Origin of the sequence: Acinetobacter sp. BWR-L5 (assembly GCF_039655985.1) — a bacterium.
Taxonomy (GTDB): domain Bacteria; phylum Pseudomonadota; class Gammaproteobacteria; order Pseudomonadales; family Moraxellaceae; genus Acinetobacter; species Acinetobacter johnsonii.
In genome coordinates this window covers 346,029-403,699 of the sequence record NZ_JAGFEV010000002.1, presented here as the reverse complement: position 1 = coordinate 403,699, position 57,671 = coordinate 346,029, and the positions used below count along the sequence as shown (strand labels likewise).

General features: G+C 41.1%; 55 protein-coding genes and 5 tRNA genes (2 of these 60 cut by a window edge). 32 read left to right on the top strand and 28 right to left on the bottom strand.

Features of this window, described 5'->3' with window-relative positions; all coding sequences use genetic code 11:
- On the top strand, positions 1-281 hold the final stretch of the coding sequence (locus JZ787_RS05435; protein ID WP_346311841.1) for a phage portal protein. The gene continues 781 nt to the left of window position 1, outside the view; only the last 281 of its 1,062 coding nucleotides appear in the window; its start codon lies off the left edge, out of view; its stop codon occupies positions 279-281.
- An 822-nt stretch (positions 282-1,103) separates the two neighbouring features.
- Here the strand turns inward: JZ787_RS05435 and JZ787_RS05430 are convergent.
- Positions 1,104-1,179 (bottom strand) — tRNA-Arg (locus tag JZ787_RS05430).
- Positions 1,180-1,357: 178 nt separating this feature from the next.
- Here JZ787_RS05430 and JZ787_RS05425 point away from each other — a divergent pair.
- From JZ787_RS05425 to JZ787_RS05400, 6 genes are all read left to right on the top strand, one after another.
- Positions 1,358-2,293, top strand: coding sequence for an ABC transporter ATP-binding protein (locus JZ787_RS05425; protein ID WP_234304688.1), 936 nt, complete (start codon positions 1,358-1,360; stop codon positions 2,291-2,293).
- The gene (locus tag JZ787_RS05420) at positions 2,290-3,063 is read left to right on the top strand and encodes an ABC transporter permease (RefSeq protein WP_004982514.1); all 774 of its coding nucleotides are present in this window, start codon (positions 2,290-2,292) and stop codon (positions 3,061-3,063) included. Before JZ787_RS05425 ends, JZ787_RS05420 begins: the two co-directional genes overlap by 4 nt.
- A complete protein-coding gene (gene queF / locus JZ787_RS05415; RefSeq protein WP_346311840.1) occupies positions 3,063-3,875 on the top strand; it encodes an NADPH-dependent 7-cyano-7-deazaguanine reductase QueF in 813 nt (270 codons plus the stop codon). The genes JZ787_RS05420 and queF overlap by 1 nt, the downstream gene beginning before the upstream one ends.
- A gap of 27 nt (positions 3,876-3,902) precedes the next feature.
- Positions 3,903-4,553: a hypothetical protein gene (locus JZ787_RS05410; RefSeq protein ID WP_004695843.1), complete on the top strand. Its 651-nt coding sequence runs from the start codon at positions 3,903-3,905 to the stop codon at positions 4,551-4,553.
- 470 nt (positions 4,554-5,023) lie between these two features.
- Positions 5,024-6,025 carry a lytic murein transglycosylase B gene (mltB, locus tag JZ787_RS05405; protein ID WP_062033930.1) on the top strand — a complete coding sequence of 334 codons (1,002 nt, stop codon included), beginning with the start codon at positions 5,024-5,026 and terminating at the stop codon, positions 6,023-6,025.
- Between the two features lie 287 nt (positions 6,026-6,312).
- Positions 6,313-6,921, top strand: a complete 609-nt coding sequence (locus JZ787_RS05400) for a septal ring lytic transglycosylase RlpA family protein (RefSeq protein WP_004695839.1) — start codon at positions 6,313-6,315, stop codon at positions 6,919-6,921.
- A gap of 644 nt (positions 6,922-7,565) precedes the next feature.
- On the opposite strand, the gene JZ787_RS05395 is transcribed toward JZ787_RS05400, so the two are convergent.
- The 6 genes from JZ787_RS05395 to rpsB form a co-directional block, all read right to left on the bottom strand.
- Positions 7,566-7,883: an AzlD domain-containing protein gene (locus tag JZ787_RS05395; RefSeq protein ID WP_184118048.1), complete on the bottom strand. Its 318-nt coding sequence runs from the start codon at positions 7,881-7,883 to the stop codon at positions 7,566-7,568.
- A gap of 3 nt (positions 7,884-7,886) precedes the next feature.
- Positions 7,887-8,588 (bottom strand): AzlC family ABC transporter permease, encoded by a 702-nt coding sequence (locus JZ787_RS05390; protein WP_346311839.1) that lies wholly within the window; start codon positions 8,586-8,588, stop codon positions 7,887-7,889.
- Positions 8,589-8,656: 68 nt separating this feature from the next.
- Positions 8,657-9,490, bottom strand: coding sequence for an AraC family transcriptional regulator (locus JZ787_RS05385; protein WP_078426468.1), 834 nt, complete (start codon positions 9,488-9,490; stop codon positions 8,657-8,659).
- Positions 9,491-9,557: 67 nt separating this feature from the next.
- Positions 9,558-10,052 carry a DUF3465 domain-containing protein gene (locus JZ787_RS05380; RefSeq protein WP_062033926.1) on the bottom strand — a complete coding sequence of 165 codons (495 nt, stop codon included), beginning with the start codon at positions 10,050-10,052 and terminating at the stop codon, positions 9,558-9,560.
- 82 nt (positions 10,053-10,134) lie between these two features.
- A complete protein-coding gene (gene tsf / locus JZ787_RS05375) occupies positions 10,135-11,010 on the bottom strand; it encodes a translation elongation factor Ts (RefSeq protein WP_004695824.1) in 876 nt (291 codons plus the stop codon).
- 141 nt (positions 11,011-11,151) lie between these two features.
- Entirely contained in the window at positions 11,152-11,901 is a 750-nt protein-coding gene (rpsB, locus tag JZ787_RS05370; RefSeq protein WP_004982536.1) for a 30S ribosomal protein S2, read from the bottom strand.
- A 207-nt stretch (positions 11,902-12,108) separates the two neighbouring features.
- Here rpsB and map point away from each other — a divergent pair, with 207 nt between their 5' ends.
- The 5 genes from map (at position 12,109) to JZ787_RS05345 (ending at position 16,958) form a co-directional block, all read left to right on the top strand.
- Positions 12,109-12,936, top strand: a complete 828-nt coding sequence (gene map / locus JZ787_RS05365; protein WP_004695821.1) for a type I methionyl aminopeptidase — start codon at positions 12,109-12,111, stop codon at positions 12,934-12,936.
- Positions 12,937-13,264: 328 nt separating this feature from the next.
- Positions 13,265-14,347 carry an OmpW family outer membrane protein gene (locus tag JZ787_RS05360; protein WP_234955630.1) on the top strand — a complete coding sequence of 361 codons (1,083 nt, stop codon included), beginning with the start codon at positions 13,265-13,267 and terminating at the stop codon, positions 14,345-14,347.
- Between the two features lie 152 nt (positions 14,348-14,499).
- Positions 14,500-15,708 (top strand): MFS transporter, encoded by a 1,209-nt coding sequence (locus JZ787_RS05355; RefSeq protein ID WP_087013304.1) that lies wholly within the window; start codon positions 14,500-14,502, stop codon positions 15,706-15,708.
- Complete coding sequence (locus tag JZ787_RS05350) at positions 15,701-15,835, top strand: hypothetical protein (RefSeq protein ID WP_017397043.1); 135 nt, start codon at positions 15,701-15,703, stop codon at positions 15,833-15,835. Before JZ787_RS05355 ends, JZ787_RS05350 begins: the two co-directional genes overlap by 8 nt.
- Before the next feature lie 166 nt (positions 15,836-16,001).
- Positions 16,002-16,958, top strand: a complete 957-nt coding sequence (locus tag JZ787_RS05345) for a TauD/TfdA family dioxygenase (protein ID WP_279735441.1) — start codon at positions 16,002-16,004, stop codon at positions 16,956-16,958.
- A 120-nt stretch (positions 16,959-17,078) separates the two neighbouring features.
- Here JZ787_RS05345 and serC read toward each other — a convergent pair whose 3' ends face one another.
- Positions 17,079-18,158, bottom strand: coding sequence for a 3-phosphoserine/phosphohydroxythreonine transaminase (gene serC / locus JZ787_RS05340; RefSeq protein WP_234955625.1), 1,080 nt, complete (start codon positions 18,156-18,158; stop codon positions 17,079-17,081).
- A gap of 426 nt (positions 18,159-18,584) precedes the next feature.
- Between serC and JZ787_RS05335 the strand changes: the two genes are divergently transcribed.
- From JZ787_RS05335 to JZ787_RS05320, 4 genes are read left to right on the top strand one after another with little or no spacing between them, the layout of a single operon-like run.
- Positions 18,585-20,015 (top strand): TolC family protein, encoded by a 1,431-nt coding sequence (locus JZ787_RS05335; protein ID WP_346311913.1) that lies wholly within the window; start codon positions 18,585-18,587, stop codon positions 20,013-20,015.
- Between the two features lie 21 nt (positions 20,016-20,036).
- Complete coding sequence (locus JZ787_RS05330) at positions 20,037-21,185, top strand: efflux RND transporter periplasmic adaptor subunit (RefSeq protein ID WP_346311838.1); 1,149 nt, start codon at positions 20,037-20,039, stop codon at positions 21,183-21,185.
- A complete protein-coding gene (locus JZ787_RS05325; protein ID WP_346311837.1) occupies positions 21,185-22,315 on the top strand; it encodes an ABC transporter permease in 1,131 nt (376 codons plus the stop codon). The genes JZ787_RS05330 and JZ787_RS05325 overlap by 1 nt, the downstream gene beginning before the upstream one ends.
- Entirely contained in the window at positions 22,312-23,400 is a 1,089-nt protein-coding gene (locus JZ787_RS05320) for an ABC transporter permease (RefSeq protein ID WP_346311836.1), read from the top strand. The genes JZ787_RS05325 and JZ787_RS05320 overlap by 4 nt, the downstream gene beginning before the upstream one ends.
- 33 nt (positions 23,401-23,433) lie before the next feature.
- Here the strand turns inward: JZ787_RS05320 and JZ787_RS05315 are convergent, their stop codons facing one another.
- The 6 genes from JZ787_RS05315 to JZ787_RS05290 form a co-directional block, all read right to left on the bottom strand.
- Complete coding sequence (locus JZ787_RS05315) at positions 23,434-23,877, bottom strand: DUF3887 domain-containing protein (protein WP_346311835.1); 444 nt, start codon at positions 23,875-23,877, stop codon at positions 23,434-23,436.
- Between the two features lie 73 nt (positions 23,878-23,950).
- Complete coding sequence (gyrA, locus tag JZ787_RS05310) at positions 23,951-26,932, bottom strand: DNA gyrase subunit A (RefSeq protein ID WP_346311834.1); 2,982 nt, start codon at positions 26,930-26,932, stop codon at positions 23,951-23,953.
- 306 nt (positions 26,933-27,238) lie between these two features.
- Positions 27,239-27,847, bottom strand: coding sequence for a hypothetical protein (locus JZ787_RS05305; protein WP_346311833.1), 609 nt, complete (start codon positions 27,845-27,847; stop codon positions 27,239-27,241).
- 296 nt (positions 27,848-28,143) lie between these two features.
- Positions 28,144-29,079 carry an FAD-binding protein gene (locus JZ787_RS05300; RefSeq protein ID WP_218288976.1) on the bottom strand — a complete coding sequence of 312 codons (936 nt, stop codon included), beginning with the start codon at positions 29,077-29,079 and terminating at the stop codon, positions 28,144-28,146.
- A gap of 17 nt (positions 29,080-29,096) precedes the next feature.
- The gene (locus JZ787_RS05295) at positions 29,097-29,849 is read right to left on the bottom strand and encodes an electron transfer flavoprotein subunit beta/FixA family protein (protein ID WP_005400499.1); all 753 of its coding nucleotides are present in this window, start codon (positions 29,847-29,849) and stop codon (positions 29,097-29,099) included.
- A 481-nt stretch (positions 29,850-30,330) separates the two neighbouring features.
- On the bottom strand, positions 30,331-30,936 hold the full coding sequence (locus JZ787_RS05290) for a LysE family translocator (RefSeq protein ID WP_078425376.1): 606 nt from the start codon (positions 30,934-30,936) through the stop codon (positions 30,331-30,333).
- 114 nt (positions 30,937-31,050) lie between these two features.
- Here JZ787_RS05290 and JZ787_RS05285 point away from each other — a divergent pair, with 114 nt between their 5' ends.
- Together JZ787_RS05285 and JZ787_RS05280 are read left to right on the top strand one after the other, a co-directional pair.
- Entirely contained in the window at positions 31,051-31,545 is a 495-nt protein-coding gene (locus JZ787_RS05285; protein WP_004695793.1) for an Lrp/AsnC family transcriptional regulator, read from the top strand.
- The gene (locus tag JZ787_RS05280; protein ID WP_346311832.1) at positions 31,545-32,150 is read left to right on the top strand and encodes a GNAT family N-acetyltransferase; all 606 of its coding nucleotides are present in this window, start codon (positions 31,545-31,547) and stop codon (positions 32,148-32,150) included. Before JZ787_RS05285 ends, JZ787_RS05280 begins: the two co-directional genes overlap by 1 nt.
- Here JZ787_RS05280 and JZ787_RS05275 read toward each other — a convergent pair.
- The 6 genes from JZ787_RS05275 to JZ787_RS05250 form a co-directional block, all read right to left on the bottom strand.
- A complete protein-coding gene (locus tag JZ787_RS05275; RefSeq protein WP_201952020.1) occupies positions 32,077-32,475 on the bottom strand; it encodes a hypothetical protein in 399 nt (132 codons plus the stop codon). The genes JZ787_RS05280 and JZ787_RS05275 overlap by 74 nt on opposite strands.
- Positions 32,476-32,797: 322 nt before the next feature.
- A complete protein-coding gene (locus tag JZ787_RS05270) occupies positions 32,798-33,709 on the bottom strand; it encodes a tyrosine recombinase XerC (RefSeq protein WP_346311912.1) in 912 nt (303 codons plus the stop codon).
- Positions 33,710-33,863: 154 nt separating this feature from the next.
- On the bottom strand, positions 33,864-34,709 hold the full coding sequence (gene dapF / locus JZ787_RS05265) for a diaminopimelate epimerase (RefSeq protein WP_218288979.1): 846 nt from the start codon (positions 34,707-34,709) through the stop codon (positions 33,864-33,866).
- A gap of 6 nt (positions 34,710-34,715) precedes the next feature.
- On the bottom strand, positions 34,716-35,966 hold the full coding sequence (lysA, locus tag JZ787_RS05260) for a diaminopimelate decarboxylase (RefSeq protein WP_004982575.1): 1,251 nt from the start codon (positions 35,964-35,966) through the stop codon (positions 34,716-34,718).
- 32 nt (positions 35,967-35,998) lie between these two features.
- Positions 35,999-36,223 carry a hypothetical protein gene (locus JZ787_RS05255; RefSeq protein WP_346311831.1) on the bottom strand — a complete coding sequence of 75 codons (225 nt, stop codon included), beginning with the start codon at positions 36,221-36,223 and terminating at the stop codon, positions 35,999-36,001.
- A 133-nt stretch (positions 36,224-36,356) separates the two neighbouring features.
- Entirely contained in the window at positions 36,357-37,760 is a 1,404-nt protein-coding gene (locus JZ787_RS05250; RefSeq protein ID WP_004695775.1) for an amino acid permease, read from the bottom strand.
- 331 nt (positions 37,761-38,091) lie between these two features.
- Here JZ787_RS05250 and JZ787_RS05245 point away from each other — a divergent pair, with 331 nt between their 5' ends.
- From JZ787_RS05245 to JZ787_RS05235, 3 genes are all read left to right on the top strand, one after another.
- Complete coding sequence (locus JZ787_RS05245; protein ID WP_004695773.1) at positions 38,092-39,453, top strand: sodium:alanine symporter family protein; 1,362 nt, start codon at positions 38,092-38,094, stop codon at positions 39,451-39,453.
- 143 nt (positions 39,454-39,596) lie between these two features.
- Positions 39,597-40,988 carry a DNA repair protein RadA gene (radA, locus tag JZ787_RS05240; RefSeq protein ID WP_004695771.1) on the top strand — a complete coding sequence of 464 codons (1,392 nt, stop codon included), beginning with the start codon at positions 39,597-39,599 and terminating at the stop codon, positions 40,986-40,988.
- Positions 40,989-41,106: 118 nt separating this feature from the next.
- Positions 41,107-42,069 carry a TIM44-like domain-containing protein gene (locus JZ787_RS05235; RefSeq protein ID WP_218288981.1) on the top strand — a complete coding sequence of 321 codons (963 nt, stop codon included), beginning with the start codon at positions 41,107-41,109 and terminating at the stop codon, positions 42,067-42,069.
- A 492-nt stretch (positions 42,070-42,561) separates the two neighbouring features.
- Here the strand turns inward: JZ787_RS05235 and JZ787_RS05230 are convergent, their stop codons facing one another.
- Positions 42,562-43,740 carry a trypsin-like peptidase domain-containing protein gene (locus JZ787_RS05230; protein WP_218288982.1) on the bottom strand — a complete coding sequence of 393 codons (1,179 nt, stop codon included), beginning with the start codon at positions 43,738-43,740 and terminating at the stop codon, positions 42,562-42,564.
- Between the two features lie 168 nt (positions 43,741-43,908).
- Between JZ787_RS05230 and JZ787_RS05225 the strand changes: the two genes are divergently transcribed.
- The 8 genes from JZ787_RS05225 (at position 43,909) to JZ787_RS05190 (ending at position 47,926) form a co-directional block, all read left to right on the top strand.
- Positions 43,909-44,667, top strand: a complete 759-nt coding sequence (locus JZ787_RS05225; protein WP_168158099.1) for a Nif3-like dinuclear metal center hexameric protein — start codon at positions 43,909-43,911, stop codon at positions 44,665-44,667.
- A gap of 346 nt (positions 44,668-45,013) precedes the next feature.
- Positions 45,014-45,634, top strand: a complete 621-nt coding sequence (locus JZ787_RS05220; protein WP_346311830.1) for a superoxide dismutase — start codon at positions 45,014-45,016, stop codon at positions 45,632-45,634.
- A 209-nt stretch (positions 45,635-45,843) separates the two neighbouring features.
- Positions 45,844-46,470, top strand: a complete 627-nt coding sequence (locus tag JZ787_RS05215) for a superoxide dismutase (RefSeq protein WP_010327236.1) — start codon at positions 45,844-45,846, stop codon at positions 46,468-46,470.
- 144 nt (positions 46,471-46,614) lie between these two features.
- Positions 46,615-46,690, top strand: a tRNA-Asn gene (locus tag JZ787_RS05210).
- Positions 46,691-46,694: 4 nt separating this feature from the next.
- Positions 46,695-46,770, top strand: a tRNA-Asn gene (locus JZ787_RS05205).
- Between the two features lie 195 nt (positions 46,771-46,965).
- Positions 46,966-47,041, top strand: a tRNA-Asn gene (locus JZ787_RS05200).
- A 288-nt stretch (positions 47,042-47,329) separates the two neighbouring features.
- Positions 47,330-47,405, top strand: a tRNA-Asn gene (locus JZ787_RS05195).
- A gap of 20 nt (positions 47,406-47,425) precedes the next feature.
- Positions 47,426-47,926 (top strand): DUF2726 domain-containing protein, encoded by a 501-nt coding sequence (locus JZ787_RS05190; protein ID WP_346311829.1) that lies wholly within the window; start codon positions 47,426-47,428, stop codon positions 47,924-47,926.
- A gap of 1 nt (position 47,927) precedes the next feature.
- Here the strand turns inward: JZ787_RS05190 and JZ787_RS05185 are convergent, their stop codons facing one another.
- The 6 genes from JZ787_RS05185 to glnA all read right to left on the bottom strand — a co-directional run bounded on the left by JZ787_RS05185 (position 47,928) and on the right by glnA (position 53,039).
- Complete coding sequence (locus JZ787_RS05185; RefSeq protein ID WP_039890041.1) at positions 47,928-48,158, bottom strand: hypothetical protein; 231 nt, start codon at positions 48,156-48,158, stop codon at positions 47,928-47,930.
- Positions 48,159-48,257: 99 nt separating this feature from the next.
- Positions 48,258-49,706, bottom strand: a complete 1,449-nt coding sequence (locus JZ787_RS05180) for an alpha/beta hydrolase (protein ID WP_346311828.1) — start codon at positions 49,704-49,706, stop codon at positions 48,258-48,260.
- 107 nt (positions 49,707-49,813) lie between these two features.
- On the bottom strand, positions 49,814-50,695 hold the full coding sequence (ubiA, locus tag JZ787_RS05175; protein ID WP_346311827.1) for a 4-hydroxybenzoate octaprenyltransferase: 882 nt from the start codon (positions 50,693-50,695) through the stop codon (positions 49,814-49,816).
- On the bottom strand, positions 50,692-51,177 hold the full coding sequence (locus JZ787_RS05170) for a chorismate lyase (RefSeq protein ID WP_234964688.1): 486 nt from the start codon (positions 51,175-51,177) through the stop codon (positions 50,692-50,694). The genes ubiA and JZ787_RS05170 overlap by 4 nt, the downstream gene beginning before the upstream one ends.
- A gap of 82 nt (positions 51,178-51,259) precedes the next feature.
- Positions 51,260-51,535 (bottom strand): hypothetical protein, encoded by a 276-nt coding sequence (locus JZ787_RS05165; RefSeq protein ID WP_346311826.1) that lies wholly within the window; start codon positions 51,533-51,535, stop codon positions 51,260-51,262.
- 88 nt (positions 51,536-51,623) lie between these two features.
- Positions 51,624-53,039 (bottom strand): type I glutamate--ammonia ligase, encoded by a 1,416-nt coding sequence (gene glnA, locus JZ787_RS05160; protein ID WP_005400480.1) that lies wholly within the window; start codon positions 53,037-53,039, stop codon positions 51,624-51,626.
- Between the two features lie 843 nt (positions 53,040-53,882).
- Between glnA and JZ787_RS05155 the strand changes: the two genes are divergently transcribed.
- From JZ787_RS05155 to trpC, 3 genes are read left to right on the top strand one after another with little or no spacing between them, the layout of a single operon-like run.
- Positions 53,883-54,467 (top strand): aminodeoxychorismate/anthranilate synthase component II, encoded by a 585-nt coding sequence (locus JZ787_RS05155; RefSeq protein WP_005400479.1) that lies wholly within the window; start codon positions 53,883-53,885, stop codon positions 54,465-54,467.
- 16 nt (positions 54,468-54,483) lie between these two features.
- Complete coding sequence (gene trpD / locus JZ787_RS05150) at positions 54,484-55,530, top strand: anthranilate phosphoribosyltransferase (protein WP_005400478.1); 1,047 nt, start codon at positions 54,484-54,486, stop codon at positions 55,528-55,530.
- A gap of 16 nt (positions 55,531-55,546) precedes the next feature.
- Positions 55,547-56,353, top strand: a complete 807-nt coding sequence (gene trpC, locus JZ787_RS05145; protein WP_346311825.1) for an indole-3-glycerol phosphate synthase TrpC — start codon at positions 55,547-55,549, stop codon at positions 56,351-56,353.
- A gap of 116 nt (positions 56,354-56,469) precedes the next feature.
- Here trpC and JZ787_RS05140 read toward each other — a convergent pair whose 3' ends face one another.
- Positions 56,470-57,671, bottom strand: the 3' end of a protein-coding gene (locus JZ787_RS05140; protein WP_346311824.1) for a LuxR C-terminal-related transcriptional regulator. It continues 1,480 nt past the right edge of the window; only the last 1,202 of its 2,682 coding nucleotides appear in the window; its start codon lies off the right edge, out of view; the stop codon is at positions 56,470-56,472.

Sequence of the window (57,671 nt, the reverse complement as noted above, 5' to 3'; positions counted from 1 at the left end):
GTATTCAAGTCATCCCAACTTCTGAGATTGCAGCAAAAGACGATTTCACCAATATTAAATCAATTACACGCGACGACATTTTAGCTGCATTACGCATTCCGCCACAGTTGATGGGTATCGTTCCAAGTAATGCAGGTGGTTTTGGTGATATTAAATCTGCCACCGAAGTATTTTATCACAATGAGATTGTGCCATTGCAATCGCGTCTACTTCAGTTCAATGAATGGGCGGGTGATGAGGTGATTAAGTTCAAAGAGTATGGATTGATTCAGAACAAGTAATTTATAAATTTACAAACATCACTTTAAAGCCCGCTCATCGTGGGTTTTTTTATGGGATTAAACTCAAATAAGAATAATTCCCAACTAATCCACCGCACCCCACGTCCGCGCAGTTGCCCCACCCCACCTGCCCTCTCTAAATGTGGCTATTTTACTGCAGGGACAGACAAAGGAAAAAATCAGGTGAACATAAGCTGTTATTAGTACATTTCAGCATTCTAGTAGCTTTTTTAATACTGCATTTCACTATGCATCTACACATTTGCTTATTTGACTAAAACTCAACCGAAAACAAGACAGAATAAATATTTAGCCTTACAACTCTTACGGCCATAGCTTGATGCGTTCCCATCTTTAAGGCACATATAAATGTGTTTTCTATCTAATAGATTTTTTATGGAGTAATAAAGTAATGAAGCCTTATAAGCATCTGAAAAATATAAATATATAACCTTACCTTTGAAGGTAATTTTTTGTAATATCCTAAGTAATATTTTATAAGTTATTGATTTTATTAATACAGAGATAATCTAAATCTAACATTTTTTCACAGCAATAAATTACTTCAATCTTACCTCTAAATTACATATCAATAATTCAATAAACTATTGTATTAATTAAGATTATAAGAAAATATTACTTTATTACTTCAAAAAAACGATAGTCCCCAATTTTTTATTAATTTACTCAGATATAGGCTTTTGCATGTTTTTCATTCTGTTGTTTTAATTTTGGTGGGAATGAAATGGGAATTTTCACCCCTAAAAACACCCATATTTAGGCATTATAAAAACACTAACTTATTGAAATATAATGATAAATTGGTGCGCTCAGCGGGACTCGAACCCACGCCACAGGCTTCGGAGACCTGTACTCTATCCAGTTGAGCTATGAGCGCGCGAGCACATCATATCAAAAAAAATCACAAGGTAAAGCATCTATATAGCTTAGAGTGATTTTCCTGCTTATGCTTTATACAATGTTCCATATCTGCAACACAGAATTGCGAGTAGATTACTTGGTTTATTAGGCATAATCGCTCACAATAGTGCCACTATTAATCATTCGAGAATTTCATGACTGATGCATTGACGTTAAGAGATTTGTCCAAAACCTATAAAAATGGGTTTCAGGCCTTAAAAGGCATCGATTTAACTGTTCCTGAAGGCGAGTTCTATGCCCTACTTGGACCAAATGGTGCAGGCAAATCTACAACGATTGGTATTATCAGCTCATTGACCAAGAAAACCTCAGGCACTGTCGAAATTTTTGGACATAATCTCGACACGCACCCCTCTCAAGCCAAACAGTGCTTAGGGGTTGTACCTCAAGAGTTTAACTTCGGTCAGTTTGAAAAAACCTTCGATATCTTAGTCACACAAGCGGGCTATTATGGTATTCCTAAAAAAATTGCGGAAGTTCGTGCCGAAGAATATTTAGAAAAACTCGGCCTATGGGAAAAACGCGGCGTTCAAGCCCGTATGCTTTCAGGCGGTATGAAACGCCGCCTGATGATTGCTCGTGCCATGATGCATGAACCGAAACTCCTTATTTTAGATGAACCCACAGCAGGGGTTGATATTGAGCTACGTCGTTCGATGTGGGACTTCCTCACAGAAATGAACAATAAAGGCACATCGATCATTTTAACCACACATTATTTAGAAGAAGCAGAAATGCTGTGTCGTCGAATTGCCATTATTGACCGTGGTGTCATTAAAGAAGACACCAGCATGAAAAATTTCCTCAATCAACTCAATGAAGAAACCTTTATTTTTGATTTGGCAGTACCGATTGAACCGATTCATATCGACATCATTGGCGTTCGTTTTCATTTAGTCGATGCCGTGACTTTAGAAGTGACTATGGATAGAGCGCACACCCTCAATGACTTATTTCAATTACTCGAATCGCAAGGAATCCAAGTCCGCAGTATGCGGAACAAATCCAACCGTTTAGAAGAACTGTTTGTGAAGATGGTCGAAAAAAATCTCGAAGGAACTACGCTATGAACTTAAATCAACTTAGCGTAGCTTTATATACTCTGGTGCATAAAGAAATTCGCCGCTTTATGCGCATCTGGCCGCAAACCTTACTTCCACCTGCCATTACCATGAGTTTGTACTTTGTGATTTTTGGTAATTTGGTCGGCTCTCGTATTGGAGAGATGGGCGGTTTTAGCTATATGCAGTTCATCGTGCCTGGACTAATTATGATGGCGGTGATTACCAACAGTTATGCTAACGTTTCTTCGAGCTTTTTTAGTGCCAAATTTCAAAAAAGTATTGAAGAGCTGATCATGAGCCCTGTACCTTTGCATGCCATTTTATGGGGCTTTGTTTTAGGCGGTGTCTGTCGCGGGGTCTTGGTCGGTATTATTGTGACGGCTATGAGTTTATTTTTTACTGACCTTTATATTACCAATTGGTTTGTTACCATTTACACCGTCTTGGTCACCTCGTTCTTATTTTCACTGGGTGGTTTTATCAATGCGGTGTATGCGAAATCTTTTGATGACATCTCCATCATCCCAACCTTTGTGCTGACGCCTTTAACTTATTTAGGTGGCGTATTTTATGCCATTTCAGCACTCAGCCCTTTTTGGCAAAATTTATCGTTGATCAATCCAATTGTATATATGGTCAATGCTTTTCGTTTCGGCATCTTAGGTCATAGCGATGTTAACGTCGTCGTCTCCCTGTCTGTTATGACCATATGCTGTGCAGTGCTTTATGGCATTGCTTACTATTTACTTTCTCGTGGTTCAGGAATGCGTGAATAATGAGTGTAGAACATTCTCTTTTGGGTAAAGACACCAATTACCCTACAACTTATCAACCCGATATTCTTTTTCCTATTGCTCGTGCTACAGCACGTGAGCACTATGCGCATATTGAAGGTATTCAACAAGGTAAAGACTGGTGGCATGTTTTTGAAATTTCTTGGTTAAATCACCATGGTGTTCCGCAAGTTGCCATTGGTCGCATCAGCCTGCCGGCCACCTCGCCCAACCTCATTGAGTCAAAGTCATTAAAACTCTACTTTAATAGCATGAACTTTACTCAGTTTGAGTCTAAAGCTGCGTTTAAAGAAACAGTCGAACAGGATTTATCGGCGGCGGCTGGCGCAGATGTCCAAATTGATCTTTTTCATGTCGATGATGTGGAAATTATTCAACCTGAAGGTATCTGTATTGATGAACTGACTCCGCCCCAATTGGAAAATCATCCCAATGCAAATCTATTGGCATTAGATGATACTGCGGAAGATGTTGAAGTACAGATTTACTCACATTTACTCAGAAGTAACTGCCCAGTCACTGGACAACCTGATTGGGGCACGGTATTTATCCGATATAAAGGTAAAAAGCCTTGTTATAACAGCATACTGGCTTATATTATCTCTTATCGTCAGCACAACGGTTTCCACGAACAATGTGTGGAAAAAATATTTGCCGATATTTGGCAAAATTTGAAACCTGAAAAGCTGATGGTGTACGCAGCTTATACACGCCGTGGTGGTTTAGACATTAACCCTTGTCGTGTGTCAGATGTGTCATGGATGCCCCGCCCAATTCGATTGGCGCGACAATAAAATAAAGAACATTGAGGTTAATACACGATGCCATTTTTTGGTTTTATTCCATCGACTGAACTTTTACAGACTATTCAAACTGCTCAGCAGAAGAAAGACTCAAGTGAACCTTTATATCCACTTCGTGATAAAACAGCACTCCTCATCAATGATGAAATTATTGATGCCATTTTGACTGAGTTAGTTCGCCGTTTTCCACCGAGTGATAAACGTGACACAGCCGAGAAACTGGCTGGCTATATTAAGTCAACAGTTGCGGTTTTGTTGAAGCAGCTTTTAGGCAAATCATCGAATGATGTGGTTCAAGCATCGATTCAGTTTTCTGAAAAAAGCTTGTTTAAAGATGCTGAAGGTCAGTTCCGTGTGGGTGAAGCGTTAGATGCAAGCTTAGTGACCAGCCTCAAATATAACTATGCTGAAATTAAAGCAGGCAATGAAGTAGATAAAGCCGCGTTAACCGAACTGTATAAACAGTTTGCTGAAGCGACTGTACGCCACTTCATGAATGACTTTAATAAAACCCTCGATTTGGGCATGATTAAGCGTAAAGCAGCCGATATCGGTTCTGCAGCTGTCATTAAAGCAGTGCATATTGCTGCCAATAAAATCATCCCCAATTTAACCAAAGATGAACTTTTAGCTTTAGCTGAATATCACGACACCTTATTTCATGCTTAAGTACTAAAAGTCTTCGAGACTTTTCAGATCAAAATGACTCTACTTGTGTAGGGTCATTTTGGTTTCTAAGCTGTAATTTCTTAGTCTTTATATAAAGCCATATATAAAGTCCATATATAAGCTGAGACCAGATCTTTTTGTCATTGTCACTAGACCCTAAACACTACAATTTTAATTGCCTCTATATAAGGAAGACTTTTTATATCAGTCAGTAAAACTTGACTTATATAGTCACGTAAATATTCTGCCTGAAAAACTGTGCCATTTTGATTGATCTGTCCTTTATATAGGCTGAGTTTGTCTTTTTTTGTATACCTATTTGCCCGCTTCAGTACAGACAATGTTATCTTAAAGCCTATTCACGCTAGACTCCGTTCACAAGAATTTCGACATAACAGAAACGCGAACTATGGGCATTCCCCTATTCGCTTTGCTCCACTGCCAATAACGACTCTGGAAATTAGACTTCTATGTTAAATTTAAACTTTTATAACAAAGTTAAACGTTTACCTTTATTGATTGGCGCTTTGTCGATCACCAGTTTTTGCCAAGCCAACGATTTCGCTTCTCATCCTGACTATTACAGCTTTAAACAAAAAACCATGCAAAATTATGGTCTGTCTGCTGAGCAAGTCGATTGGGCGATGAATGGTTCTAAAAATGTACCCAACATCATCAACATTATGAACCGCCCTGGTGAAAGTAAACCGTGGTACGAATATAAAACCAACTTTATGGCGGAAAGCACCATTCAACGTGGTGTCCGTTTCAAAGCCCAATATGCAGATACTTTAAACCGCGCCGAACAACAATTTGGTGTACCTCAATCAGTCATTCTCGGCATTTTAGGGGTAGAAACAGGTTTTGGGAGCAATAAAGGTAATTTTGTGACCCGTGATGCCTTAGCCACTTTAGGTTTTGGTTACGAACGCCGTAAGCAATATTTCCAAGATGAACTCAGTGCTTTAATCGCATGGAGCTATAAAGATGGCGTGCCAACCAACTCGGTTGTAGGTTCGTATGCAGGTGCGGTGGGCTATCCACAATTTATGCCTAGCAATATTCCAAAGTTTGGGGTGGATTATGACGGCAATGGTCATGTCGATTTACGAAATTCAGCAGTCGATGCGATTGGTTCAATTGCCAACTATTTAGCAAATCATGGCTGGCAACGTAATCAGCCAATTGGATTCGCAGCACGCTATAGTGGCTCGAATCCTGAAGCAGTCATTGCCAAAGATTTAACTTTACCGACACCTTATGGCGTTTTAAAAAATCAGGGCATTCAACCGACCAATCCGATTGTCAAAATCGATGATTTAGATATGGTGAATGTGATCCAACTACAGGAAAATTATGGGCAAAGTTATTACATCACTTACCCTAACTTTCAGGTGATTACGACCTATAACAAGAGCCGTATGTATGCGACTGCAGTGTGGCAATTAGGGGCTGAAATTGCTAGCCGATAGGGCTAGCTTTTTACTCAAGCTTGAGATGTCAATAAAAAAATATTTAAAAATGATGTAAATTTCGGCATTTTTCACACCTTGTTACAATATTGATTATTTTTTAATCAAAAAATGTTCGGTTTATGTAGTTTTTATCGTTATTTTAATTAAACACTAGACATGCTTATGACTGCATGAATATTATCCATTTCGTCAAATGTTGTTGCAAAAGTGAATTAACAGGCAAGTTTTTTTATCTTTCAACCACTTAGTTTAAAGAGAAAAGTATTGTCTTTTGGAGTTTATAAATGCAGTCTTCACTTAAATATATACTGGCCATTGCCTCGACCATCGCGCTGAGCCAATCGCAAGCAGAGATGGTTCAGTCATCATTTACCAATGATAACGATAACTCTCGCCTAGCTGCGCGTGTCTTGAATAAAGATGCTCAAGGCTTCAACTCACACTTCTCAAATTTAAATAGCCTTTCAATCACTGAACGTTCAGGCGATAAGATTCGTCGCGAAACAATCGCTGCAAAAATTGAGATCCCTGAAGAAGAGCCTTCAGTGATTGAAAAGTTAAATACTGTTGCATCAAATACAGTACGTAAGTTTAGTCAAACGGGCATGGCGTCTTGGTATGGTCGTCAGTTCCACGGTCGTAAAACAGCAAGTGGTGAAACATTCGATATGAATGCATTAACTGCAGCTCATCGTAGCTTGCCACTAAACTGCTTTATTCGTGTAACGAATAAAACCAATGGTAAAAGTGTTGTGGTTAAAGTAAATGACCGCGGCCCATTCCATGGTAATCGTGTACTCGATCTTTCTTATGGCGCTGCTAAGCAACTGGGTATTACCAATGCAGGTACTGCTAAAGTTAGCATTGAACGTATTGATGGACCAAACTCTTAAGACTCGTCCCTACAACACGCATTTGACAGCAAAGCCACAGTAATGTGGCTTTTTTATTGTTCTATCTTTGCCTAATGTTTTACACAATCGTAAACAGCTCGATCTCCAGCATTTGATCCCTCCCAGATGCTTAGTTTGAATAAGATGCGAAATCTAATCGATCCGATTTTTTAAAGTGACTGCGCTCACATTTTTACAGCGGTGGAAGACTAGCAAAATTAAATATTTTCGCAGCTCATTCTTATCTGATCAAAGCCAATTTTTCTGCCTACCCTGAACTGCAGTTTTATGCATTCGTCAAATTAGAATGATTTTATGAATTACCTAGTAAATTAAGCGCCATTTTTGCGATATTAGATTCACTATTGCCCTGCTTGTTTTTGTATAATTAGTGCAGTTTTATGAACCAAAACTCAAAAGAAAACCTTCTTATTTCTTCAAAGTTCTCAAAACCCGCCTCATTTGCTCTATTTTCAACTTTTTTAGTTCCCCAATCAAAGCTACGCCAATTTGATAGACATAGAAAAAATCGCAAATGGTGAGCATTTAGGGCAACACAAATTTAAAAGCAATGAAAAAGATCGGGCTCTCGCACTTTTTCATGCTTTTTTCGGTATTTTATGGACCTATTTGCTGATGAAATGCTAGAAATCGAATAACAGATTCAGACCGTAAAAAAATCCTAAACTCAGCAAAATACTGAGCAATAATTTTCTCGTCAAAAGAGTGATTAACAGCGTAAAAATTGCACCATAAAAATAGCTATTTTCAAATATTCCTTTCCAGTGCCCGCCTTCGAAAAAAACCAGTGGCAAACAAATCGAAACCATCAGACAAGGCGCCGCATATTTCAGCATGCGTGTCGCAAAGTTAGGCAGTCGAATTTGAGTTTTAGGCTCTAAAAATAAATACCGATTAAAAAAGGTCACACAGGTCAAACTCAAAACAAATAACCATGTCATGTTTTAGTCCTCTGCTTGATCAAAAAACGCAGCAATCCACATCCCACTAAATCCAGCCAGCAAAATAGCTGATCCAAGCTCGAACCAACTCAAAATCAGCACCATGATCGAGGAACTCACCACGCCATAAATTGCGGCCTTATTTTGAATCAGCATCACCGCCATAACCAAGAACACCACCACAATTGAAAATTCTAAGTGGAGAGTTGAAAGATCAGGTACTTTATTTGCAAGCAAAATACCCATTAGACTAAACAACACCCAACTGACATAAAAGCTGAATCCTGCACCCAACATATAGGCATAAGATAGCTTTTCCTTCAGCATCGCAGTGGCGTAGAGTTCATCGGTCAGTAAAAAACCGATACTCAGTCTTCTTTTGAGTGACCACGGCTTCACCTCCTCTCTTAAACTCAGTGCATAAATAAAGTGCTGACTGGTTAGAAAAAATACGGTGATCAGAATACTCAGTAAAGATGCACCCGTCATGAGCATACTCAAACTGACCAATTGTGCCGCACCTGCAAACACTAACGCTGACATGCCTACAGCTTGCATGACACTCAGGCCCGCATTAATCGCTGCTGAGCCTGCCAATATTCCCCATGGAATAACGGCGACTGAAAGCGGCAACATATCTTGTACACCACGGAAAAAGCTTAAACCTTTTTGTTGGATCAATTGCGACTGCACAGCAGACTCCATTTTTCAATTCGCTAGAGTCAATATGCGGCATGGCTTAAATGGCTTTCTTGTATGAAATTGCTGTTATTTTAAATTTTATGTGCCAGATATTGCGCAGGCGTACAGCCCAAAGACTTTTTAAAATGACGAGTGTAATGGCTTTGATCAGAGAAACCACAGAGTTGTGCGACTGTCGCAATCTCGCAGCCTTGTTTAAGTAAATATAAAGATTTACGTAATCGAAACTGTACCAACCATGCATGAGGTGGAAGTCCTGTAAACTTTTTAAATTGACGTAGTAAATGCCATGGGCTCATCCCGACGACAGCGGCGAGCTCGGCCAGTTGATGCTCTCTTTCAGGTTCTGCAGCAAGTAGTTCTTGTACCAAGACCACTTTACGCTGCGCTTCAGGCAAGTCTTTTAATATTTTCTTAGATTGATTATAACGGCTTAATAAATAAGCCAAAGTTGAAATATATAAACTCTGCTTAAACAGTGTATTTTTCGGCTGTAATAACAAATCGAACAGCAAATTCAATTGTTCGGCTAGCCCTTCATCATGAACCACAGCTTGCGGAAACCACGGCATAGTACCTGCTTCATGAAAAAAATCTTGGCTCACCTCTTGAATCATTTCAGGGGTCGGATAAATTGCCCGATAACACCAACCAGTTTCAACAGCAGAAGAACCCGTATGTACCTCATCAGCATTCACTAAAATAATATCGCCTTGCGGCGCAATATGCTGATTTCCTGTGCGTAAAAAAGACTGTGCACCTTCATCAATTAAACCAATGCAATAGCCTTCATGGGTATGCTTTGAAAACTGCGTATGCTGATAAGAGGCTTTTAACATCTCAAGACCATCAAGTTCTTGAACATGATGGTAATTTACAAATTCACTGGGTCTGATTTCGTGCATGAGTTGGCCTCTCCTGAACACTCAGCATACTGCGATTCAGCAAAACGTATAGAACAAAATTGCTCTACTACTGATAGGTTTTTCCTTGGTGTTTTAACCAACCACCTTCATGGCGCTGTTGTGGATCGTGATGTGTCCAGTGGATCACCCCGCCTTTTTCACTATATTCGTATTCACCATTGAAGCCAACGGTATCGCCTTTTTGTAAGCGTTCAATACGTGGTGCTAAATCAATATTATGTGCAACCAAAACCGTCATTGCATTAGGGAGTTCTACAATAAATTTTTGATGACGAGAACCGTCATTATCATCTTTAAGCACAGCCACAACACGCCCTTGTGATTGAACTTGAATATTACTTTTCCGGTTTTGAAACGCTTGGGCAATTTTTGCTGTGCCATCAAGTACTTGATTTTGCGGTTGGCTGGTCTGTGTAGAGGGCTCTACCGCGACTGATGGTGTCGATGTTTGTAATTGATTTTCTTGAAGATCGATTCCGAAATACGCAGCAATCAAAAGTACGATCACCGCACCAATACTCAGGTTGGTTTTATTGGCCACTTATCTACTTCCCCGTTTTATTTTTATTAATTGTATAAAAAAAGCCCCAAAGGGGCTTTTTTTACTCAAAATAATTTTTCAATTATTTTGCAGCAGCTTGAGCAGCAGCAACTTCTTCAGCGAAAGAAAGTTCAGCTTTTTTCTCAATACCTTCACCCACTTCAAAGCGAGCAAATTGAACAACTGTAGTACCAGTTGCTTTAAGAACGTCAGCAACTTTCTTGTCGTTGTCGATTACGTACATTTGACGATCAAGAGCAACTTCGTTCAAGTATTTCTCAACTGAACCAGTGACCATTTTCTCAACGATGTTTGCAGGCTTACCAGATTCGATTGCTTTAGCTTCAGCAATTTCTTTCTCTTTAGCGATAAGTTCAGCAGATACACCTTCAGCAGAGATAGCAACTGGGTTGAACGCAGCAACGTGCATTGCAATACCTTTACCAGTCGCAGCATCACCTGTGTAAGATACAACAACACCGATTTTTAAACCGTGTTTGTAAACTGCAAGGTTTTCGCCTTCAATGATTTGAGCACGACGAACTTGGATGTTTTCACCGATTTTTTGAACAAGAGCAATACGCGCTTCTTCTACAGTTGCACCATCTTCAAGTTTCAATTCAGCAATTTTAGCAGCATCAGTTTCGCCAGCAGCTAACGCAGCAGCAGCAACTTGAGCAGAGAAACCAGCAAAGTTTTCGTCTTTAGCAACGAAGTCAGTTTGGCAGTTTACTTCTAAAAGAAGCGCTTTGTTACCGTCTTGAGCGATAGTGATTGCGCCATCAGCTGCAATGTTACCCGCTTTTTTAGCCGCTTTAGCTTGACCAGATTTACGAAGGTTATCAATCGCTAATTCGATGTCACCATTCGCTTCTGTTAATGCTTTTTTACATTCCATCATTGCAAGACCAGTACGATCGCGCAATTCTTTAACCATGCTTGCTGTAACTGCAGTCATGTCAATCTCCTAAATACGGTAGAAAATGAATTCTTTTTAGAACAGAAACGGCCCAGAGCTGTCTCTTGGGCCGTCTGCATACATGACGCTTACTTTGCCACCATCACATGTCGCAAAAATGACAAGCTTACGTCAAACGCATTAAGCCTCAGGAGCTTCTTTAGCTTCTTCAACTTTAGCTTGTGCATTTGCTTGTGATTGAGCATATTCTTTACCAGCAAGAATCGCATCAGCCATAGCAGAAGCATACAAAGTAACTGCACGGATCGCATCGTCATTACCCGGAATAACGTAGTCTACGTTGTCTGGGTTAGAGTTTGTATCAACGATACCGATTACAGGAATACCAAGGTTTTTAGCTTCTTTAATTGCAATTGCTTCGTGATCAACGTCGATTACGAATAATGCGTCAGGTAAACCACCCATGTTCTTAACGCCGCCTAAAGCGCGTTCAAGTTTTTCCATCTCACGAGTACGCTCTAAAGCTTCACGTTTAGTAAGCTTAGCGAAAGTACCATCTTGAGATTGAGTTTGAAGGTCTTTAAGACGGTTGATAGATTGGCGAAGTGTTTTCCAGTTCGTCAACATACCACCTAACCAACGGTGATCAACATATGGTTGACCAGCACGTTGTGCTTGTTCACGGATGATGTTAGAAGCAGCACGTTTCGTACCAACAAACAATACTTTATTCTTTTTGCTAGCAAGGTTGTTAACAAAGTTCAAAGCATCATTTAACGCAGGAACAGTGTGCTCAAGGTTGATGATGTGAATTTTGTTACGCGCGCCAAAGATGTATTGACGCATCTTTGGGTTCCAGAAACGTGTTTGGTGACCGAAGTGTGCGCCTGCTTGAAGAAGGTCGCGCATGCTTACGTTGTAATCTGCCATTTTCTTTACCTTAAAGTTTGGGTTAGGCCTCCATATATCCGCATCCTCCACCCTAACGGGCACCCAGAGAAATGTGTCGATATATGTGCGGATTTTATTGCCCCATCGCACAAAGCTCGTGAAATTTATTCACGAAAAAGCATTTGATAAAATGGGCGGCTATTTATACCATAGTCACACACAAATTTCCAAAAGTTTTTAGAGATCATGAACAGTACTTACGAAGCACCCCGTCGACTCATCAAAAGCGCTGAAGACATCGAAAAGATGCGTGTGGCTGGACGACTGGCGGCTGAAGTCTTGGATATGATCAAGCCACATATTAAACCAGGTGTGACTACACTTGAGTTAGATACGATTTGTCACGATTATATTGTCAATAAACAAGACGCGATTCCAGCATGTTTAGGTTACGGTGCTGCACCGGGTCGCCCTGCTTTCCAACATGTAATTTGTACTTCTGTAAACCATGTGGTCTGTCACGGCATTCCTTCAGATGCAAAAGTGTTGAAAAAAGGCGATATTTTAAATATTGATGTGACGGTCATTAAAGATGGTTTCCACGGCGATACCAACATGATGTACATCGTCGGTGGCGAAACTTCTATTCTCGCGAATCGTTTATGTAAAGTGGCACAAGAAGCAATGTACCGTGGAATAGCAACAGTGAAGCCGGGTTCAACCATTGGCGACATTGGTCACGCCATTCAACAATATGTCGAATCGGAACGTTTTGGTGTCGTACGTGAATACTGTGGTCACGGTATTGGAACTGTGTTCCATGACGAACCTCAAGTCTTACACTATGGTCAACCAAACTCAGGCATGATTTTAGAAGAAGGCATGACCTTTACCATTGAACCAATGGTCAATGGTGGTGATTGGAAAACTAAATTACTGGGGGATAAATGGACGGTAGTGACCAAAGACCATAGTTTGTCTGCACAGTATGAACATACGTTGTTGGTCACTAAAAATGGGGTTGAAGTGTTAACTGCACGTCCTGAAGAAGATTTATCACGTTTTCAGTCTTAATTGCTGTCATTGGCATGAAATATGATGCCATCTGTCAAAAAGACCACCTTCGGGTGGTCTTTTTTATGACTAAGCAAATATTGAATTTTAAATTTATTTTTTATTTTACATATATATAGAATCAAAAAACACTCAACAGTAGCTTTCTATTACATTCATTCATCTGTAACAAAGATTGCAAGCTAGTAACACGATCACACAAAACAGGTTTTGACATTCACAAATGTCAAAAACACATGTCCTTCAAAAACAACAGCTTTATCGTAGCAGCAACCTTAATAATACGCTCTATAAAAACGAATAGCTAATTTGGACATGGAGTCCCAGAATGAAAAAAACATTGCTTTGTGTAGCAACGTCTATTGCTGCCTTGCCTATGCTCACACATGCAGATTCACCTTATTTTAGTCTACAAGATGGTGATGGATTTAAACGCTTTTCTGTATCGGTCGGTGCTTTACACGTCATGCCACAAGGTAAAGCTCAACCCTTCCGAGTTAACACATCAGTTAAAGAAGGCGAAGTAGCCAAAAATGGTGACATTAAAGTCGACACCGTCTTAAATAATCTAAATGAAGATGTTGACCAAAGATTATTAGCCGATGCACTCAAAGTATTGGGGTTTGTAACAGGGGGGAATCTCAGTTCAGGTTTAAGTGGTTCATCCACTATAAGCGGCCTCGAAAGCTGGGATAACCCAGGTACGGGTTTAGAAGCCGATGATGTCACAACCCTTGGCATCATGACCAACTACTTTTTTACCGATAATATTTCTTTTGAAATGAAAGCTGGTATTCCGCCTAAAGTCGACTTACAAGGCAAAGGAAAAATTTATGCACCCTTCGCCGCAATTGCGACTCCACAAATTGGCGACCTCCCCTTAGAATTTTTAAATATTGACTTAAAAAATAATATTTTCATTACCGACTTAGAAGCACATGGCCCTGCGGCATCTGCACGAGCGTGGACACCTGCTTTCGAGTTCCAATATCACTTTGGTAAAACAGGTGTGAATAAATTCCGCCCCTATGTCGGTGTTGGAATGATGTATGCCTACTTCAATGAGCTAGAAATTAACCCACAAACAGAAAAAGACTTGATTGCGGCAGGTCATATGATTGCCAATATTAAAGAAGGAAATGCTGGTGCATCACTTGAAGGGAAAAAGAGTTCAGCCAATCCCAAAGTTAAGCTAGAAGCAACTGATGCCTTCGCGCCTATTGCAACTGTCGGTTTCACCTATGACTTTAATGATAAATGGTTTGCTGTCGGCTCGGTGTCCTATGCTCATCTTAAAAATGAAACCACAATCACCGTCAAAGATGCTACGCACGGTGAACTCATCAAATCTACAGCCGATATTGAAATTAACCCCATTCTGGCGTATGCAGGTGTCGGCTACCGGTTCTAAGCTTCAAACAACTACCAAAAAGACGACACCAAGTCGTCTTTTTTCATGAATATTCATTGTTTTTATTGATCAAATAGTCAATTTTTTATCATCGCTTTCAGCAAATAATTCACTTAATATAGCGAAATCTAAGCTCATTTTTTGGTTGAAATATGTCAGAAACTCGTTTTTCCAAACCGCTGATTTATATGCTCATTGGAAGTGCAATAATTCTGGCATTATCACTAGGTGTCCGACATGGCTTTGGACTCTATCTTGTGCCTATGAGTGATGAGTTTGGCTGGGGACATAATGTTTTTAGTCTAGCGATTGCGATGCAAAACCTGATTTGGGGCGCTGCGCAGCCCTTTACAGGCGCATTAGCAGATAAATATGGCTCTAAAATCGTGGTTGCCGTCGGTGGTGTGTTGTATACCATTGGTTTGCTGCTCATGGCAGTCAGCTCTACGGGTTGGTTACTCAACTTAAGTGTCGGTCTTATTTTGGGCCTAGCATTATCTGCGACCTCTTTTTCTGTATTGTTATCCGCGGTGGGTCGTGCTGCACCGCCTGAAAAACGTAGCCTTGCTATGGGTATTGCCAGTGCAGCGGGTTCTTTTGGGCAGTTCATTATGCTGCCGTCAACCTTACTTCTATTACAGAACTTTGGCTGGTCTGCGGCGCTGGTCGTTAGTGCACTTTTAATTGCGATGATTGTTCCACTGGCTTGGATGCTCAAAGCTCCCGCCTTTGTTGTACCGAATGCGTCAACCAACCAAGTTCAGCTCAGCTTTAAAGATATCTTAGTGATTGCGAAAAATCATAAACCGTTTTGGTTTTTATCTCTCGGCTTTTTGGTCTGTGGCTTCCAAGTAGTCTTTATAGGTATCCATTTACCTGGCTATTTGATTGACCATGGTTTTAATGCAACCACAGGAACTGTTTTCTTAGCGCTGGTCGGTTTATTTAATATCGTTGGCACCTACACTGCTGGTTGGCTAGGTGGGAAATATTCTAAACCAAAGTTACTGATGGGCTTATATGGGCTCAGAGGCATTGCCATTATTGCCTTTTTGATGCTCCCACTCAGCACAGTCACCATCTATAGCTTTGGTGTAGTGATGGGTTTATTATGGTTATCTACAGTACCTTTGACCAACGGTATTGTGGCCAATATGTTTGGTATTAAATATCTGAGCATGCTGAGCGGCATCGTGTTCTTTACCCATCAAGTTGGTTCTTTTTTCGGTGGATGGCTGGGTGGTGTGAACCATGACGTGACAGGTAATTATGACTTGATTTGGCTGTTTTCTATTATTCTGAGTGTTTTTGGCGTACTGGTACATTTCTTTGTCGATGAAAAGGCGGTTGTCCATGACTAATTCATTTTTATGGCTCAAATGCGGTATCGGCATTAGCATCGTTGCTTTGTTTGCTCTGGCGATTAGCCTTTGGCTGAATACGCCTGACCTGTTTGAGTATTTTAATCAGGCATTTTGCGCACATTAAATCTGCATATTTTGAGCTCAATATTTCATTATAAAAGAAAAGCAATATAATCATCCGCTTAGTATTTTTTAAATTTTTCATAAGTTTAGAACTTCTTTTAATTTTAAGATTACATATATTTTGATTACATTTTCTCTAGACCCTATATCTAGAGAAAATAATCAAAATGACCGCATTAACTCAACTTTCACAAGCGATTCATGATGCTCCACGTTGGCATCAACCTGAACAATTTCAAAATCCAGAAGAAATACAAATTATCCCACTGGCAGAAGAAGCCTTAGGTGCTGTGGTTTTTGGTTTAGATGCCCGTAAAGCCCAAGCAGGAGAAACCATTTATCGCTTAAAACAAGCTTTGGCCGAACATCTGATTTTAATTTTTAAAAACCAAACTTTGGATGATCTGCAATATTTAGCCTTTGCCAGCTATTTTGGTTCTATTTTCCGTCCAAGTGCAGACAATCCTGTGCTGGCTAGCCAGACTGACACTGGTGTTCCACCCGATGTGGTTCCTGTTTCCAATGCGGTCGGTCAAGGCGACTACACTGGTCATGGCGAACTCACCCCACATGCCGATCATCAATGGATACCTCTTCCCTCTTTTGGCTCTCTGCTCTATGCCCTTGAGCTTCCTCAAGACGGCGGACAAACCTCTTGGTTCAATACCATCAAAGCCTATGATGCGCTTCCCGATGACGTCAAAAAGCAGATCGACCAGCTACAGCTGATTACTTACAATCCATTTGTCCGTGCGCAAAGTAATACAGGCAATACGGGTTATGGCGACAGCCCTTATTATCGCTTTAAAGATCAACCCATTTTAGGTCATGCCTATCCGCATCCCTTAGTCCGCACACATCCAGAATCTGGGCGTAAAGCGCTTTGGCTCAATACCCGTTCGGAAGTTGAATTACTCAATGTCGATGATAGCGAAGGCAGTGAACTGATTGCTGCACTTCGTACGCACATCCTCAAACCTGAGTTTCGCTATGAACATCACTGGGAAACTGGAGATATTGTCTTTTGGGATAATCAGGTGACACTACATTCACGTCGTCCCTTCCCTGTCGATCAACGTCGCTTACTCAAACGTATTAGTCTTGCAGGGGGGCGTCCGTACTAGGTGATAAATAAAATGAATAATTTATGGGTATGACACCAAAACGTCACGATTGTTTTAGATAATCTGTTAAAAAACCAATAAAAAAGCCCATCGTTTGATGGGCTTTTTTATTTCTATGACTTAAGCATTGCGTTTCGCAAAGTCATCCATAAAATTCACTAGCGCTTGAACGCCTTCTAATGGAACCGCGTTATAAATACTTGCGCGCATCCCACCAACTGAACGGTGACCCGCAAGATTCAACAAATGGTTTTCTTCAGCTTCTTTGAGGAAAAGTTTTTCCAAATCTGGATTCGCCAAAGTAAACGGCACATTCATAATTGAACGGTTTTGAACAGCAATTGGATTTGCATAAAAATCGCTTGCATCGATATAACCATAAAGCAGTTTCGCCTTTTCAAGGTTCACTTTATGAATCGCTTCAACACCACCTTGTTCAAGCAACCATTCAAACACTAAACCTGATAAGTACCAAGCATAGGTCGACGGTGTATTGACCATCGAATCATTCTTCGCTTGTGAAGCGTATTTCAAGATGCTTGGAATTTCAGGTTTGGCTTGATCTAGCAGATCTTCACGAACAATAACCAAGGTTAAACCCGCTGGGCCAATGTTCTTTTGCGCGCCTGCATAAATGATACCAAATTTAGTGACATCAACAGGTGCAGACAAAATACTTGAAGACAGGTCTGCAACCAATGGCGCACTGGTTTCTGGAATAGCCGCAAACTGAAGACCGCCAATCGTTTCATTGTCTACATAATGCACATAAGCCGCATCTTGAGATAGGTTCCAAGTGCTTGAGTCTGCAATGGCAAGTTTTCCATCAATTTGCGTACCCGCTTCAATGACGTTGATATCACCATAGCGCTGCGCTTCTTTCAGTGCTTTCTCAGACCAAATTCCAGTATGGATATAGTCCGCTTTGCTGTTTTTACCCAACAAATTTAAAGGAATCGCGGAGAACTGAAGTGAAGCACCACCTTGAAGGAACAAGACTTTATAGTTCTCTGGAATGTTCATGAGTTTACGTAAATCTGCTTCTGCTTTTTCAGCCACAGCAACATAGTCTTTACTACGGTGACTCATTTCCATGATGGAAAGACCCTTGCCTTGCCAATCAAGCATTTCAGCTTGTGCTTTTTCTAAAACGGCAGTAGGTAATGCAGCAGGACCAGCACAGAAGTTGTACGCGCGCATGATTTTTCCTTTCAAAGTGAAACACAATAAAATGATGGCATTTAACCACAGATAGCCAGTGCTTGCAGTAAATTCAACTGAAAATATTTCAATGTAATCTCACCTTTACAGTCAAAAACTCAATCAAGATCAACGATCCAGTTTTAACTCAGCATTCCTCAATCAATTACAGCAGCGCTTTCCCATTCACCTAAGCTCAAAGAAAGCATATCCTTTGCTTAAAAATGTCGCTAATCTATTGATATACATTTGCAAATTAAACAATTCAGTAACTGAGTCAGCATTCAGAACAGCTAGATTATGCGTATAATGTGCAAAACATAGAAAAGAGTCGTGCTCATGCCACAAAGACTATTCAACATGCTTAATACACCAGCCAACAAATTCTTATTGCGTACATCACTGCCATCAATCTTGTCATTAAGCATGTTCGGTCTCAGTCTCGGAATCAGCTCGACAACTTTTGCTGCATCTATCAGCTATCAACAAGCTGAGCAAAGTGTGTTACAAGACTCGTATAGCACACAGGCAACCCAAGCCTTACAACAAGCCTCAAAGCTAGAAGCTGAAGCGGTCAAAGGTTTGGGGCTACCCCGTATCGATCTGAACGTACGTGCCTATGCTTTTCATAATGAGCTCGATGTGCCTCTGGGTGCACTCAAAAATAATTTAGAACACACACTGACTGATGGTGTAGCCACGAAAATTGATGAGTGGCAAAACACCTATCCAAATTTGGGCGATTTAAGTGGTTTAGAGCAAGGTATTGATCAAACCATCCACAAAGGTGTGGGACTTATTCCGAATAGCTCGCAAATTACCTTAGAAGATCAAGTCATACGCCCAACCATTTCTGCAATGATGCCGCTTTATACAGGTGGGTTAACCTCAAGTGCGAAACAAGTCGCCAATATCAAAGCCAAACGTAGCGAACTCAACAGCAAACAACAGCAAGACCTACAACGCTTTGAGCTGATTCAAGCCTATTTCAATGTTCAACTGCAAAAACAGTTGCTCGCGTCTAGCCAATATAATTGGCATGCAATGCAAAAACACTATGACAATGCTCTTAAACTTGAACAACAGGGCTTTATTAGTAAAGGCCAGCGCATGCAATTTGAAGTGGCAAAAAACAATGCACAGCGCAGTGAGCAAGCCAGTCAGGCCAATTTAAAAGCCAGTTTATTTCAACTGAATAACCTTTTACAAAGCAGCCAAATTACTGAGCTCACCACACCACTCTTTATTAACAGTACCCAAAACCAAGATTTAAATACTCTACTCAAGTCATATGCAGATCAATCGGCTTTAGTACAAAAACTGCAAATGGACACCCAACTGGCACAAGCCAATGTCACCGCACAAAACGCCGCCAAGAAACCACATATTTTTGCCTTTGGTGAATACAGTCTAGACGATAAAAATAACTGGATCGTTGGCTTAGCCGCACAGTACAATCTGTTCTCAGGCATTGATAAAAACAAAAATGTCCAAGCAGCAGAGTTACAACGCTACGCTTCTGAACTGATGACAGCACGGACTAAACAAGAAATTGAAAATGTGATTTATAAATCGTATAGCGAAGCCACCACAGCGCAGCAAAGTGATCAGTTATTACAGCAAAATATAAAAGCAGCGCAAGAAAATTTACGTATACAAGAACTGTCCTTTAAAGAAGATATGGGAACAGCGACCCAAGTGATCGATGCACAAAATATGCTCAGCGCTTTAAAAGCAGAAACCGCACTGAATGCCTATAAATATGTCATGTCACTGGCGACGCTTCTACAAAGTCATGGTTCGATCCATCAGTTCCAAACCTATCTTCTGCAACCCAATACGCGATTTATTCGTTAATTCTTTGATGAGAGCCATTTAATGAATCAAGATCAAAACCAATCTGATCCGCAAAAACCTGAAAAACAAGAAGATCAAGTGGTGCCATCAACAGAGGAATTAACCACAAATAATACTCAAGAACAGGCACAGACTGAGAGCGAACAGACTGAGCCAGCATCAGCCAATACAAACACCGAGCAAAAGTCTAAAGCGATCAAGCTGATTGGGGGGCTTGCTCTTATTATTCTATTCATCGTGATTGCTTTTGGACTGTGGAAGGCCTATCAACCGAAAACGGTTGAAATCCAAGGTCGGGTTGAGGCAGAAACGATCCATGTTAGCACCAAAGTGCCCAGTCGAATTGATGAAATTTATGTACATGACGGACAGAAGATCAGTAAAAACCAAGAACTCGTTCGACTGTATAGCCCAGAAGTCGATGCCAAAAAACAGCAAGCATTGGCCAGCTTACAGGCTGCTTTAGCACTCCAGTCCACCGCTGATCGTGGCTCTCAGGAAGAAAATATTGCGAGTTTATACGCCAACTGGCAAGCACTGAAAGCACAGCAAACTTTGGCACAAACCACCTATCAACGTGGTGCAAACTTGTACCAACAAGGTGTCATCTCACGCCAACGTCGCGATGAAATGCATGCTGCGGCACAATCAGCTGCTCAAATGACAGAAGCGGCATATCAACAATATGCTCGGGCTGAACGTGGCAGCACTCCACAGCAAAAAAGTTCAGCAGATGCGCAAGTGCAAATTGCAAAAGCAGCCGTTGCTGAAGTCAATGCGCTTGAAGCTGAAACCAAACTACTCTCACCCATTGACGGTACTGTCTCTAAAACTTATGGCAAACCCTCTGAATTGGTAGCGATGGGTGTGCCGATTGTGAGTATTATTCAAGACCGTGAACTTTGGGTATCACTGAATATTCGTGAAGACCAATATGCCAATATCTATCAGGCAAAACAAATTGAAGGCTTTATTCCAGCCTTAAACCTACATACCCACTTTAATATTAAGAATATTGATGCCGAAGGCGAATTTGCCACCATTAAGACCACACGCCAAACAGGGGGCTATGACATTCGTAGCTTTAAAGTTCATTTGACGCCTGCACAAGCTATTCCAGACCTAAAAGTTGGCATGAGTGTGTTGTTTAAAGTCAAAGAGAGCAAATAATGCTAAGTGGGCTACTGCGGGAACTGAACTATTTACTCAAACATAAGTGGGATCTATGTTTAGTCACACTTGCCCCACTGTTTATTATCGTGCTGTTTTCCAGTATGTTTGCCCAAGGTAAACCCGAACATTTGCCTATTGCGATTATTGACCAAGACCAAAGCGAGCTAAGCCAAAACATACAGCGCTATTTAAAACTCAACCATACTTTAGATGTCGCCATCGTCAGTGATCAAAATACCGAAGTTGAAAAGTTGCTGAACCAAACCAAAGTTTGGGGTTACGTCAGTATTCCCAATGGTGCTGAACAACGTTTTTTTCAAGCTAAAGATGCTGAAATCAGCATCGCCTATAACCAAAGTTACTTTAGTGTGGGGAACACCATTTCATCAGCCATGTTACTCAGCACAGTTGAAGCCATGGCAGACTATGCTGGTGAAAGCTATTTAGAAAATACCATTCCTTATTTAGATGTACCTACACCACACGTTAAAATTTCGACCTTATACAATCCAAATTTGAGTTATGAGTTCTATTTAGAACCCTTTATGATTCCTGCAATTTTGCATTTACTACTCTGCTGCTGTGTCGCATTTTCAGTCGGTCAAGAATTTAAGTTTCATACAGCGCAAAATTGGCTAAACAACCAATCTGCTTTTAAAGCTATCCTCACGAAAAACCTGACCTATGTACTTATTTTTTGCTTGTGGACATGGGCGTGGATGTTTTGGCTGATTGAGATTCGCGGTTGGTTTGTTGCAGGTCAACTTTGGTTGATCATGTTGGCACAGCTTTTATTTTATAGTGCCTATGCCTTGATCAGTAGTACCATTGTTTTAGCCACCAATAACTTATCCAAAACCTTTGGTTTAATTGCTGTGTACGGCGGCTCATCACTCAGTTTTGCAGGAGTGACCCTCCCCTTAAATAACGCACCACTATTTACCAAATTTTGGGCCAATATTATTCCTTACACACCTTATGCCAAACTACAAACCGAACAATGGGTCATTGGTAGCCCAATCAGTTCATCGCTGTTGCCTTTACTCATACTTATCCTCTATGTGGTCTTTTACGCTGTGACCTCTGTCCTGCTGCTCAAAAAAAGAATCAAAGGAGCAGTATCATGAAGTCATTTTTGCACTATTACTTCAAGACATTTAAAGACATTATCGCCAATCAGTCGATTTTAACCACGCTCATCCTCTCGGTGATTTTCTATAGTGTTTTCTATCCGACTGCCTACAAAGCACAGCAAGCAGAAGCTTTGCCCATTGTGATTGTGGATGAAGAACAAAGTATCGTGACCAATAACATCATTCAGCAAGTTTCGCTCAGTCCAAATGTTGAAGTGAAGGCTGTGACGGGCAATTTCCTCGATGCTGAAAATATGATTAAACAACAGCAAGCCGATGGTATTTTGCTCTTACCCGAAAATCTTTCCAATAGTCTTCGGCATGGCGAAGTCGGTGGGATTGGGCTCTATCTCAGCGCGGCAAACTTTTTAAAAACCAAGCAAATTGGACTAGGTCTCGCTACCTCAATTGAAAATGCTGTACGCGAGCACGTGGAAAAATTTGGCAATATTTCGCACTTTTCTCCAGCCATTTCCATTCATCAAACACCGCTTTTTAACACCATGTCGGGTTATGGCAGTTATATTTTCCCCGCCATTGCTCCGCTGATTATTCATCAAACCATCGTGCTCGGTTTAGGGATGTTATTGGCCGGATACCGCGAACAGAAATGGCGACCAACGACGACGGAATTTTTTGCGATTTTTTGCGCCATCCTGACCATTGGTATGCTCGGTTGTTTATATTTATTTGGCTTTATTTATTGGTTAAATGACTACCCACATGGGGGAAATTTTAGTGGCATGTTACTGGCCGTGCCGATTTTTATAGGCTGTATCGTGGCTTTAGGCATGTTGATTTCAACATTTTTCGATATGCCTGAACGTGCAGGACATGTCATTGTATTTACCTCTATTCCGCTATTTCTACTTTCAGGAACAGCATGGCCACACGCCGCAATGCCCGCTTGGATGCAATACTTGGGCAATGTTTTGCCATCGACCCAAGGGATTCAAATGTTTATTCAACTGAACCAAATGGGTGTACCAACTGCACTTATTCTGCCGAAACTACTCTATCTATTTGTGTTTGGTATAGCTTGCGCAGCATTTGCTTATTGGCGTCTCAAGCATCGCTAAATTTTAGAACGTATTGATAGCAATCCTACCAATTTAATCCGTTGAAGCCCCATAAAGTTTGACATCAAAGCTGCGAATTTTTGTGCTTCCGCCGGCTTTGTCAAAACCAACATCGTATTGAACTAGGTTTTTATTGCTATAAGCATACTCATAGGTAACTGCATACAAACTTGGTTTTTCTGTCGATTTTTCAATATGTTTCGATACAATTTTTTGAGTCGTAATGGCTTGTTTAGGAATCGACTTTGCAAATTTTCGCATGTCTTTTTCATGAATTTTAAATTCACGCTGTAACTCTGGCTCAAAATAAGTATAGAGCTGCGGAAAATCACCCTGAGTAAAGGCTTGATAAGCTTGCTGAGCCACTTTCTCTTGAGCAGGACTCGGATTTGGAATCGAATCCAATGCCTGTTGTCCCAATTTATCACACGCTGTTAAAGCCAACGCACAACTCAAAACCAGTAATTTTGCTTTCATAAAATCTTATCCACCACTAGGTCATCGCCAATATGAAAAAGGACGCCGAAGCGCCCTTTTCTTTTTCATTCAGTTAGTCTTCGTTCGATGTATTGGTATCTGTTGTATTTTCAGATGCATCTACATTTACTTCGTCAACCACAGTTTCTTCAGTTGTTTCAATAGAAGCATCTAAAATATCATCTTCGACTTCAACGGCGTCAACAGCAACGACACCGACCAAGATTTCTTCATTACCTAAACGAATCAGACGTACACCTTGTGCATTACGACCCGTTCTAGCAACTTCAGAGGCACGAGTACGAACTAAAGTACCACCATCAGAAATCAACATCAGCTCTTTAGATTCATCAATGGCAACCGCACCGACCAACTCACCGTTACGTTCAGATGTTTTGATGGCAATGACGCCTTTACCACCACGTTTCTTGGTTGGGAAGTCATCAACTGGCGTACGTTTCCCATAACCATTTGCAGAAGCACACAGTACTTCGCCAGTTTCAGGCACAACAACTAATGAAACAATACGGCTCGCCACACTTAAATCAGAAGATTCTTCATCATCTGAATCTGTGTCGGTTTCAACATCATCTTCGGCCTGAGCTGCAGCTAAAGTGACGCGCATACCACGTACCCCTTTTGCAGTACGTCCCATCACACGTGCATCAGTTTCAGAGAAGCGAATTGCTTTACCTTCATTTGAGAACAACATGATTTGCTGTTCGCCATCGGTGATTGCAACACCAATCAAGGTATCTTCTTCTTTTAGCTCAATTGCACGTAAGCCGTTTGAACGAACATTACTAAATTGTTCTAATTCAACGCGCTTGACCGTACCAGATGCAGTTGCCATAAATACAAAGAAGTTCTTACGCATTTTCTCTGCAAGATCAGCAAATTCAGCAACTGTTTCATTGTCCAAATCTGTTGTTGAAAGCTCAACACCCAACTCTTTCAATTGCTTACGTAATGCATCAGAAAGTTCATCAGCATCTTCAGCCAACTCATCGAATGAAGCTTTTAATGCTTCATAATGCGCGTCGATAATACTATTTTCACGTAATGTCGCGACATTGCTACGCACAAAGTTTTTGAACTCAGCTAAGCGTTCTTTAAATTTCTTCGGCGCATCAATCACAGGAAGAATTGCTGTGATTGTCTCATCGGCATCCAGTGGCAATAAGTTCACCATTGGGCGACCTTTTGAACCACGCGATGCTTGAGGCACTTCAAACACTCTCAGGCGATAGACTTTACCAACATTGGTAAAGCACAACACTGTGGCATGGTTAGAGGTCACAATCAGATGCTGGATGTAATCATCTTCTTTCATCGAGGTCGCAGATTTACCACGTCCACCACGACGCTGCGCAGCATAGTCTGAAAGTGGTTGAGTTTTCGCATAACCTGTTTTTGAAACAGTCAGTACCACTTGCTCTTCAGGAATTAAATCTTCACGCGAGAAGTCAATACGAGACTCAACAATTGCGGTACGACGAGCATCGCCGTATTGTTGCAAAATTAAAGCTAATTCTTCTTTAATCACGCCCATCAATAAATTGAAGTCATTTAAAATCGCAGTGAGTTCAGTAATTTGACCTAAAATTTCAGTATATTCAGCTTGCAACTTGTCTTGTTCAAGACCCGTTAAACGGTGCAAACGAAGTTCAAGAATCGCACCCACTTGCGCAGGCGATAAACGATATATCTGACCATCTAAACCAAACGGACGACTTGGATCTTCACCTTCAATTTCGTCCGGACGTACAGAAACAGAACCTGCTTTTTCGAGCAGCGCAATTACATTGCCTGCTGCCCACTCACCTGCTTGTAAACGTTCACGCGCCTCAGCCGGGTTTGCAGAAGTTTTAATGGTTTCAATGATCGCATCAATATTTGCTAATGCTACCGTCAAACCTTCTAAAATATGGCCACGTTCACGTGCTTTACGCAACTCAAACATGGTACGACGCGTTACCACTTCTTGGCGGTGACGAATAAATGCCGCAACAATGTCTTTCAAGTTCATTAACTTTGGCTGGCCGTTGTCTAAGCACACCATATTAATGCTGAAAGAGTTTTCCAACTGCGTGTTTTGGAATAAGTTATTCACCACAACTTCAGCGTTTTCACCACGCTTTAAGTCAATGGCAATACGCATCCCATCTTTGTCAGATTCGTCACGTAGCTCAGAAATACCTTCCAATTTTTTCTCTTTCACCAACTCAGCGATACGTTCAATGGTTTTCGCTTTGTTGACTTGATATGGAATTTCTGTAAAAACGATCGTGGTACGACCTGTTTTTTGGTCTTCTTCAAAGTGGTATTTACCACGAATATGCAAACGACCTTTACCCGTACGGTAAGCATCAACAATGCCCGCTTTACCGTAAATAATACCACCTGTAGGGAAATCCGGACCCGAAATATATTCCATCAATCCTTCAATTGAAATATTTGGGTTTTCAGCATAAGCCAAACAAGCGTTCACTACTTCAGTCATGTTGTGCGGCGCCATATTGGTCGCCATACCCACAGCAATACCTGTAGTACCGTTAATCAGTAAGTTTGGAATACGCGTTGGCATCACTTGCGGAATACGTTCAGAGCCGTCGTAGTTGTCTTCCCAATCCACCGTATCTTTTTCAAGATCGGCAAGAATTTCATGAGTCAACTTACGCATACGAACTTCGGTATAACGCATTGCAGCTGCGCTATCGCCATCGACCGAACCAAAGTTCCCCTGACCATCAACCAATTGATAACGCAAGCTAAAGTCTTGAGCCATACGAACAATGGTTTCATAAACAGCAGAATCACCGTGTGGGTGATATTTACCGATCACATCACCAACCACGCGGGCAGACTTTTTATAAGCTTTGTTGTAGTCATTACCCAATTCGTGCATTGCATAAAGCACACGACGATGAACAGGTTTTAGACCATCTCGAACATCTGGCAAAGCACGAGAAACAATCACGCTCATTGCATAGTCAAGATACGAGTTCTTGAGTTCATCCTCAATCGCAATCGGTCTGATTTCCGATACGCTCATGCATACTCCTTATTCTACAAACGTAAAACCGCTTGCATTTATATGTCGTAAAACTTGCAAAATTATTAGTTCAAAATACTGAACTAAAAACTGAAATATAGCCGCAAATTATAGCATAAACACTCTGATTTTTGTGTCACGTCACCACAGTTAATCTCGTTAATTTTCTTTAATTTAGGGGTTATTTTTTACACATGTATAGGATGTACATTTACAGCTCCATCACATTCCCTATTAACGTTGCGTAAAATGCAAAAAAGCCCTCATTTTTGAGAGCTTTAAGCCATGTCTTGCCTATCTTTGGACTTACTGATCGATCTCTTGCTTATCGCGCCGCATAATATGAAATGCCACCATAAACAAGCCCAATATTAAAGGAAACTCATATAGCTCCTCCATAAGGTCTTTATATGCAATCTGATGTAAGAAAATTCCACCATAAATGCGACTGTGTTCAATGCCGTCAGAAATAATCAAACCCAACACCGTGAGCAGCATTGCCCAAGCAGGAATCGTCATACTCTTCATTTTTATCGCAATCTCATCGCGCACTGGTTTAACCAATAACATAAATACGACTGAACCAATCAAAACCACCGAGATGCCACGAAAATATACTTTTGGGACTTCAGGGAAATAGTCTCTACCCCAACTGGTGCTACGCCCAAATAAAAGCAACCACCACAGTACAGCCCAGATCCAAAAATACTTTTTACTCTCAGGCAGACGCATTGGTTGCATGTAAAAATAGCTAAATACAGCAAATATCAATAAAAGTAACGCTTGAATATTTTCCACGCCGCGTACAACAGCACCACCTAAAAGTGGAAACTGTAGATCAGCTAAAAATGGAAAAATTAAACACAGAACAGCAAGGATCAGAACAGACCAAGATACGCGAGTATCAATCAGCAAGATTACAACTCCCAACTTAACAAAAAAAGTTTTATGTAAGTTAAGCTTAAAAATGGATGGCAAATAGTATCATAAATCTGAATATTCAGATGCACACTCAACTTAAGAAATGCTTAAATTTTTATTATTATTTGCAGAATACAAGGACTTAAAATAACAAAATAAATATCAAGTGATTTTGATTTTTTATAATATTGAGATTGATTTACGCACATAAAAAAACGCTCCTGCACATCACAGCTAAGCATTGCTTAAACTGCTTGCACAAAAGCGTTTTTTTGAAACGTTGTCAGGAATTAGATTTTAGCTACTAACTCTGGAACAACGGTATTCAAATCACCTACTAACCAGTAATCTGCTACTGCATTGATCGGTGCTTCTTCGTCTTTGTTGATCGCAACGATCACTTTAGAGTCTTTCATACCTGCTAAGTGCTGGATCGCACCAGAGATACCTACAGCGATATACAGATCAGGCGCAACAATTTTACCTGTTTGACCGACTTGCATGTCGTTTGGAACGAAACCAGCGTCAACCGCAGCACGTGATGCACCTTGAGCAGCGCCCAATTTATCAGCCAATGGATCAAGAACAGTATGATAGTTATCACCTGAACCCACACCACGACCACCTGAAACCACGATACGCGCAGCAGTTAATTCTGGGCGTTCAGATTTTACGATCTCTTCAGCAATAAACTTAGAGATACCAGCATCTTTTGCTTCGCTTACAGCTTCAACCGCAGCAGAACCACCTTCAGCAGCGACAGGGTCAAATGCTGTACCACGTACAGTACCAACAATGATTGCTTCATCAGACTGAACTGTTGCAATCGCGTTACCTGCATAGATTGGACGCTTGAACGTATTTGCAGATTCAACAGCAATGATGTCTGTAATCATGCTGACATCAAGAAGAGCAGCCACACGTGGAAGAATATTCTTACCCGTTGTAGTTGATGCAGCCAATACGTGTTTGAAACCACCTTTAGCAATATCTGCAACCAAAGCTGCAACGTTTTCAGCCAATTGGTTTGCATAAACTGCGTTGTCAGCAAGTAATACTTTGCTTACACCCGCAACTTTTGCAGCAGCATCAGCAACAGCTTGAGCGCCAGAACCAGCAACTAATACAGTGATATCACCACCGATTTTTTGAGCTGCAGCAACAACGTTTAAAGTTGCACCATTTAGTGCTTTGTTGTCGTGCTCAGCGATAACTAAAATACTCATGATTTTATCCTTCTGTATTAGATCACTTTCGCTTCATTTTTTAGTTTTTCTACAAGTTCGTCTACAGACTTCACTTGTACGCCAGCTTTACGTTCAGCAGGCGCTTCAACTTTAACTGTTTTAAGTTTAGTTGTTGTAGAAACACCAAAATCAGCAGGAGACTTCGTATCCAGCGGTTTTTTACGCGCTTTCATGATGTTTGGAAGAGCAGCATAACGTGGCTCGTTCAAACGTAAGTCAGTGGTGATGATCGCTGGAAGTGCAAGTTCAACAGTTTGTAAACCACCGTCGATTTCACGAGTTACTTGTACTTTGTCGCCATCAACTTTAACTTCAGAAGCAAAAGTACCTTGACCTGCACCTAGAAGCGCACCAAGCATTTGGCCGACTTGGTTAGAGTCATCATCAATTGCTTGCTTACCAAGAAGAATCAACTGAGGTTGTTCAGCGTCAACAACGCCTTTCAACACTTTCGCAATTTCTAAAGCACCCAGTTGGCTGTCATCAGCTTCAACCAAGATACCGCGGTCAGCACCAAGCGCCATTGCAGAACGGATTTGCTCTTGCGCTTCTTTAGGACCAATAGAAACAACGATGATTTCTGAAACAGTTCCTTTTTCTTTTAAGCGAACCGCTTCTTCCACTGCGATTTCACAGAATGGGTTAATTGACATTTTAACGTTGGTTAAGTCAACACCACTGTTGTCCGGCTTAACGCGAACTTTAACGTTGGCATCAACCACACGTTTTACAGCAACAAGAGCCTTCATGTAATCCTCGGCTGTTTTAGCAAATGTAAATGTTGAGAAAAGTTAGTTTAACTCTTCACTTAAATTTTTTTAGGTGCCCTATCTTGCAATGTGTACGGCATTTCGGTCAAGTCACAATTCACCAAAGAGCTGTAAAAATGCGTAAATTTAGCTGAACGACGCGTTCATACTTTTTTGTACGCACTATATTTGCACAAAATCGCACTCAGATTAAGTTATGATTTTTATTATATTTTTATCTGATTTACATTATTCAAAGATTTGATTTCTTTTCTCTAATATTCACCATGAAATAGATGATTGACTGTCTGTTCACATCTTTATCAGGCTTCACAAATCTGTCATTTAAGATAGATCACGCAGCCTTAGATTCAAATACTCATTATTCTAGACATACGATGACACAATATTGCTGCTTTATTAGGCGATCTGAAAAACTTCCTCAAAAAAAAGCATGTCATTCTGACATGCTTCTCTCAGTTTAATTCGCAATCAGCCATGTCGCGGCCAATGCCAGCAGACCACCTGAAGTACCATCAATCCATTTTTGCTTACGTTCATCTATTGGGGACTTCTGTGTCAGTTTTGCAAAAACCAGACTCAAACTACAGTAGACCACAAAAATCATCGCGATAAAGAGTAAAGATAAAATCAAACCTTGACTGACAGTGTTGGCAGATTTATCGATAAATTGCGGCAAGATTGCAAAATAGATAAGCATACCTTTAGGATTTAATAGTGCGGTAAAAAAGCCTTTTTTGATCGGGTTATTTTCCGTTTTTCGGTCTAGTTGCAATTTTTTAGTGCTAAAAACCGACTTTAATAAACCAAAGGCCAAATACAACAAATAGGCAATACCCAGCCAGCGGATGGTTTCAAACAAAAGTGGGAAAGACACAATAATGGCAGCAATACCCAAAGCCACTAAAATTGAATGTAGTAAATAGCCTGTACATACGCCGATAGTCGCCATCATGCCTGCTTTTGCATCTTTGCCCATAACTTGAGACAGAATAAATAACATATCTGGCCCAGGTGTAAAAATCAGCGGCAGCACGGTCAGTGCAAAGAGTACATATACAGACATTTCCTTTCCCCTTTCATCCATTAGAAAGTGAAAATTAGTATGTGCGAAATAACACAAAATTGGCTTTCAATTTATTCTATAATAAAACGTATTTTTCAAATTATATTCTAAGATATGAAACAATCACCAAAGTCTGTGCGCATAAAACTTGACCGTATAGATAAAAATATCATTCGCCACTTACAAGACAATGGCCGCATTCAAAATAATGACTTAGCACGAGAAATCGGTCTATCACCGTCTTCATGCCTAAGACGCGTCAAACTATTAGAAGAAGCAGGTGTTATTCAAAATTATACCACAGTGGTCGATCCACAAAAAATTGGCCTTCAACTGATTCTGTTCTCGCGTATTTGGCTGGTCGGTCAAGATGCCGAAACCATCGACACCTTTATTGAAGCCATGAAAGAGCTCCCTCAAGTCATGGAATGCTACATTATTTTAGGGGAATGCGATGCAATGCTGAAAGTTGTAGTACCTGATTTAGAAAGCTATCGTGAGTTCCAATCCACGCATTTGACCAAAAAGAATGGCATTACCAGTGTCAAAACAGACTTGCCAAGTCAAATCATTAAACAAAGTTTCCAACTCCCGCTTGATGAAATCTAATGTCAGCGCATTTAAATTTTGCGATAGAAACGGCGCGTTTACGTCTAAGAGCTTGGCGCGCAGATGACTTTCCTGCATTTGCGCAGTTAAATGCCGATGCTCAAGTGATGCGTTATTTTCCTCATCCACTCGCGCAAACAGAAAGTGATGCCCTTGCGCAAACGTTTCAGCAATTCATCAATCAAAATGGTTGGGGCTTTTGGGCAGTCGAACTGAAGCATAGTCAGGAGTTCATTGGATTTACAGGCTTACATGCTCAACCTGAGTGCTTTGATTTTTCACCCTGTGTCGAAATTGGTTGGCGATTGGACTCGAAGTTTTGGCATCAGGGTTATGCCACAGAAGCTGCACAGGCTTGTCTATATTTTGCTTTTTCGGTTTTAAAACTAGATGAAGTTGTTGCTTTTACCGCAGTTCAAAATAGGGCTTCTGAAGCGGTAATGAAACGTCTCGGCATGCAACATCGTGGCTATTTTAATCATCCTAAACTCGATCAAAATAGCCCACTGCTTCGACATACACTCTATGCTCTTAAGCCAACTGACTTTCTAAAAAATCACGATGAATATGACTTAAATCAATCAATTCATATTGTCCAAGATTAAAAATTTTCCAGACTTCAAGAAAGTCATCTTTCAAATCAATGCTATTTGAGGGCTGTGCAGTCGCTTGCCACTGTAAATCGGAAATCCATAAATAGTATTGCCCAGTCTCTGCATTCAAAGCCTGAACTTTACCTGCTGCATTGACGCCTTGAACAAATGCATTTTCAGGCAGTACAGGTTCAATATTGGCTAAACTAATTTCAACAAAGTGTTTGACCTGACGCAAACCATAGCCCGCAAAAATGTCTTTTTGCGCGGAGCTGAGTTGATCATACTTTGCTTGTATATCTGAAATCATATACTGACCTATTTTCACATTTGTCATCTTTAATATAAGCTTAAATCTACCGTTTCATTAAACTGGAATATTCAGCCCATCCTCTTTTAATTTTATACTCTATTTTTTGCCGATTTATTATTCTACAAAAGTTCATAATCACACTTTTTCTAACAAAAGTGAGCGACCATTGCTACTTATTGATCAAGTTGATTCAAGCAAGAATAATGCCGAATTTCACAGCCCCCTAGCGCTTTCATAGATATCCGCCAATGTGTTTACGCCGTTTGTTCTGACCTTTGGCATTTAACCTAAAACACAGCGCTATAGTGCATGCATTATGTGACACTATTTTTAAAGCATGAATGAACTAAGTTTTCACCTTTTGCTGTGCTCGTGGATGTGTCTGATCATACACTTGAGCCAGCCTGTCAAAATCGACATGGGTATAAATTTGGGTGGTACTTAAGTTACTGTGACCTAACATTTCCTGCACTGCTCGCAAATCACCACTGTTTGACAGCATGTGACTAGCAAAACAATGGCGTAGTAAATGCGGATGCAGATCAATATTTACGCCTGCACGCTGTGCTTGAAACTTGACCCGATTTTCAATCTGGCGCATCCCCAAAGGATTGCCCTTTTGAGTAATAAAAACTTGTGCATCGGGAACAAAATCACCATTCCATAGCGGGTAAATGCTCAGCCATTTCATTACTGCATCTTTGGCTTTAGAACCAAAAGGCACAACCCGAGTTTTATTGCCCTTACCTGTAATACGCAGTAATTGTCGGTTAAAGTCGATATCTTTAATTCTTAAGCCTTGCACTTCCGCTAAGCGTAATCCACTGGCATAAAGCAGCTCTAGCAAAGCTTTGTCTCGATACCACATTTGCTGTTCGACTTCTTTCTCAGGCAAGGCCTGATCCAAAATTTGATTGATGGTTTCAATGTCCACTAGCCCTGGTAAAGGGCGAGGTTTACGTTTGAGTTGAAAGTCATCGGCAGGATTAAAAGCCAAATGTTGCCCCTGCTCAGCCCATTTCATAAACTGACGAATAGAAGATAACATCCGCTGTAAACTACTGGAGCTCAACTGTTGATGTTCAACTTTTTGTGCAATAAATTCGCGTAAATCAGTGGCTTCAACATCACCCAACTCAAGTTTTTTCTGTTTGCAAAATAGCAAAAAATCAGACACATCTCGTTCATAAGCCTGCAAAGTACGGGCAGACTGATTTTGTATTTCTCGTTGTTTTAACCACATCGCGAGCAGTTGCATAGGCTCAAAAGTCACAAGTCAGCCTCTATAGTTCTATTCTGTGGAAGATTGATTTTCTTTTGCATAGTAGCACTGTCTCAGCTCTTTATATGCCTATGTACATTTTTCATAAAAAAAGCACTGATGAATCAGTGCTTCTTGTGTGACGCTAAACTTAGTTTTGATAGTAACTCAGATCGATACGTCCTTCGTAGACATTTGAGGTTGGTCCCGTCATCCAAACCACATCACCTTCACGCCATTCAATATGCAACTTACCACCTGCGAGCTCAATCTCAACAGATGAATCGAGTAAACCACGGCGCATACCTGAAATCGCAGCCGCACAAGCTCCTGTTCCACAGGCCAAGGTTTCGCCTACACCCCGTTCAAACACACGTAAGCGCGCATGCTTTTCATCAATGATTTGCATAAACCCAGCATTCACACGCTGCGGAAAACGCTCATGCGATTCAACCTGAGGCCCTAGACGTGCAACATCAGCTGTGATCACGTCGGGAACGATGGTAACTGCATGAGGGTTACCCATATTCACCACATCAATGGTCAAGTGCTCATTGTTCGCCAAAGCAATGTCATACAATGCTTCAGGAGCATCCGCAATAAATGGAATTTCCTGCGGCAAGAATTTTGGATAACCCATATTCACGCGTACCCAGCCATTTTGACCAAGTTCGGGTTCTACAATTCCAGCCTTGGTTTGTACTTTAATCTTGGTCTTTGTAGTGAGCTGACGCTCATGTACAAAACGCGCAAAGCAGCGCACGCCATTACCACATTGTTCAACTTCAGAACCATCGGCATTGAAAATTCGGTATTTGAAATCGACATTAGGTAAATCAGGTGGCTCAACTATCAACAACTGATCAAAACCAATGCCGAAATGGCGATCCGCCAATCGCTGAATCGTGACAGTATCAAGGAATGCTCTTTGGCTGATTAAATCAACCACCATAAAGTCATTGCCTAGACCATGCATTTTGGTAAATTCTAATAACATCTTGAATTATCCTTCAGGCAATAAACGTTCTTTGTCCCAAAGCGACTCAATGGTTTCACGCTCACGAATCAAATGTGCGTTTTCACCATCCACCATTACTTCAGCGGCACGACCGCGACTGTTGTAATTTGAACTCATGACAAAACCATAAGCGCCAGCACCCAATACCGCCAGTACGTCATTTTCTTTGAGTGCAAGCACACGCTCTTTACCCAAGAAATCACCTGTTTCACAAATCGCACCAACCACATCCCACTCTTTTGCCTCGACATCTGAACGCGGTGTAACGGGCTGAATATCCATCCATGCTTCATACAGTGCAGGACGAATCAAATCGTTCATGGCTGCGTCAATAATCGCAAAGTTACGGTGAATAGTCGGTTTGAGTAAATCTACTTTGGTCAGGAGTACTCCTGCATTTGCCGAAATACTGCGTCCCGGTTCCATATACACTTTCAAACCCAATTTTTCTAAAGCGGGCTTCATTGCATTGGCATATTCAAAAACGGTAGGCGGTACTTCATCTTTATAGGTCACGCCTAAACCACCACCAATGTCGATGTGTTTCAGCTGAATACCCATGGTTTTAAGCTGATCGATCATCACAATCACGCGATCTAGCGCATCCACAAAAGGCTGTGTTTCAGTCAGCTGTGAACCAATATGACAGTCAATACCAATAATGTCTAAATTCGGCAGCGTTGCAGCATATTGATAGGTTTCAAACACCGTATCTGAAGGAATCCCAAATTTATTTTCTTTTAAGCCTGTTGAAATATAAGGATGCGTTTTCGCATCTACATCTGGATTGACGCGCAATGAAATGGGTGCTTTTTTGCCGAGCTTCGCTGCAACTTTTTGAATCCGATCTAGCTCTGCATGAGACTCTACATTGAAGCATGCAATACCCACTTCTAATGCTTTTTGAACATCAATCTCAGTTTTACCTAAACCCGAAAAGACAATTTTAGAAGCATCGCCACCCGCTTTTAGTACACGAGCCAATTCTCCGCCGGTCACAATATCAAAACCCGCACCGAGCTTTGCAAGGACATTCAATACCGCAATGTTTGAGTTTGACTTAACCGCAAAACAAATTTGATGATCGATAAAGTCAAAAGCACGATCCATCTCTGTAAAGTGTTTTTCAAAAGTCGCTTTTGAATAAACATACAGTGGTGTACCAAATTGCTGCGCAAGCTGTTGCAGCGAGCATTGCTCAGCGTGCAAAACCCCATGATTGCGGGTAAAACTCATGAATGTATCCTTTCTATGAAGCGTTTAAGGTATTAAGGCTGATTGGTTTCAACTGAAGGTGCAGCAAATTCTTGCTTCACGGGCGCTGTATCTTCCTTTTGTTCAGACGGCTTAGTTGCTGCGTCTTTATAAAGCAAATATTTCGCTCGCTTGTCGTAGTTTGGATCATTTGGCATATGTAATGTACCAGACTGACCACAACCGACGAATGCAGTACTCATCACCAAGACACTGATGCAGCAAATGACAGAACGCATCTGATCACCTATTTGATATTTTGAAGAAGTATAACCTGATCAACATACATGACCAAACCACTAAGCGCTAAAGATTATAGTGAGTTAAAAAAAAACGCCAGTTAAAGACTGGCGTTTTTCTCAATCGTATCGATTATTTATGTTTCGGTTTGTAGAAACCAAAATAACCAATAATCAAAATGATGAACCAAATTGGACTCACCATTAAAGCTTTCATGGTATCGGCTTCTAGTGATAACACATAGATCACACCAATAAAGAAAACAATCACAAACCAACAGGTAAACAGACCACCCGGTAGTTTAAAGGTCGATTTTGCATGTAACTCTGGACGTGTTTTGTAATACACAATGTAGCTCCAGATAATCATAATCCAGACACAGATAAACAAAATCGTCGACAGTGTAGTTGCTAAAGTAAAGGCTTCAACAGTATTTGGTACAAAGTACTGTAGTGCAGCACCTAACAGTAAACAAATGGCTGAAAAGTACAATGCATTTGCAGGAACAGCACGCTTGTTTAAGTGACCAAATGCTTTTGGCCCTTGATCTTCACGAGACAAACCAAACAACATACGCGACGTTGAAAACACACCACTGTTCATTGATGACATCACAGAAGATAACACCACCAAGTTCATGATAATTGCTGCTGCTGCAATACCCGCTTGACTAAACAAGTTCACAAAAGGCGAAACCGCAGGATCAATCACGTTCCATGGTGTCACTGACATCACAATCACTAAAGACAACACATAGAAAACAATGATACGAATTGGAATCGAGTTCACTGCTTTTGGCAAATTCTTTTCTGGGTCTTTGGTTTCAGCAGCCGTGGTACCGACCAGCTCTACACCTACAAAGGCAAAGATCGCAATTTGGAAACCCGCAAGGAAGCCCGTCACGCCTGTTGGGAACATTCCTCCATGTGACCAAAGATGACTAAATGATGCAATTTCACCCGTGGTTGAAGTAAACCCTGTAAAGATCATCCATAAACCAACGGCAATCAACACCACAATGGCAATAATCTTAATCAGTGCAAACCAGAACTCTAGCTCACCAAACAGTTTCACCGTGACCAAGTTCAAGCCCATGATGAACACAATGGCCGCGACACTGATCATCACCCCTTCCCCAGGTGTGAACGGCATCCCTCCATTAAAGAACTGAAGGTAATAAATAATGGCTGATAAGTCCGCGATACCAATCGTGATCCAACATAACCAATAGGTCCAACCAACGAAATAGCCTGCCCACGGTCCGATCAAATCGGTAGAGAAATCGATAAACGATTTATACTTTAAGTTAGACAGCAGTAATTCGCCAAGCGCGCGCATGACCAAAAACACCATAAAACCAATAATCATGTAAATGATTAAAATAGATGGTCCAGCGAGACTAATCGTCTTCCCCGACCCCATAAATAAACCTGTACCAATCGCACCGCCAATCGCAATGAGTTGTAAATGGCGGTTGGATAAACTCCGTTTTAAATCACCTTGTTCAGAGGTCGATTCTGTGTTTTCTAAACTCATTCTTGATGTCATCTTTTATTTCCAGTCGCCAAAATTACCCGAAAAGAACAAAAAAATAAAAATAAAATTGTATTAATCTATATTTTCAACATCTTTTGAAAAGTTAATTAATTTTTCTTATATTTAATACGACAAAGGACACGTAAAAGTTCCTGTTGAAAAAATCAGCAAAACACTTGTCAAAAATAAATTTCCGTGTAACAAATACAACAAGACTAAAAATCAATAAAAAATCGTGCAGGAAGCATGACTGTGGCATATCAATTGCTTAATAAAACTCAAAATTTTTCTAGAAATTTCAAGTTTTAAAACATAGAGGACTAAAAGAAAAATGAATACACAAAGTTTACAAACTTTTATGGAAACCATCAGTGGTTGGGTCTGGGGACCCTATATGTTGGTCCTCATTGTCGGAACAGGGATATTCCTCACATTACGCTTGTTCTTCTGGCAAATCCGCATGTTGCCTCTGGCCTTTAAACAAGTATTTGGCAAACATGACCAAGCACATTCTCATGCAGGAGATATCTCCCACTTTGCATCCCTCATGACGGCACTCTCTGCCACCATTGGTACGGGTAATATCGCCGGTGTTGCAACCGCTTGTGTCCTTGGTGGCCCAGGTGCGGTGTTTTGGATGTGGATGACAGCCCTGTTCGGTATGGCAACCAAATATGGGGAAGGCGTACTGGCAGTTAAATATCGAATCAAAAATGAAAAAGGTGAAATGTCTGGCGGTCCAATGTACTACATTGAACGCGGTCTAAAATGGAAATGGTTGGCACTAATTTTTGCACTATTTGGCACTCTGGCGTCTTTTGGGATTGGCAGTTCAGTACAATCCAATACAGTTGCGCTCGCTGTTGAAAACAGTACGGGAGTTGCAACATGGATCACAGGTATCGTTATTACGGTATTTTCTGCTTTGGTTATTTTAGGCGGGATTAAATCTATTTCTAAAGCCGCTTCTTTCATCGTACCGATTATGGCGATTGGCTATGTCCTCGGTGGCCTCATTATTATCTTCAACCATCTTGAACTCGTCATGCCTGCACTTGAACTGATCTTCCGTGATGCCTTTACGGGTGAAGCTGTAGCAGGTGGCGCAATTGGTGCTGTCATTCGTTACGGTGTCGCTCGTGGCGTCTTCTCAAATGAAGCAGGCATGGGTTCAGCACCCATTGCTGCCGCTGCTGCAAAAACCGACCACCCTGCACGTCAAGGCTTAGTCTCAATGACAGGTACGTTTATCGATACCATTATCGTCTGTAGTATTACAGGGATCGTTTTGGTTATGGGCTTTATTATGGCGGGCAATAGTTTTGGTGGCGAAACAGGCGCGGTATTAACTACCCATACTTTTAACCAATTACTGCCGGGTGTCGGAGGCTGGATCGTGACTTTTGGTATTGTGTTCTTCGCTTACTCCACCATTTTAGGTTGGTGCTATTACGGCGAAAAATGCTGTACTTATTTACTCGGTGAAAAGTATGTGCTGTTGTACCGTCTCATTTACATCGCATCAGTCTTTATTGGTTGCGTGGCATCTCTTGATTTAGTCTGGCTATTTGCCGATACCTTTAATGGTTTAATGGCGGTTCCAAACTTAATTGCCTTGTTATTGCTGTCGACGGTGATTGTGAAAGAGTCACGTGATTTTGTCGAAAAGCGTAAATCAGGTGAGTTGTACTAAGGTTATTTTCAAAGCAAATTTTTAAAATCTTCAATAGTTAAGCCACCTTCGGGTGGCTTTTTGATTCAGAGCATTCATTTCAAATCCAATCCTCTGTATGCTGTTGAACCATCGAATACTCCAAATAGTGCATCAAATAAAGCATGGCAAAAGCAAAAAGTGTTTACCGCTGTGAACAATGTGGCGCTGACCATTCAAAATGGGCGGGCCAATGTTCTGAATGTGGAGAATGGAATAGTCTAGTTGAAGTCAATATTGCACCAGCAGTCACACATCGTGCACAGCCCAAAATGGGTGGCGGCTATGCAGGTCAAGCTGCTGCTATTAGCACCTTAAATCAAATTTCAGTTTCACATGAGACTCGATTGGCTACAGGAATTGGTGAGTTTGATCGTGTGCTTGGCGGTGGTCTCGTCACGGGCTCTGTAGTACTGATTGGCGGTGATCCAGGTATCGGGAAATCGACCATTTTATTGCAAACGGCAACGCATATGGCCGCGGCCAACAGTGCGGCATTGTATGTCACAGGTGAAGAGTCACTCTCTCAAGTGGCCTTACGTGCAAATCGTCTTGATCTGCCCACAGATAAACTCAAAGTCATGGCAGAAACCTGTGTCGAGCGGATATGTGAAATGCTTGCCCACGAGCGTCCCGCCGTGGCAATTTTAGATTCCATTCAAACCCTATATACCGAAACACTCCAGTCAGCGCCGGGCGGTGTTTCTCAAATTCGTGAATCTGCAGCTCTACTGACACGTTTTGCTAAAAATAGTGGTACAGCCTTGTTCATTGTCGGACACGTCACCAAAGAAGGTGCACTGGCTGGCCCGCGTGTGCTTGAACATATGGTGGACTGTGTTCTGTACTTTGAAGGTCAGTCCGACTCTCGTTATCGGATGATTCGTGCCGTTAAAAACCGTTTTGGTGCAGTCAATGAACTCGGGGTTTTTGGCATGACCGATAAAGGATTAAGAGAAGTGGCGAATCCTTCAGCCATTTTCCTAAGTCGTTATGATGAAGCCATTGCAGGCTCAATCGTGATGATCAGCCGTGAAGGCACACGTCCTCTGTTGGTTGAGGTTCAAGCTTTGGTTGATGATGCACATGGTCAACCGCGCCGAGTCGCCTTAGGTTTAGAACAAAACCGTTTAAATATGCTCTTGGCGGTAATGCATCGCCATGGTGGCGTGCAAACATCTGGACAAGATGTCTATGTCAACGTTGTCGGTGGTTTAAAAATCACGGAAACAGGCTCTGACTTGGCTGTCTTATTGGCCTGTGCCTCGAGTCTGCGGGGTAAAGCACTACCACAACAATTGGCTGTTTTTGGCGAGGTAGGACTCTCTGGAGAAATTCGCCCAGTCCCCAATGGACAGGAACGCTTAAAAGAAGCTATTAAACATGGTTTTAAATACATTATTCTACCGCGTGGCAACGCACCGCAAAAAGACATTGCAGGGGTGAAGGTAATTGCCGTGGCGCGCTTACATGAGGCACTCACTGAAGCCATGAGCTTAAGCGATGAACTCAACTAAGCTAAATTCCATTCGTTTGGATTTCTCATAAAATAAACACGTTTTTTATTGAAATTTAGGCTGAAAGACTGCATAAAGGTAGAGTTAAAATTTATTTTTTATAGAGTAGGAAAATTTGATGGAAGTTCGACAGCGTGGTTTGATTGCTGGTTTTTTAACAGCGGCTCTTTTAGTTGCACCCTTAGCCGCAGAAGCTAAACGTGCAGGTGGTGGTAAAAGCCACGGCATGAGCCGTCAAGCTGCACCAACTCAGCCTTATCAACAACCTCGTCAAGCAACTCCAGCTCAACAACCTACCGCGCCCGCTACAGCTCCAGCTAAATCTGGTCCAGGCGTCGGTGGTATGGTTGCGGCTGGTGTAGCGGGTGCTGCAATTGGTGCTGTAGCTGCAAATGCATTGGCAGATGATAACTCTGCTTCTCAAGCGCAAGCACAGGAAGAAAAAGGTGGTATTCCGAGCTGGATTTGGATTCTTCTTGCCGCTGCTGTTGCCTTCTTCATTTTCCGTAAAATGGGCGCAAAAAAAAAAGTAGCACCTAATCCATACGCACCAAACAATGGTTCAAATCAAGCACCGTTTGGTCAACAAGCTGCACCACGTACATCAAATGACAACAGCAATATTTTTGGTCAGTCTGTAGGTGGTTCAGCTGCTACACCACAAAACAATACACCTTTTGGCGCTGCCTATACCAATAGTGGTAGTCAGCTGCCAGACGGTACAGAACCCGCTGCTTTCTTACGTATTGCTCGTCAACGTTTCAATCATATTCAGTCGATGAACACGGCAAGTAACATTTCTGAAATTCAGCGTTACTTAACACCTGATCTTTACCAGTCTATGTATCAAGACATTATGGCGAATCAAGATCAAGATGTAGCTGAGTTTTCAAACCTTAATGCGATGGTTGCGGACTCTGCGACAGAAAATGGCCAATACGTGGTTAGCGTACGTTTTACTGGTACAGTAAGTGAAGACCTCAACAGCTTACCGCAACCTTTTGCTGAAGTTTGGCACTTTGTAAAACCTGCGGGTTCTACCCAAGACTGGCTCGTTGCGGGTATCCAACAAGAAGCGTAATTTCCAGATATATAAAAACAGCGACTTCGGTTGCTGTTTTTTTGTGCCCTATAAATCCTCCTGTAGATTCAACCGAGTCATCAGCGCCTCGCTTAAACAAAAACAGCATTCAAAACGATAACAGCAATGGTTTTCCTAAAAGTTAGGCTCAACATTTCCAAATAAGTAAAACCTATCATCTATGTTAAATAAAAAGCGTAATGAGAGGCTGTACAATGCATCCTCAATCACACGCCTTCTTTTAACTTCGACCTATACCTCCACACGAATAAGTTCATCGCGTTATGAATGCTTGATGCCATTGGGCAATATCTAAAAATAAGTGAGCTTTGATTTTCGACTAAAACTGAGATCATCATTTACCAATCTGAGGCATTTAAAATGCACAGGGTTTTTATTGATCATGCTCTGCATTTAATATTCACACTGTAAATCATCTACTCATAAAAAATGCCTCTATAAAGAGGCATTTTTTATTTACGTTTTTTAGTCTTATTCAGGTAATGGAATAAATTGAGAGTCCTGATTTTGCTCTTTTCTTTCCCCAACAACCACAGCAACATCTAAAGGTTTACCTTCGCGCTCAAGTGAAATCTGAATGGTGCTATTTGGCGGTTGTAAAGCCACAAAATTAATCAAATGTGAGGTTGAAGTAATCACTTCATCATTCACTTTCACAATCTTGTCGCCTTTCATTAAACCAGCTTTTGCAGCAGGCCCAGTTTTTAACACGTCTGCAACAACCACACCTGGCCCTTTAGGCTCTAAGATATTGACTTGTTCAACAGGCAATAAACTGATACCTAGCCAACCACGCACCACACGACCATCTTTAAGAATGGAGTTCAGTACTTGTTGGCAAATTCTTGCAGGAATGGCGAAACCAATGCCTAGAGACCCACCTGACTGAGAGAAAATCGCAGTATTAACCCCAATTAAATTACCCGCAACATCAATCAAAGCACCGCCAGAGTTGCCGGGATTAATCGCAGCATCGGTTTGAATGAAGTCTTCATAAGTGTTAATACCTAGGTCAGAGCGCCCTGTAGCAGATATAATACCCTGCGTCACCGTTTGTCCCACACCAAATGGGTTACCAATGGCCAAGACCACATCACCCACTTCGTTGCCACTGAGCTTAAAAGGTAAAACAGGCAGGTTCGCCAGCTCAATTTTAATCACAGCCAAATCAGTATCGGGGTCGGTACCAATCACTTTTGCCACTGCACGACGGCCATCTTGTAATGCCACAACAATTTGATCGGCTTGAGCAATCACATGATTATTCGTCAAAATATAACCATCAGGGCGAACAATCACACCTGAACCCAAACTGTTTTCATTTTTATTTTGGCTAAACTGATCTGGAATTTGATTGCCAAAAAATTCACGGAACGCAGGATCATTGAGTAATGGATGGTCAAGTTGTTTGACTTTTTGCGTGGTAAAAATATTCACTACTGCTGGCGCAGCCACTTTCACGGCGGCACTATAAGAAACCACCCCACCGGTACGCGTGGTGTTAATTAAAGGCTCAACCTTTTCAGCAGGCATCTTAATACCATCCGACGCCACAGGCGCTTTTGGCTTTTGATACTGCTGCCAAGCAAAAAATCCAGCAATGACTAAAATGAGTAATACCCAAGGTAACCAGGAAAAGGTCCTGCGCACGATTTCACCCTCTAAAATGTTTTAATTCATTGATGACTAAGTAATTTATGCCTATTGTAAAGCGAAATTCAAGCCGAAGCACAAAAATAAGCAAGAGTTTTGTCATGCTTTAGTTACAATAAACAATAGGTTCCGATGTAATCAATTTAAAAGAGTTTTTAAGTCGATATGGCAAAATTACAAGACATTATTCAGTGGTGTGATCAAACCCTCAAATCACCTGAGTTTAAGGACTATGCACCGAATGGCCTTCAAATTGAAGGAAAGACCGAAGTGCGTAAAATTTTAGCTGCTGTGACAGCATCGCAAGATGCCATAGATGCTGCGATACGAGAAAATGCGGATCTTTTACTGGTGCATCATGGTTATTTTTGGAAAGGTGAAGCCTACCCCATCACAGGTATGCGCGGTAAACGGATCAAGAGTCTGATCCAACATGACATTTCTTTGTTGGCATATCACCTCCCCCTCGACAGCCATCCGAGTCTTGGAAATAATGCAGCGATTGCAGATTTGCTCAAACTGGAACGTATTGAAGCACTTGATCCATCTGAGCGTCATCCTATTGGCAATATTGGTTATTTAAAACAGCCCATGCCTGTGGAAGAGTTTAAAAAGTTTGTATCTGAGAAATTAAAGTTTGATGTCACCCATCTTCCTGCGGACAAGACCATGATTGAAAAAGTTGGTTTTTGTACCGGTGGTGCTCAAGATTTTATTGTAAAAGCCGCTGAACAAGGCTGTGATGCCTATATTTCAGGCGAAGTCAGTGAACGTACCTTCTATGAAGCCAAAGAATTAGGCGTACATTATTTTGCTTGCGGACATCATGCGACTGAACGCTATGGCGTGCAGCGATTAGGTCAAGCCATTTCAGAACAATTTGATATTGAATATGTTTATTTCGAGTTAAATAACCCGATCTAAGCAATTACTGGGATGAGACTATTTTCATCCCAGTCCTTTCAATGCGCTTACATCGCATGGCATTCGACATCACTTCCATTTCAGCAAATGATTAATTTCTAAAATATTATTCCTAGCCTTTCATCTTTTTAAATCAAAACATAGCATCAGTTCAAAAACGCTTTGCATTTGATCTTTGTTATACCTGCTGAACGTTCAACCCAATACGAACAATATAAATTGCTACGCTGCGCTCCAATATCGCAAATAATAAAAATATTGATTCTCATTAATAATTAAGTGGATAATAAAACTGCTTTAAAAACTCCCAATAAAACAAACTTTGATGATTAAAGGAATCAAAAACATGGCTTATTCTTTACCCGCTCTTCCTTATGCCTATGATGCACTCGAACCCAATATTGATACGAAAACGATGGAAATTCACCACAGTAAACACCATCAAACCTACATCAATAACATTAATGGCGCGATTGCAGGCACAGAATGGGAGAAACTGTCTGTGGAAGATTTGGTTGCCAAAGTCAATGAAGTCCCTACTGATCTTAAAAATATGGTGATCAATAATGCAGGTGGTCATGCCAACCACTCACTGTTTTGGACGGTCATGAGTCCACAAGGTGGTGGCCAACCGACTGGAGCTGTGGCAAAGGCTATTGATGAGCAACTCGGTGGTTTTGATGCTTTTAAAGATGCATTTACCAAAGCCGCGATTAGCCGTTTTGGCAGTGGTTGGGCATGGCTGAGTGTGACACCTGAACGCAACCTGATTGTTGAAAGCAGTGCAAATCAGGATTCCCCTCTTATGCACGGTCATACCCCTATTCTCGGTTTAGATGTATGGGAACATGCGTATTATCTAAAATACCAAAACCGCCGTCCTGAATATATCAATGCCTTTTATAATGTGGTCGATTGGGATGAAGTAAATCGCCGTTACCATGCTGCGTTGCAGACTAAAAATTAATTACACACCTCAATCCATCTAGAGCTTAGAGTCTTTTAAAATGAACACATTCTGTACAAAAGACTCTAACGATATCTTGTGTATCGTATATGTCTCCTTGCGAAATTTTTTGCATATTTTGTGTATTAAAAGACTGCCCTATTGTCTATAGAATCATTTACAATAAATGCACTTAAAGTAAAACCCAGCAAATCTGCAAGGAATGAAACATGACAACCATTACTTTACCTGCACTTCCATATGGCTACGAAGATCTTGCTCCACACATCAGCAAAGAAACTTTAGAATTCCACCACGACAAACACCACAATACTTATGTTGTTAACCTAAACAACCTAATCAAGGGTACTGACCTTGAAGGCAAAACTTTAGAAGAAATCATCACAGCTTCTGCTGGTGATGCATCTAAAGCAGGTATCTTCAATAACGCAGCACAAGTTTGGAACCACACATTCTACTGGAACTGTATGGCTAAAAACGGTGGTGGTAAAGCAACAGGTGCTTTAGCAGCTAAAATTGATGAAGCATTCGGTTCTTACGAAAAATTCGCTGAAGAATTTGCTGCTGCTGCAACAACTCAATTCGGTTCAGGTTGGGCTTGGTTAGTTGCTGACGAAGTAAATGGTAACCTTTCTATCCTTAAAACTTCAAATGCAGACACTCCACTTGCACACGGTAAAGTTGCAGTGTTAACCATTGACGTTTGGGAACATGCTTACTACATCGACTTCCGCAATGCGCGTCCTGTTTACATCAAAACTTTCCTTGAAAGCCTTGTAAACTGGGATTATGCAAACGCGAAATATGCAGGTCAAGCTGCTGGCGTTGAAAAATAAGATTCATCTTGTTTAAAAAACCGCTCTTTTTGAGCGGTTTTTTTGTTTTTGCTGCCTAAACGCATATTTATAAAGCAAACAATTCATTTCTCAATATTTTTTGCTTGACCCATTTTCCTTTCCTCCCTAAAATGCGCATCAGATTCTCCAATAGCTCAGTCGGTAGAGCGACGGACTGTTAATCCGCAGGTCCCTGGTTCGAGCCCAGGTTGGAGAGCCACTATTCTTCCATAGCTCAGTCGGTAGAGCGACGGACTGTTAATCCGCAGGTCCCTGGTTCGAGCCCAGGTGGAAGAGCCAAGATTCTAAAAAGCCCAAGCATCACGACTTGGGCTTTTTTTATCGCTCATTGTTTTGATTCACACTCTATATCATTCTGTTATACAGCTATGACATATCAAACTGATTATAAAAAAAACATTTAATCTAAAATTCGACTTTTTTTAACATTGTAACTTGACCGATGTGTAATTTTCTCTATACTGCATTTCAGATTCTCCAATAGCTCAGTCGGTAGAGCGACGGACTGTTAATCCGCAGGTCCCTGGTTCGAGCCCAGGTTGGAGAGCCAAATTTTAAAAAGCCCAAGCATTATGACTTGGGCTTTTTTCTACCTATAAAAACGACATTCCCCCATAAGTAAAACCAATCTCTCAAAATCACTCCAAAGCAGCTTTCCATACAGGCCCTTCTCAGCTTGAATATCCCAAAAACATCTTCATGAAAAGTCTCTGGCTGAATCAAATCGCACCAATAAAAGCTAAACCGTTTGTTTTTAAATCATTTAAAGCAGATTATATAAAAATATCAGGCCAAAGACTTGACCCTTTTATCTTTGCCACATAGAATGCGTGCAGATTCTCCAATAGCTCAGTCGGTAGAGCGACGGACTGTTAATCCGCAGGTCCCTGGTTCGAGCCCAGGTTGGAGAGCCAAAATTCTAAAAACCCACTCCATGCGAGTGGGTTTTTTCTTTGCGCTAGAAAATATTGTGTTCAATCTGAGTCAAATCATCTTTTTTATCATCGGCTGCTTTGCCACTATTACACTAGTGATGATGGTCTACCCTGACCTGTTTCGCCGTAAACAAAAGTATTATGCCAAACATGTCATTACGCCGTTTGAACGTAAAATGTTTATTCGCTTAAAAGAAGCCTTCCCACGCCATCATGTTCTAGCTCAAGTTTCATTTAGCTCACTGATTACCAGTGACCACTATAAAATACGGGCCAAATTTAACCGTAAAGTCACCGATTTCGTTTTATTAGATGAACAATTAGCGGTCGTGGTGATTATTGAACTCGATGATCCTTCCCACATCGGCAAAGAACAAGAAGATGCAGAACGTGATGCCATGCTCAATGAAGCAGGTTACATCGTTCTGCGTTTTACAGAAATTCCAAGCATTCGCCAACTGCATAAACACATTGGTATCACGCCTGCGATGCGTGCTTGAATTATTTTGAGACCGCGCTGCTCGCTTCCTGCTGTGTGAATTGCTTTTCGGCAGCCAATTTTTCTTGAATACGCTGCTGTTGTTCTTCTTTAATACGCTGATATTCCGCTTGGTTTTTTGCATCGCTTTTTACCGCTAAAAAAGCAATCCCTAAAATAAGCAATGGAATCACAATACCAAGACTCGCCAAAAACATCACTTTCGGCGTTAGTTTTTGAGTTGATTTCGTCATAGCCAGCCTATTTCCAATATCTAGATTTTGATGGGCCAATACTATAACAAAAAAAGAGCCTCAATCATGAGGCTCTGTCTTCAGTTTAAATGGTTAATTTTATGTCGGTGCTATACCTGTACAGTTTTCATTGGTGCTAGCATCTTTTTGTGCATCAGTTAGTACAATACCCGTACCCGCAGACATATAGGTCTGAATAAAATCTACAGCCTCCTTATTTTGACATACGATTGCCTGCGTATGCGTCGCCTTCGGTACAATAGTTAGTTTATAACCATCAGCATATCCATTTTGCGGGAAGTATGTGGTCGCTTTTGCTTTCATATTTGCATATAACGCTTGCGTTACTACAGGTAGTACTGCTTGATCATTCGCACCTTGAATAATAAATACAGGAGTTTTAATCACCTTCGCAGCAGTGGCATTGGTTGCTGGTTGATTATCTGCCAAGAATTTCTGAACCACTGGATCTGTTTTAATTTTATTTAAATCAACACCATACTGTGAAGTCCAGTGTGTTGGATCTGCCAAGAACTCTACAACACCCGCTTTAAATTGTTCTTGTAAGCCATTTGCACTATTCGGTGCTGGATAACCTAAACATGCACCATCATCTCCTGTACGTCCATAAGCACTTTCCGCAATTTCAGCAGCGCCAGGGGTAAAGATATTCTTTAAATCATAATCAGGCTGATATGCTTTAATACCCGAGCTTGTGAGTGCTGCATAAGCCAAGAGCTCAGCATAACCATCTGCTATCTGATCAATCAGTGCTTGGCCTTGCTCTGGCGGAATCAGTCCCCCTGCAACAGCACCACGGACTTGTTGCAATTGCTCATCTAATCGATTGAGTCCTTTAGGCTGATTATTGGCATCAAGATTCATCTGCGGATCGAGATAAATTTGAATAATTTGTCCTAAACTGGATGCAGGTGCACCAGCCACAGCTCCTTTATAAGTCGTATCTGTATTAGCAAACTCCGCTGTACCCAATGATGCATGTCCACCTTGTGATTGGCCAATCGACATCCATGCTCCATTTAACTGGGTACCATAATGCTCTTTGGCAGCCTTGACGGCTGCAATGGCAGAATTAGCTTGGCTCGACAAATTCAAATAAGGATGTACACCTGATGTACCTAGGCCTTCATAATCTGGAGCAACAATGACATAGCCTGCAGCCAATAATGTATTCGCTAAAATTTTAAAGCGTGGATGAATCACATTTTTACTTGGTGCACAATCATCTCCGCCTCCGACCGTTCCATGCTCCCATACCACAACACGATAACCATCTTTAGGTCGAGCTACCTGTGGAAATAAAACCATTGCCGTTGCGGTCGCTGTCTTCCCCTGCACATTCGTCATGTTATAAGTCATGACTTTAATCGATGAACTATTCTCGACTGTATCTAAAGAATAATTCCCTTCCGACAGATAAGTGGGCTGTTGGTTTGAAGCGGGCGAATCATCATCGTCATTACAAGCAGTTAAAGACAGCATTGAAACAGCAACTGTAAGGGCTAATGCTATTTTCGAGCGTTTCATAAAATATCCTTTTATTCGTTGTTTTTTTAAACATGAAACTACATGCCGTTTTATTAAGACATAAAAAAAGCGCCCTGTATAGGACGCTTTTCAACCAAACAATCACTTTAAATAATTAATTCTAAAAAGATTCCAGTAAAGATAAGAAGTCCCACCCAACGATTGTGACGGAATGCCCAAAAACAACGCTGTGGATCTTTGTCTTTGGTTTTGGACCATTGATAAATAAAATCAGCCACGACTACAAGCAATGCGATTAAACCCAATGGCATCAATAAATTTTCAAGGTAAAGCGCCGCACCGATCAAAACGACACTCATCGCCTGTAAAAGTGCAATGATTTGAATATCAAAACGACCGAATAAAATGGCTGTCGACTTCACCCCAATTTTTAAATCATATTCACGGTCGGTAATCGCATATTGAGTATCGTATGCCACAGTCCAAGCCAGATTGCCGAAATACAGCAACCAACAGGTTAAATCTAATGGTTTACCCATAGCCGTAAATGACATCGGAATTCCCCACGAAAAAGCCATACCTAAAACAACCTGAGGCAAATGGGTATAGCGCTTCATAAAAGGATATATAAATGCGAGAAAAAGCCCACCTAAAGCACAATAGAATGTTTCAATCGGTAGAAATAACAACATACAAGCACTAGCAAAGACTAAAGCTAGAAACACATAAATGGCTTCTTTGGCCGTGATAATCCCTGTTGCTAAAGGCCGCGTTTTAGTGCGCTCTACATGCGCATCGACTTTACGATCAGCAAAATCATTAATTGCACACCCAGCCGCACGCATAAATATCGTGCCAAGTACCATCGGAATCAGAATACCAATGGGCGGTATGCCCTCTGCTGCAATCCATAGTGCCCACATGGTAGGCCAGAACACCAATTCTGTGCCAACAGGCTTATCAAAACGACATAAATAATAATAGGCTTCTAAACGTTCACGCCAAGTAATTTGATGTGCAGTTGTCATAACTGTCCTTCAGATGCTGAATTCTGCTTTTGCAAAAATTGCTCAAAACTCGCCAAAAAGGTTTCTTGAACAATAAACTTGCAGCCGTGCCAAGTATAACAGCTCTGTCTAGTCCAGCCATCTTCTAGCCAAATCACACGACGCTCACATGCTGGATTGGTGCGCTGAAACAAGAACCAACCAATCGGTTTTTTACCAATATGTTTAAAAAGCCGTGCGCGGCCTTGCAAACTTAAGATCGGGAAAATGCTTTTGGCTTTAACCCAAGGCTCTGCATCACTGCCATATAAAAAACTTTCTCGTACCCATGACGTATGCTGAAACGGCATGCCCATCCATTTTGCATCGATAAACTGAAGACGCTGAAAATGTTCTTTGGTCGGTTGAACCCTAAACGCCCCATCAGCCAAATCAGTCAGTTGCTGAGTAAGTGAACCTGAAGCATATAACCATGTTTTCAGTTCAGCGGGAATCTGCTGCATAAGCCTACCTGTACCATTGATTTACTGTGCGCTTAAACGCTTTTTGAGTTATGAAGAATTTATTCAATTGTAAAATAAAACTTTAGCAATTATCTGTTTTTGCAATTGTTTCAAATTTACCTTGCGGAGTTTTCACCAAAATAAAACCTTCAGCACTCAAATAAAAACTTTGAGGATAATCATAATCCAGTGCTAACTCTGGGCTTTTCAATGCAACAAATTCTGCATGCTTATAACCTTCAGGGGTGCGACCAACTTCGATATAAGTCACCATCGAAAAATTTAGCTTAAAACCTTTGTCGTTATCTTTAGGGTCAATCCAAGGATAAAAACTGGTGTGCTTCTTACGCTGTGCCATTGCTCTCATCAATTTTTTTCAAGTTAAACAGATGATACAAAAAACCCGCGACTAGCGCGGGTTTTTTACAGTGAAATTCAGTTCAGAATTACAAGCTGTAGTACATATCAAATTCAACTGGGTGAGTTGTCGTGTTCAAACGACGCACTTCTTCAGTTTTAAGTTCGATATATGCATCAAGCATTTCTTTAGTGAATACACCACCTTTAAGAAGGAACTCATGATCCGCTTGAAGCGCTTCAAGAGCCATATCTAGGCTGTGCGCAACTGTAGGGATTTTCGCTTCTTCTTCAGGAGGAAGGTCGTATAAGTTTTTATCAGCTGCTTCACCTGGGTGAATCTTGTTTTGGATACCGTCAAGACCCGCCATTAACAATGCAGCAAAACCTAAGTACGGGTTCATCATTGGATCTGGGAAGCGAGCTTCGATACGTTTGCCTTTAGGGCTAGAAACGTAAGGAATACGGATAGAAGCAGAACGGTTACGTGCTGAGTAAGCCAACATAATCGGCGCTTCGAAGTGTGGAACTAAACGCTTGTACGAGTTTGTAGAAGGGTTCGTAATTGCGTTCAATGCACGAGCGTGTTTGATTACACCACCGATGAAGTAAAGCGCCATTTCTGAAAGACCAGCGTATTCATCACCAGCAAACAAGTTCTTGCCATCTTTAGAGATTGACATGTGAACGTGCATACCAGAACCATTATCACCAACCATTGGCTTAGGCATGAAAGTCGCAGTTTTTGCATATTGGTGCGCAACGTTCCAAACCGCATATTTGAACTGTTGTACTTCGTCTGCTTTACGAACCATTGTGTTGAAACTTACACCAATTTCTAATTGGCAAGATGCAACTTCGTGGTGGTGTACTTCTACACGACCTGGACCCATGATGTCTTCAATACGCGCACACATATCAGCACGCATGTCATGTGAAGAGTCAACTGGAGGAACTGGGAAGTAACCACCTTTAACACGTGGACGGTGACCAGAGTTTCCGCCTTCGTAGTCTTTGTTTGTTGACCAAGCAGCTTCTTCAGCAATCAATGTATGGCGCGCGCCAGACATATCGATTTCCCATTTTACTTCGTCAAATACGAAGAATTCTGGTTCTGGACCAAAGAATGCAGTATCACCAATACCTGTCGATTTTAGGTATTCTTCAGCACGGCGAGCAATCGAACGCGGGTCACGGTCGTAACCTTGACCTGTTGATGGCTCAATAACGTCACAAGTAACAACTACTGTAGGCTCAGCGAAGAACGGGTCGATAAAACCAGTTGCAGCATCTGGGCGTAAGATCATGTCAGATGCTTCAATGCCTTTCCAACCAGCAATAGAAGAACCATCAAACATTTTACCGTCTTCAAAAGTATCTTCGTCGATAGTATCTGCTGGGTAAGTTACGTGTTGTTCTTTACCCTTAGTATCCGTAAAACGGAAATCGACCCATTTTGCGCCACTTTCTTGGATGAGTTGTAGGACCTTGTTCGCCATGCTCATTTTGCTCCGATGAATTTTTGTTGCACTCTTTAGTGCGTGTTAGTAGTTGGTTGTTCTAAAGCAATTACCGTACCAACTTTAAAAAGCTTAGCTAAAATATTGAATTCATTATCAGAATAACAGTTTTAAGCTGTTTGCTTTGGCTCTATTATACTGAGCTAAAAAGTAAATGCACCATATTCAAGCACGCTTCTTCACATTTAATCTAAAAGATTTTGAGTGTGGATCATAATGGTGCATTTTTAAATATCACGGGTCGATTTACACCCGTTTTTTATAAATTAGATCGCTTTTTAAGCTGTTATTTTCGCCTTGATTTGACTTCCACACCTCATATCACGGCGAGCGATATACCTGAAATCAAATATAAGCAGCGTAATTAACTGTTTTTATTTGATTTTTAAAAAACAAAAAACCTCTCCTTGCAAACTAAATATAAAGCCGACATCTCAGAGGTGAGCAAGCAAAAAAAATATGCTCTGTTTTGGTGACATTAGGGGAGTTTTTGGCTCACGGCATTAAGAGATATTCTTTTATATTCCTTGAATGTGCATGCTTCATAACATTTACACATAGTCCACGAGGTTTCTCGTTAGGATTTGAATCTGAGATATTCATAAACTCTATATCAGTTAGTAACAAAACCCATTGTAATTTTTAGGTCCGAAAAAAAATGTCGCGCCCTAGCTGTGTATTTTTTGCTATGATAATTTCGGTTTTGTGCCTCCATTCAAGTCATTGAATGAGAAAAATAATTTACTTATAGCTTTATAATGTAATCGCACGAATACTACGGGACTCTTCAAGCACATTTATGTGCATAAATTTCAATAGGTTAAGCTCATGCTTTTAATGATCGACAACTATGACTCTTTTACCTACAACATCGTCCAGTATTTTGGCGAGTTAAATCAAGAAGTAAAAGTAGTACGTAATGATGCCGTGACATTGGAGGATATTGAGCGATGGCAACCTAAGTATCTTGTGATTGGCCCTGGCCCATGCTCACCTTCGGAAGCAGGAATTTCCATTCCAGCCATTCAGCATTTTGCTGGAAAAATTCCATTATTAGGGGTGTGCTTAGGACATCAGGCCATTGGTCAGGCTTTTGGCGGCGAAATCATTCGTGCCAAAAAAGTGATGCATGGGCGTTTGTCTGACATGCACCACTCGAATAAAGGCATTTTTAGCAACCTCCCTTCTCCGTTTTCAGCAACGCGTTATCACTCACTGGTGATTGATCAAGAAAGCTTGCCTGAATGCTTAGAAGTGACTTGCTGGACCAATGAAGCAGATGGCTCAATTGAAGAAATCATGGGTGTAAAGCATAAGACGCTTGCCGTTGAAGGCGTGCAATTTCACCCAGAATCAATCTTGAGTCAGCATGGCCATCAAATCTTTAAGAACTTTTTAGAAATTTACGCATAAATGAGTGCAGTGAAAAATGAATATGCAACAAGCTTTAAATAACATCACTAAAAACATTGAGTTGACGCAGCCGCAAATGGAAGACGTCATGCGCACCATCATGAATGGTGAAGCAACAGATGCCCAAATTGGTGCACTGATGATGGGTCTTCGCTTAAAAGGTGAAAGTATTGATGAAATTACCGCAGCGGCTCGTGTCATGCGCGAGTTTGCCATCAAAATTGATGTCAGTGATGTGCCTTATTTAGTCGACATCGTCGGTACAGGTGGTGATGGTCAGAACTTATTTAACGTCTCGACTGCATCTGCTTTTGTTATTGCAGCGGCAGGTGCAACCATTGCTAAACATGGTAACCGTGGTGTTTCAACCAAATCGGGTTCCTCGGACTTGTTAGAGCAAGCAGGCATCCAACTTGACTTAAACATGCAACAAACTGAACGTTGTATTCGTGAAATGGGTGTCGGTTTCTTGTTTGCCCCGAATCATCACAAAGCGATGAAGTATGCGGTAGGCCCGCGTCGTGAATTAGGCATTCGCAGTATTTTTAATTTACTTGGCCCGCTTACGAATCCGGCTGGAGTAAAACGTCTAGTGATTGGGGTGTTTTCGACTGAATTATGCCGTCCTATTGCAGAAGTGATGAAACAACTGGGGGCTGAACATGTCATGGTGGTTCATTCTAAAGATGGTTTAGATGAAATTAGCCTTGCATCAAGCACCTATGTGGCTGAACTCAAAAATGGCGAAGTCACCGAATGGGAGATTCAACCTGAAGATGTTGGGATCGAATCGCAAACTTTAACGGGTTTAATCATTCAAGATTCTGCTGAAAGTTTAAGCCTAATTAAAGATGCCTTAGGTAAAAACAAATCTGATAAAGGCGAAAAAGCAGCCAATATGATTGCTTTAAATGCAGGTGCCGGTCTGTATGTCTCTGGACTTTGTACCAGTTATAAACAAGGCGTGGCTTTAGCACATGACATCATCTACGGCGGACAAGCTTTAGAAAAGATGAGCATCCTTGCTGAATTCAGCAAAACCCTTAAACAATACGACGCTTGATAGACAGGATTTTGTCATGGTAGATATCGCAAATACGATTTTAGGCAAAATTGTGGATCGCAAGCAGGAAGAGTTTGCTGCACGCCTCAAACAACGTAGCTATAAAGATGTGGAAGAATGGGCACTTGAGGCAACTCCTGTACGTGGTTTTGCAAAGTCTTTACTGAGCAAACAACCGGGTGTGATCGCTGAAATTAAGAAAGCATCACCATCTAAAGGCATCATTCGTGAAAACTTTGATCCTGCTGAAATCGCGCAGCAATACGAAGCTGCAGGTGCAGCATGTTTATCGGTTTTAACCGATGTCGATTTTTTCCAAGGTGCCAATGAGAATATTCAAATTGCACGTTCTCACTGTGCCCTGCCTGCATTACGCAAAGACTTTCTGATTGACCCTTATGGGGTGATTGAAGCACGTGCTTTACATGCCGACTGTATTCTTCTGATTGTGGCATGCTTGTCAGATCAACAACTCGAAGAAATGTCTAAAACGGCTTTTGAGCAGAATTTAGATGTCTTGGTTGAAGTACACGATGAAGCAGAACTTGAACGTGCTTTACGTCTATCTGAGCGTTGCGTATTGGGTGTCAATAACCGCAACTTAAAAACCTTTGATGTGGACTTAAACACTTCGATTCGTCTGAAAAAACTACTTGAACCATCTCGTCTACTGGTCACGGAAAGTGGGATTGCGACCCCTGCAGATGTGGCAATGATGCAAGAGCATGAAATTCATGCTTTCTTGGTCGGTGAAAGTTTTATGAAGCAGCCGCGTCCAGACCACGCCTTTACTGAGCTGTTTGGAACACCTAAATCACTTTAATGGCATATTCAGGGTAAGGCATGCCCTTGCCCTGAATACTGTGCGATATATCCTTTCAAAAAAGCTGTTGAAGATCTCGTTAAACAGCAACACATAAAAAATTATTCAATCTTAAATTACTCAATTAAACCCTGTTTCTTGGCTTCATTCACCGCTTCCATTCGAGAACGAACTTGCAACTTGTTATAAATTTTACGTAGATGCCATTTCACCGTATTGATGGACAAAAAGATTGACTCAGATATTTCAGCATCGGTACAACCGCGGCTTAATTTTTCTAAAATTTGTATTTCACGTTTTGATAAGGCCTCAATGCCAGAACTACCGATCAAAACGTCATCGCTGTCTTCAACTTGATTAAGCTTTTGAAGTTGTTGAATATAATCCAATAATACAACTGTATGCTTTTGCTTCTGTCGACTTAAATGTTGACTTAAATGACTTAACATATCCCAAATTAAAGGGTCTTCATCTAGAACTATCCGCACTGCCTGAGTCGGCATCAAAGCAACCAAAGCCTTTTGCAAATAATCTAATCCCAGTTGCTGTTGATCAAAATGATAAAATGCTAAAGCTTGTAAAAGCTGAATACGAATTTGGCGTAAAGGATAGACTTTGCATTGCTGAGCTTCTTGTTTCAACCCATGCAAGGCCTGCTCTATTTTTCCACATAAAATCAGTTCTCGGTAAATAAGTAAGTCATCACCAATGAGCAGATTAGTGATATTTTTTACTGGTGCTGAGTCTAGAATATCTGCAGCACAATCCAAATCATGCTCAGTGCCCGGAGATATCTGATCTAACAAGATTTGATGCTCATAAACCTGTTGCACGGTCTGAGCCAATCGTGGAATTGACCAGTCGGTAGTCTTAATTTGTGACTGAGTGAGGCAAGATTGTTTTGCGGTAATATCACCACGTAAATGTGCCAATTTAAACTGTAAAACATAGCCAATAATCACCATGTCTGGAATGACCAGTTGTGCGCCACCATTAAAGCTTTCTAGAGCCTGTTCAGCCAAATCGATTTTGTTCATTTCATAATACAAATCAGCTTTCAAACTGCTGGTAATCGCATCAACAGCAATTTGGTTATCTTGATCTATTTTAAGCTTTTGATAATCAGGCCCTTTACCAATTTGATTAAACTTTTCTTCGGCTAAACTTAAATTACCCATTAAACGTTCGCAGGTAGCATCTATGCAGTCAGTAAAAATTAAGCCGTATGCATTATAACCTTGTACATATGTTGCTCGGGTTTGAATCAACAGTTTTCTTGCTTCAGCAATGTGCCCTAAACAAATGTGGTACAACACTC

What these genes read in the sequence shown, in the direction of transcription:
- JZ787_RS05250 (WP_004695775.1), bottom strand. Translation starts at nt 37,760, where the DNA reads ATGAGTTTAGAAAACACAGAATCGACCTCTGAACAAGGTGATTTAAAA.
- JZ787_RS05155 (WP_005400479.1), top strand. Translation starts at nt 53,883, where the DNA reads ATGCTTTTAATGATCGACAACTATGACTCTTTTACCTACAACATCGTC.
- JZ787_RS05225 (WP_168158099.1), top strand. Translation starts at nt 43,909, where the DNA reads ATGGCAAAATTACAAGACATTATTCAGTGGTGTGATCAAACCCTCAAA.
- mltB (WP_062033930.1), top strand. Translation starts at nt 5,024, where the DNA reads ATGTTAAATTTAAACTTTTATAACAAAGTTAAACGTTTACCTTTATTG.
- JZ787_RS05255 (WP_346311831.1), bottom strand. Translation starts at nt 36,223, where the DNA reads ATGCGTTCTGTCATTTGCTGCATCAGTGTCTTGGTGATGAGTACTGCA.
- dapF (WP_218288979.1), bottom strand. Translation starts at nt 34,709, where the DNA reads ATGTTATTAGAATTTACCAAAATGCATGGTCTAGGCAATGACTTTATG.
- lysA (WP_004982575.1), bottom strand. Translation starts at nt 35,966, where the DNA reads ATGAGTTTTACCCGCAATCATGGGGTTTTGCACGCTGAGCAATGCTCG.
- JZ787_RS05425 (WP_234304688.1), top strand. Translation starts at nt 1,358, where the DNA reads ATGACTGATGCATTGACGTTAAGAGATTTGTCCAAAACCTATAAAAAT.
- JZ787_RS05215 (WP_010327236.1), top strand. Translation starts at nt 45,844, where the DNA reads ATGACAACCATTACTTTACCTGCACTTCCATATGGCTACGAAGATCTT.
- trpC (WP_346311825.1), top strand. Translation starts at nt 55,547, where the DNA reads ATGGTAGATATCGCAAATACGATTTTAGGCAAAATTGTGGATCGCAAG.
- JZ787_RS05325 (WP_346311837.1), top strand. Translation starts at nt 21,185, where the DNA reads ATGCTAAGTGGGCTACTGCGGGAACTGAACTATTTACTCAAACATAAG.
- JZ787_RS05385 (WP_078426468.1), bottom strand. Translation starts at nt 9,490, where the DNA reads ATGCACGAAATCAGACCCAGTGAATTTGTAAATTACCATCATGTTCAA.
- JZ787_RS05320 (WP_346311836.1), top strand. Translation starts at nt 22,312, where the DNA reads ATGAAGTCATTTTTGCACTATTACTTCAAGACATTTAAAGACATTATC.
- ubiA (WP_346311827.1), bottom strand. Translation starts at nt 50,695, where the DNA reads ATGACAACTGCACATCAAATTACTTGGCGTGAACGTTTAGAAGCCTAT.
- trpD (WP_005400478.1), top strand. Translation starts at nt 54,484, where the DNA reads ATGAATATGCAACAAGCTTTAAATAACATCACTAAAAACATTGAGTTG.
- JZ787_RS05395 (WP_184118048.1), bottom strand. Translation starts at nt 7,883, where the DNA reads ATGACATGGTTATTTGTTTTGAGTTTGACCTGTGTGACCTTTTTTAAT.
- radA (WP_004695771.1), top strand. Translation starts at nt 39,597, where the DNA reads ATGGCAAAAGCAAAAAGTGTTTACCGCTGTGAACAATGTGGCGCTGAC.
- serC (WP_234955625.1), bottom strand. Translation starts at nt 18,158, where the DNA reads ATGCGCGCGTACAACTTCTGTGCTGGTCCTGCTGCATTACCTACTGCC.
- glnA (WP_005400480.1), bottom strand. Translation starts at nt 53,039, where the DNA reads ATGAGCATGGCGAACAAGGTCCTACAACTCATCCAAGAAAGTGGCGCA.
- JZ787_RS05220 (WP_346311830.1), top strand. Translation starts at nt 45,014, where the DNA reads ATGGCTTATTCTTTACCCGCTCTTCCTTATGCCTATGATGCACTCGAA.
- gyrA (WP_346311834.1), bottom strand. Translation starts at nt 26,932, where the DNA reads ATGAGCGTATCGGAAATCAGACCGATTGCGATTGAGGATGAACTCAAG.
- JZ787_RS05280 (WP_346311832.1), top strand. Translation starts at nt 31,545, where the DNA reads ATGTCAGCGCATTTAAATTTTGCGATAGAAACGGCGCGTTTACGTCTA.
- JZ787_RS05300 (WP_218288976.1), bottom strand. Translation starts at nt 29,079, where the DNA reads ATGAGTATTTTAGTTATCGCTGAGCACGACAACAAAGCACTAAATGGT.
- JZ787_RS05235 (WP_218288981.1), top strand. Translation starts at nt 41,107, where the DNA reads ATGGAAGTTCGACAGCGTGGTTTGATTGCTGGTTTTTTAACAGCGGCT.
- JZ787_RS05390 (WP_346311839.1), bottom strand. Translation starts at nt 8,588, where the DNA reads ATGGAGTCTGCTGTGCAGTCGCAATTGATCCAACAAAAAGGTTTAAGC.
- JZ787_RS05335 (WP_346311913.1), top strand. Translation starts at nt 18,585, where the DNA reads ATGTTCGGTCTCAGTCTCGGAATCAGCTCGACAACTTTTGCTGCATCT.
- map (WP_004695821.1), top strand. Translation starts at nt 12,109, where the DNA reads ATGAACAGTACTTACGAAGCACCCCGTCGACTCATCAAAAGCGCTGAA.
- JZ787_RS05165 (WP_346311826.1), bottom strand. Translation starts at nt 51,535, where the DNA reads ATGGCACAGCGTAAGAAGCACACCAGTTTTTATCCTTGGATTGACCCT.
- tsf (WP_004695824.1), bottom strand. Translation starts at nt 11,010, where the DNA reads ATGACTGCAGTTACAGCAAGCATGGTTAAAGAATTGCGCGATCGTACT.
- JZ787_RS05245 (WP_004695773.1), top strand. Translation starts at nt 38,092, where the DNA reads ATGAATACACAAAGTTTACAAACTTTTATGGAAACCATCAGTGGTTGG.
- JZ787_RS05270 (WP_346311912.1), bottom strand. Translation starts at nt 33,709, where the DNA reads ATGCAACTGCTCGCGATGTGGTTAAAACAACGAGAAATACAAAATCAG.
- JZ787_RS05185 (WP_039890041.1), bottom strand. Translation starts at nt 48,158, where the DNA reads ATGACGAAATCAACTCAAAAACTAACGCCGAAAGTGATGTTTTTGGCG.
- JZ787_RS05420 (WP_004982514.1), top strand. Translation starts at nt 2,290, where the DNA reads ATGAACTTAAATCAACTTAGCGTAGCTTTATATACTCTGGTGCATAAA.
- JZ787_RS05315 (WP_346311835.1), bottom strand. Translation starts at nt 23,877, where the DNA reads ATGAAAGCAAAATTACTGGTTTTGAGTTGTGCGTTGGCTTTAACAGCG.
- JZ787_RS05285 (WP_004695793.1), top strand. Translation starts at nt 31,051, where the DNA reads ATGAAACAATCACCAAAGTCTGTGCGCATAAAACTTGACCGTATAGAT.
- queF (WP_346311840.1), top strand. Translation starts at nt 3,063, where the DNA reads ATGAGTGTAGAACATTCTCTTTTGGGTAAAGACACCAATTACCCTACA.
- JZ787_RS05170 (WP_234964688.1), bottom strand. Translation starts at nt 51,177, where the DNA reads ATGCAGCAGATTCCCGCTGAACTGAAAACATGGTTATATGCTTCAGGT.
- JZ787_RS05345 (WP_279735441.1), top strand. Translation starts at nt 16,002, where the DNA reads ATGACCGCATTAACTCAACTTTCACAAGCGATTCATGATGCTCCACGT.
- JZ787_RS05355 (WP_087013304.1), top strand. Translation starts at nt 14,500, where the DNA reads ATGTCAGAAACTCGTTTTTCCAAACCGCTGATTTATATGCTCATTGGA.
- JZ787_RS05295 (WP_005400499.1), bottom strand. Translation starts at nt 29,849, where the DNA reads ATGAAGGCTCTTGTTGCTGTAAAACGTGTGGTTGATGCCAACGTTAAA.
- JZ787_RS05275 (WP_201952020.1), bottom strand. Translation starts at nt 32,475, where the DNA reads ATGACAAATGTGAAAATAGGTCAGTATATGATTTCAGATATACAAGCA.
- JZ787_RS05400 (WP_004695839.1), top strand. Translation starts at nt 6,313, where the DNA reads ATGCAGTCTTCACTTAAATATATACTGGCCATTGCCTCGACCATCGCG.
- JZ787_RS05190 (WP_346311829.1), top strand. Translation starts at nt 47,426, where the DNA reads ATGCGAGTGGGTTTTTTCTTTGCGCTAGAAAATATTGTGTTCAATCTG.
- JZ787_RS05350 (WP_017397043.1), top strand. Translation starts at nt 15,701, where the DNA reads ATGACTAATTCATTTTTATGGCTCAAATGCGGTATCGGCATTAGCATC.
- rpsB (WP_004982536.1), bottom strand. Translation starts at nt 11,901, where the DNA reads ATGGCAGATTACAACGTAAGCATGCGCGACCTTCTTCAAGCAGGCGCA.
- JZ787_RS05360 (WP_234955630.1), top strand. Translation starts at nt 13,265, where the DNA reads ATGAAAAAAACATTGCTTTGTGTAGCAACGTCTATTGCTGCCTTGCCT.
- JZ787_RS05290 (WP_078425376.1), bottom strand. Translation starts at nt 30,936, where the DNA reads ATGTCTGTATATGTACTCTTTGCACTGACCGTGCTGCCGCTGATTTTT.
- JZ787_RS05330 (WP_346311838.1), top strand. Translation starts at nt 20,037, where the DNA reads ATGAATCAAGATCAAAACCAATCTGATCCGCAAAAACCTGAAAAACAA.
- JZ787_RS05410 (WP_004695843.1), top strand. Translation starts at nt 3,903, where the DNA reads ATGCCATTTTTTGGTTTTATTCCATCGACTGAACTTTTACAGACTATT.
- JZ787_RS05180 (WP_346311828.1), bottom strand. Translation starts at nt 49,706, where the DNA reads ATGAAACGCTCGAAAATAGCATTAGCCCTTACAGTTGCTGTTTCAATG.